Source organism: Litoribacter populi (genome assembly GCF_007483685.1).
GTDB lineage: Bacteria > Bacteroidota > Bacteroidia > Cytophagales > Cyclobacteriaceae > Litoribacter > Litoribacter populi.
This window is the reverse complement of sequence record NZ_VMKN01000001.1, coordinates 1,365,310-1,420,316: the sequence shown is the minus strand read 5'-3', so window position 1 is coordinate 1,420,316 and position 55,007 is coordinate 1,365,310. Positions and strand designations below refer to the sequence as shown.

67 protein-coding genes (2 of these 67 only partly in view) are annotated in these 55,007 nt (G+C 44.9%); 46 read left to right on the top strand and 21 right to left on the bottom strand.

Annotation, left to right across the window (positions count from 1 at the left end; all coding sequences use genetic code 11):
* The 3 genes in view from FPL27_RS06240 to FPL27_RS06230 are tightly spaced (at most 14 nt apart) and all read right to left on the bottom strand, a layout consistent with a single transcriptional unit that may run on beyond the window.
* Positions 1-902 carry the 5' portion of an adenylate/guanylate cyclase domain-containing response regulator gene (locus FPL27_RS06240; RefSeq protein WP_143960270.1) on the bottom strand. 139 nt of this gene lie to the left of the window's left edge, so only the first 902 of its 1,041 coding nucleotides appear in the window; it begins with the start codon at positions 900-902; its stop codon lies beyond the left edge, outside the window.
* 14 nt (positions 903-916) lie between these two features.
* Positions 917-1,291: a response regulator gene (locus FPL27_RS06235; RefSeq protein WP_143960269.1), complete on the bottom strand. Its 375-nt coding sequence runs from the start codon at positions 1,289-1,291 to the stop codon at positions 917-919.
* Positions 1,288-2,718 carry a sensor histidine kinase gene (locus FPL27_RS06230; protein WP_143960268.1) on the bottom strand — a complete coding sequence of 477 codons (1,431 nt, stop codon included), beginning with the start codon at positions 2,716-2,718 and terminating at the stop codon, positions 1,288-1,290. Before FPL27_RS06230 ends, FPL27_RS06235 begins: the two co-directional genes overlap by 4 nt.
* Before the next feature lie 450 nt (positions 2,719-3,168).
* Between FPL27_RS06230 and FPL27_RS06225 the strand changes: the two genes are divergently transcribed.
* A complete protein-coding gene (locus tag FPL27_RS06225) occupies positions 3,169-4,776 on the top strand; it encodes a DUF3471 domain-containing protein (RefSeq protein ID WP_143960267.1) in 1,608 nt (535 codons plus the stop codon).
* 307 nt (positions 4,777-5,083) lie between these two features.
* On the opposite strand, the gene FPL27_RS06220 is transcribed toward FPL27_RS06225, so the two are convergent.
* Together FPL27_RS06220 and FPL27_RS06215 are read right to left on the bottom strand one after the other, a co-directional pair.
* On the bottom strand, positions 5,084-6,277 hold the full coding sequence (locus FPL27_RS06220) for a DUF4221 family protein (RefSeq protein WP_143960266.1): 1,194 nt from the start codon (positions 6,275-6,277) through the stop codon (positions 5,084-5,086).
* Positions 6,278-6,567: 290 nt separating this feature from the next.
* The gene (locus tag FPL27_RS06215; RefSeq protein WP_143960265.1) at positions 6,568-7,074 is read right to left on the bottom strand and encodes a helix-turn-helix domain-containing protein; all 507 of its coding nucleotides are present in this window, start codon (positions 7,072-7,074) and stop codon (positions 6,568-6,570) included.
* 65 nt (positions 7,075-7,139) lie between these two features.
* On the opposite strand from FPL27_RS06215, the gene FPL27_RS06210 reads away from it, so the two are divergent.
* The 21 genes from FPL27_RS06210 to FPL27_RS06110 all read left to right on the top strand — a co-directional run bounded on the left by FPL27_RS06210 (position 7,140) and on the right by FPL27_RS06110 (position 17,571).
* Positions 7,140-7,373: a hypothetical protein gene (locus FPL27_RS06210; RefSeq protein ID WP_143960264.1), complete on the top strand. Its 234-nt coding sequence runs from the start codon at positions 7,140-7,142 to the stop codon at positions 7,371-7,373.
* 68 nt (positions 7,374-7,441) lie between these two features.
* On the top strand, positions 7,442-9,460 hold the full coding sequence (locus tag FPL27_RS06205) for a Mu transposase C-terminal domain-containing protein (RefSeq protein ID WP_143960263.1): 2,019 nt from the start codon (positions 7,442-7,444) through the stop codon (positions 9,458-9,460).
* A gap of 63 nt (positions 9,461-9,523) precedes the next feature.
* Positions 9,524-10,384 (top strand): ATP-binding protein, encoded by an 861-nt coding sequence (locus FPL27_RS06200; protein WP_143960262.1) that lies wholly within the window; start codon positions 9,524-9,526, stop codon positions 10,382-10,384.
* 2 nt (positions 10,385-10,386) lie between these two features.
* A complete protein-coding gene (locus FPL27_RS06195) occupies positions 10,387-10,635 on the top strand; it encodes a hypothetical protein (protein ID WP_143960261.1) in 249 nt (82 codons plus the stop codon).
* Positions 10,619-11,023 (top strand): hypothetical protein, encoded by a 405-nt coding sequence (locus FPL27_RS06190; protein ID WP_143960260.1) that lies wholly within the window; start codon positions 10,619-10,621, stop codon positions 11,021-11,023. Before FPL27_RS06195 ends, FPL27_RS06190 begins: the two co-directional genes overlap by 17 nt.
* Positions 11,020-11,310 carry a hypothetical protein gene (locus FPL27_RS06185; protein WP_143960259.1) on the top strand — a complete coding sequence of 97 codons (291 nt, stop codon included), beginning with the start codon at positions 11,020-11,022 and terminating at the stop codon, positions 11,308-11,310. Before FPL27_RS06190 ends, FPL27_RS06185 begins: the two co-directional genes overlap by 4 nt.
* Complete coding sequence (locus tag FPL27_RS06180; RefSeq protein ID WP_143960258.1) at positions 11,291-11,611, top strand: hypothetical protein; 321 nt, start codon at positions 11,291-11,293, stop codon at positions 11,609-11,611. The genes FPL27_RS06185 and FPL27_RS06180 overlap by 20 nt, the downstream gene beginning before the upstream one ends.
* A gap of 1 nt (position 11,612) precedes the next feature.
* Complete coding sequence (locus FPL27_RS06175) at positions 11,613-11,828, top strand: hypothetical protein (RefSeq protein WP_143960257.1); 216 nt, start codon at positions 11,613-11,615, stop codon at positions 11,826-11,828.
* A gap of 155 nt (positions 11,829-11,983) precedes the next feature.
* The gene (locus tag FPL27_RS06170) at positions 11,984-12,607 is read left to right on the top strand and encodes a DUF3164 family protein (protein WP_143960256.1); all 624 of its coding nucleotides are present in this window, start codon (positions 11,984-11,986) and stop codon (positions 12,605-12,607) included.
* On the top strand, positions 12,604-13,023 hold the full coding sequence (locus tag FPL27_RS06165; protein ID WP_143960255.1) for a hypothetical protein: 420 nt from the start codon (positions 12,604-12,606) through the stop codon (positions 13,021-13,023). The genes FPL27_RS06170 and FPL27_RS06165 overlap by 4 nt, the downstream gene beginning before the upstream one ends.
* A gap of 103 nt (positions 13,024-13,126) precedes the next feature.
* Positions 13,127-13,948, top strand: coding sequence for a P-loop NTPase family protein (locus tag FPL27_RS06160; protein ID WP_143960254.1), 822 nt, complete (start codon positions 13,127-13,129; stop codon positions 13,946-13,948).
* Positions 13,949-13,953: 5 nt separating this feature from the next.
* Complete coding sequence (locus FPL27_RS06155) at positions 13,954-14,385, top strand: glutathione S-transferase family protein (RefSeq protein WP_143960253.1); 432 nt, start codon at positions 13,954-13,956, stop codon at positions 14,383-14,385.
* Positions 14,386-14,529: 144 nt separating this feature from the next.
* Positions 14,530-14,862: a hypothetical protein gene (locus tag FPL27_RS06150; protein WP_143960252.1), complete on the top strand. Its 333-nt coding sequence runs from the start codon at positions 14,530-14,532 to the stop codon at positions 14,860-14,862.
* Entirely contained in the window at positions 14,859-15,071 is a 213-nt protein-coding gene (locus FPL27_RS06145) for a hypothetical protein (protein ID WP_143960251.1), read from the top strand. The genes FPL27_RS06150 and FPL27_RS06145 overlap by 4 nt, the downstream gene beginning before the upstream one ends.
* 1 nt (position 15,072) lies before the next feature.
* A complete protein-coding gene (locus tag FPL27_RS06140; RefSeq protein WP_143960250.1) occupies positions 15,073-15,453 on the top strand; it encodes a hypothetical protein in 381 nt (126 codons plus the stop codon).
* 1 nt (position 15,454) lies between these two features.
* Entirely contained in the window at positions 15,455-15,760 is a 306-nt protein-coding gene (locus FPL27_RS06135; protein ID WP_143960249.1) for a hypothetical protein, read from the top strand.
* Between the two features lies 1 nt (position 15,761).
* Positions 15,762-16,172 (top strand): ASCH domain-containing protein, encoded by a 411-nt coding sequence (locus FPL27_RS06130; protein WP_143960248.1) that lies wholly within the window; start codon positions 15,762-15,764, stop codon positions 16,170-16,172.
* 7 nt (positions 16,173-16,179) lie between these two features.
* A complete protein-coding gene (locus FPL27_RS06125; protein WP_143960247.1) occupies positions 16,180-16,476 on the top strand; it encodes a hypothetical protein in 297 nt (98 codons plus the stop codon).
* Positions 16,473-16,748, top strand: a complete 276-nt coding sequence (locus FPL27_RS06120; RefSeq protein WP_143960246.1) for a hypothetical protein — start codon at positions 16,473-16,475, stop codon at positions 16,746-16,748. Before FPL27_RS06125 ends, FPL27_RS06120 begins: the two co-directional genes overlap by 4 nt.
* Positions 16,749-16,776: 28 nt before the next feature.
* Positions 16,777-17,118, top strand: a complete 342-nt coding sequence (locus FPL27_RS06115) for a hypothetical protein (RefSeq protein ID WP_143960245.1) — start codon at positions 16,777-16,779, stop codon at positions 17,116-17,118.
* Positions 17,119-17,241: 123 nt separating this feature from the next.
* Positions 17,242-17,571, top strand: a complete 330-nt coding sequence (locus FPL27_RS06110) for a hypothetical protein (protein WP_143960244.1) — start codon at positions 17,242-17,244, stop codon at positions 17,569-17,571.
* 37 nt (positions 17,572-17,608) lie between these two features.
* Here FPL27_RS06110 and FPL27_RS06105 read toward each other — a convergent pair whose 3' ends face one another.
* The 7 genes from FPL27_RS06105 to FPL27_RS06075 are packed head-to-tail and all read right to left on the bottom strand — an operon-like array spanning position 17,609 to position 24,055.
* The gene (locus tag FPL27_RS06105) at positions 17,609-18,112 is read right to left on the bottom strand and encodes a hypothetical protein (RefSeq protein WP_143960243.1); all 504 of its coding nucleotides are present in this window, start codon (positions 18,110-18,112) and stop codon (positions 17,609-17,611) included.
* Between the two features lie 29 nt (positions 18,113-18,141).
* The gene (locus FPL27_RS06100; RefSeq protein ID WP_143960242.1) at positions 18,142-18,582 is read right to left on the bottom strand and encodes a hypothetical protein; all 441 of its coding nucleotides are present in this window, start codon (positions 18,580-18,582) and stop codon (positions 18,142-18,144) included.
* Between the two features lies 1 nt (position 18,583).
* On the bottom strand, positions 18,584-19,066 hold the full coding sequence (locus tag FPL27_RS06095) for a phage virion morphogenesis protein (RefSeq protein WP_143960241.1): 483 nt from the start codon (positions 19,064-19,066) through the stop codon (positions 18,584-18,586).
* Positions 19,063-21,675, bottom strand: coding sequence for a phage portal protein family protein (locus tag FPL27_RS06090; protein WP_143960240.1), 2,613 nt, complete (start codon positions 21,673-21,675; stop codon positions 19,063-19,065). The genes FPL27_RS06095 and FPL27_RS06090 overlap by 4 nt, the downstream gene beginning before the upstream one ends.
* Before the next feature lie 22 nt (positions 21,676-21,697).
* Positions 21,698-22,108, bottom strand: a complete 411-nt coding sequence (locus FPL27_RS06085) for a phage protein Gp36 family protein (protein WP_143960239.1) — start codon at positions 22,106-22,108, stop codon at positions 21,698-21,700.
* Position 22,109: 1 nt separating this feature from the next.
* On the bottom strand, positions 22,110-23,609 hold the full coding sequence (locus tag FPL27_RS06080; RefSeq protein ID WP_143960238.1) for a hypothetical protein: 1,500 nt from the start codon (positions 23,607-23,609) through the stop codon (positions 22,110-22,112).
* On the bottom strand, positions 23,606-24,055 hold the full coding sequence (locus FPL27_RS06075; RefSeq protein WP_143960237.1) for a MerR family transcriptional regulator: 450 nt from the start codon (positions 24,053-24,055) through the stop codon (positions 23,606-23,608). Before FPL27_RS06075 ends, FPL27_RS06080 begins: the two co-directional genes overlap by 4 nt.
* 173 nt (positions 24,056-24,228) lie before the next feature.
* Between FPL27_RS06075 and FPL27_RS06070 the strand changes: the two genes are divergently transcribed.
* The 23 genes from FPL27_RS06070 to FPL27_RS05960 all read left to right on the top strand — a co-directional run bounded on the left by FPL27_RS06070 (position 24,229) and on the right by FPL27_RS05960 (position 48,879).
* Positions 24,229-25,245: a phage protease gene (locus FPL27_RS06070; protein WP_143960236.1), complete on the top strand. Its 1,017-nt coding sequence runs from the start codon at positions 24,229-24,231 to the stop codon at positions 25,243-25,245.
* 65 nt (positions 25,246-25,310) lie between these two features.
* Positions 25,311-26,426: a hypothetical protein gene (locus tag FPL27_RS06065; protein ID WP_221936582.1), complete on the top strand. Its 1,116-nt coding sequence runs from the start codon at positions 25,311-25,313 to the stop codon at positions 26,424-26,426.
* Between the two features lie 3 nt (positions 26,427-26,429).
* Positions 26,430-26,942 carry a phage holin family protein gene (locus FPL27_RS06060; RefSeq protein ID WP_143960235.1) on the top strand — a complete coding sequence of 171 codons (513 nt, stop codon included), beginning with the start codon at positions 26,430-26,432 and terminating at the stop codon, positions 26,940-26,942.
* Positions 26,939-27,475 carry an N-acetylmuramoyl-L-alanine amidase gene (locus FPL27_RS06055; RefSeq protein ID WP_143960234.1) on the top strand — a complete coding sequence of 179 codons (537 nt, stop codon included), beginning with the start codon at positions 26,939-26,941 and terminating at the stop codon, positions 27,473-27,475. The genes FPL27_RS06060 and FPL27_RS06055 overlap by 4 nt, the downstream gene beginning before the upstream one ends.
* Positions 27,448-27,951, top strand: coding sequence for a hypothetical protein (locus FPL27_RS06050; RefSeq protein ID WP_143960233.1), 504 nt, complete (start codon positions 27,448-27,450; stop codon positions 27,949-27,951). The genes FPL27_RS06055 and FPL27_RS06050 overlap by 28 nt, the downstream gene beginning before the upstream one ends.
* Before the next feature lie 3 nt (positions 27,952-27,954).
* Positions 27,955-28,482, top strand: coding sequence for a hypothetical protein (locus tag FPL27_RS06045; RefSeq protein ID WP_143960232.1), 528 nt, complete (start codon positions 27,955-27,957; stop codon positions 28,480-28,482).
* Between the two features lie 6 nt (positions 28,483-28,488).
* Positions 28,489-29,001: a hypothetical protein gene (locus FPL27_RS06040; protein WP_143960231.1), complete on the top strand. Its 513-nt coding sequence runs from the start codon at positions 28,489-28,491 to the stop codon at positions 28,999-29,001.
* Entirely contained in the window at positions 29,001-29,483 is a 483-nt protein-coding gene (locus FPL27_RS06035; RefSeq protein WP_143960230.1) for a hypothetical protein, read from the top strand. Before FPL27_RS06040 ends, FPL27_RS06035 begins: the two co-directional genes overlap by 1 nt.
* An 11-nt stretch (positions 29,484-29,494) precedes the next feature.
* Positions 29,495-29,683, top strand: coding sequence for a hypothetical protein (locus FPL27_RS06030; RefSeq protein ID WP_143960229.1), 189 nt, complete (start codon positions 29,495-29,497; stop codon positions 29,681-29,683).
* Between the two features lie 6 nt (positions 29,684-29,689).
* Complete coding sequence (locus FPL27_RS06025; protein WP_143960228.1) at positions 29,690-33,568, top strand: coiled-coil domain-containing protein; 3,879 nt, start codon at positions 29,690-29,692, stop codon at positions 33,566-33,568.
* Positions 33,565-33,993, top strand: coding sequence for a hypothetical protein (locus tag FPL27_RS06020; protein ID WP_143960227.1), 429 nt, complete (start codon positions 33,565-33,567; stop codon positions 33,991-33,993). The genes FPL27_RS06025 and FPL27_RS06020 overlap by 4 nt, the downstream gene beginning before the upstream one ends.
* Positions 33,994-34,186: 193 nt before the next feature.
* Entirely contained in the window at positions 34,187-34,804 is a 618-nt protein-coding gene (locus FPL27_RS06015; protein ID WP_185974312.1) for a tail fiber domain-containing protein, read from the top strand.
* A complete protein-coding gene (locus FPL27_RS06010; protein ID WP_143960225.1) occupies positions 34,801-38,817 on the top strand; it encodes a phage tail protein in 4,017 nt (1,338 codons plus the stop codon). Before FPL27_RS06015 ends, FPL27_RS06010 begins: the two co-directional genes overlap by 4 nt.
* Before the next feature lie 789 nt (positions 38,818-39,606).
* Entirely contained in the window at positions 39,607-40,410 is an 804-nt protein-coding gene (locus tag FPL27_RS06005) for a helix-turn-helix transcriptional regulator (protein ID WP_143960224.1), read from the top strand.
* A gap of 55 nt (positions 40,411-40,465) precedes the next feature.
* On the top strand, positions 40,466-41,599 hold the full coding sequence (locus tag FPL27_RS06000; RefSeq protein ID WP_143960223.1) for a serine hydrolase domain-containing protein: 1,134 nt from the start codon (positions 40,466-40,468) through the stop codon (positions 41,597-41,599).
* 74 nt (positions 41,600-41,673) lie between these two features.
* Positions 41,674-41,871 (top strand): hypothetical protein, encoded by a 198-nt coding sequence (locus tag FPL27_RS05995; RefSeq protein WP_143960222.1) that lies wholly within the window; start codon positions 41,674-41,676, stop codon positions 41,869-41,871.
* Positions 41,872-41,883: 12 nt separating this feature from the next.
* On the top strand, positions 41,884-42,681 hold the full coding sequence (locus FPL27_RS05990; RefSeq protein ID WP_143960221.1) for a helix-turn-helix domain-containing protein: 798 nt from the start codon (positions 41,884-41,886) through the stop codon (positions 42,679-42,681).
* Between the two features lie 39 nt (positions 42,682-42,720).
* The gene (locus tag FPL27_RS05985) at positions 42,721-43,860 is read left to right on the top strand and encodes a C45 family autoproteolytic acyltransferase/hydolase (protein WP_143960220.1); all 1,140 of its coding nucleotides are present in this window, start codon (positions 42,721-42,723) and stop codon (positions 43,858-43,860) included.
* A gap of 69 nt (positions 43,861-43,929) precedes the next feature.
* Entirely contained in the window at positions 43,930-44,676 is a 747-nt protein-coding gene (locus FPL27_RS20120; protein ID WP_185974311.1) for a serine hydrolase domain-containing protein, read from the top strand.
* Positions 44,673-45,047 carry a serine hydrolase gene (locus FPL27_RS20115; protein WP_185974310.1) on the top strand — a complete coding sequence of 125 codons (375 nt, stop codon included), beginning with the start codon at positions 44,673-44,675 and terminating at the stop codon, positions 45,045-45,047. The genes FPL27_RS20120 and FPL27_RS20115 overlap by 4 nt, the downstream gene beginning before the upstream one ends.
* Positions 45,048-45,172: 125 nt before the next feature.
* Positions 45,173-45,373 carry a hypothetical protein gene (locus tag FPL27_RS05970; protein ID WP_143960217.1) on the top strand — a complete coding sequence of 67 codons (201 nt, stop codon included), beginning with the start codon at positions 45,173-45,175 and terminating at the stop codon, positions 45,371-45,373.
* Between the two features lie 311 nt (positions 45,374-45,684).
* Positions 45,685-48,090, top strand: coding sequence for an ABC transporter permease (locus FPL27_RS05965; protein ID WP_143960216.1), 2,406 nt, complete (start codon positions 45,685-45,687; stop codon positions 48,088-48,090).
* A gap of 375 nt (positions 48,091-48,465) precedes the next feature.
* On the top strand, positions 48,466-48,879 hold the full coding sequence (locus FPL27_RS05960) for a hypothetical protein (protein ID WP_143960215.1): 414 nt from the start codon (positions 48,466-48,468) through the stop codon (positions 48,877-48,879).
* Positions 48,880-48,932: 53 nt separating this feature from the next.
* Here FPL27_RS05960 and FPL27_RS05955 read toward each other — a convergent pair whose 3' ends face one another.
* Together FPL27_RS05955 and FPL27_RS05950 are read right to left on the bottom strand one after the other, a co-directional pair.
* On the bottom strand, positions 48,933-49,238 hold the full coding sequence (locus FPL27_RS05955; RefSeq protein ID WP_143960214.1) for a hypothetical protein: 306 nt from the start codon (positions 49,236-49,238) through the stop codon (positions 48,933-48,935).
* A gap of 28 nt (positions 49,239-49,266) precedes the next feature.
* Positions 49,267-49,650, bottom strand: a complete 384-nt coding sequence (locus FPL27_RS05950; RefSeq protein ID WP_143960213.1) for a VOC family protein — start codon at positions 49,648-49,650, stop codon at positions 49,267-49,269.
* A 589-nt stretch (positions 49,651-50,239) separates the two neighbouring features.
* Here FPL27_RS05950 and FPL27_RS05945 point away from each other — a divergent pair.
* Positions 50,240-50,686, top strand: coding sequence for a cupin domain-containing protein (locus FPL27_RS05945; protein WP_143960212.1), 447 nt, complete (start codon positions 50,240-50,242; stop codon positions 50,684-50,686).
* A gap of 186 nt (positions 50,687-50,872) precedes the next feature.
* On the opposite strand, the gene FPL27_RS05940 is transcribed toward FPL27_RS05945, so the two are convergent.
* From FPL27_RS05940 to FPL27_RS05910, 7 genes are all read right to left on the bottom strand, one after another.
* Positions 50,873-51,262: a hypothetical protein gene (locus FPL27_RS05940; protein WP_143960211.1), complete on the bottom strand. Its 390-nt coding sequence runs from the start codon at positions 51,260-51,262 to the stop codon at positions 50,873-50,875.
* A gap of 402 nt (positions 51,263-51,664) precedes the next feature.
* Positions 51,665-51,799 carry a hypothetical protein gene (locus tag FPL27_RS05935; protein WP_317129430.1) on the bottom strand — a complete coding sequence of 45 codons (135 nt, stop codon included), beginning with the start codon at positions 51,797-51,799 and terminating at the stop codon, positions 51,665-51,667.
* Between the two features lie 576 nt (positions 51,800-52,375).
* Positions 52,376-52,612: a hypothetical protein gene (locus FPL27_RS05930; protein WP_143960209.1), complete on the bottom strand. Its 237-nt coding sequence runs from the start codon at positions 52,610-52,612 to the stop codon at positions 52,376-52,378.
* Positions 52,591-53,046 carry a DUF5675 family protein gene (locus tag FPL27_RS05925; protein WP_143960208.1) on the bottom strand — a complete coding sequence of 152 codons (456 nt, stop codon included), beginning with the start codon at positions 53,044-53,046 and terminating at the stop codon, positions 52,591-52,593. Before FPL27_RS05925 ends, FPL27_RS05930 begins: the two co-directional genes overlap by 22 nt.
* The gene (locus tag FPL27_RS05920) at positions 53,043-53,798 is read right to left on the bottom strand and encodes a hypothetical protein (RefSeq protein ID WP_143960207.1); all 756 of its coding nucleotides are present in this window, start codon (positions 53,796-53,798) and stop codon (positions 53,043-53,045) included. Before FPL27_RS05920 ends, FPL27_RS05925 begins: the two co-directional genes overlap by 4 nt.
* Before the next feature lie 126 nt (positions 53,799-53,924).
* Positions 53,925-54,662, bottom strand: a complete 738-nt coding sequence (locus FPL27_RS05915; RefSeq protein WP_143960206.1) for a hypothetical protein — start codon at positions 54,660-54,662, stop codon at positions 53,925-53,927.
* Positions 54,663-54,894: 232 nt separating this feature from the next.
* On the bottom strand, positions 54,895-55,007 hold the final stretch of the coding sequence (locus FPL27_RS05910) for a DUF6266 family protein (RefSeq protein WP_143960205.1). It continues 538 nt past the right edge of the window; 113 of the gene's 651 nt are visible here — the last part of the coding sequence; its start codon lies beyond the right edge, outside the window; its stop codon occupies positions 54,895-54,897.

Here is a 55,007-nt window from a genome sequence, read left to right as displayed (position 1 = left end):
GCCTGTAACCTGGCTGCCACATTAACAATATCCCCTATGACCGTAAAGTCAAATCTTTTGAGGGTTGTAGAGCCAATATTACCTGACACCATTTCCCCTGAATTGATGCCTATGGACACTTGGGGTTTGAAATCTGCTTTTCCTTTGAATCCCGGCAGCCCATCCAGGGTTTGTCGTATGGCCAAGCAGCTGTCTATCGCCCGATCCAAATGATAATCACCCGTAAAAACAGCCATGATCGCATCGCCTATAAACTTATCTACTATTCCACCTTCCTTGATAATTTCCTGCACCATGACGTCAAAGTAGCAGTTTAACAGTTCTACTACCTTATCCGGGGACTCATTTTCGCTGATGGAGGTAAAGCTACAGATATCTATAAAAGCCACTGTTCCTTCTACGCTTTCATTCACAAACATGGCCTTTTCTATCTCCACTCCCCCCATGAAGTTTAGGACGGTCTCGTCCACATACATCTTGAGGATATTGTTTTCCTTGACGGCTTTAAGGGTTTCCCTTATCATCAATACATGTTTCAGCGTCCTATCAATGGTAAGCTCCAGATCCGCAAAATTCACAGGCTTAGTCACAAAATCAAAAGCACCTCTGTTCATAGCCAATCGGATGTTGTCCATATCACCGTAAGCGGATACGATAACCGATTTTAAAAGAGAGTTCTGCTCATTGAGTTTGGAGAGCAAGGTCAGCCCGTCCATTTCGGGCATATTGATGTCACTCAGGACCAAGTCCACATCCTTATGGTCCTTCAGCTGCTCCAAGGCATGCCTGCCATTGATGGCGAAAATAAACTCATATTCACTTTGGCGGATTTTCTGTCTGAATTTCTGTTTGATTAATATTTCTAAATCCTCCTCGTCATCTACCACTAAAATCTTAGCCATATATTTATCTTTTCTTATTGCAGTAAATTATTGATCTCCTTTTTAAGGGAATCAAAATCTATGGGTTTGGTAAAAAAGCCCGTTGCCCCTGAATCCATAGCCTTGTCATGGTTTTCCTGGTCACCATAGGCTGAAATCATGCTTACTTTAAGGTCTGGAAAGCGCGCTTTAACTTCATCCAATAACTCCAAGCCACTCATGCCGGGCATATTGATATCCGAAAACATATACATCACGCTTGGTGGATTACTTTCTTCAAGAATCTCCAAAGCTTCCCGGCCCGAAAAAGCAAAGACAAGTTCCAGGTTACCACTCTTGATTTCTTTTCTGAACTTTTGCCTAAAAAGCATCTCTACATCCTTTTCATCGTCGACTATCAGTATTTTCATATTAAGGCTTCTGTTTTGTCATAAGGTAAAGTAATGGTAAAAACCGTTCCCCGGCAACCTTCCATCAGTTCGGTTTCCCCATGAAGGTGCTCTGTGGAGTCATGGTTGCCTACTTCCAGATCACCCCCATGTGCCTTTATGATGTCATAACTCAGCGATAAGCCAAGTCCTGTTCCTTCTCCAGTAGGTTTGGTGGTGAAAAATGGCTGGAAGATTTTTGCCTTGATGGAGTCAGGTATTCCCATTCCATTATCCCCTATTGTGATCACCACATTACCCTTTCCCTGATTAGAGTATAGGGCTGTGGAAAGTACCACGGTGGGCATATACCCCTCTATTCCCTTTTCCCTGAGGTTTTTGGCATGTTGATTTACGGCATAAAAAGCATTGTTGAAAAGATTAAGAAAGACCCTACCGATATCTTGGGGAACAATGTTAATACGAGCAAGATCCGGTTCCAATTCTACCTTAAAATTAGCGTTGAAGGATTTGTCCTTGGCACGTAGGCCATGGTATGAAAGCCTGAGGTACTCCTCTGCAAGAGCGTTAATGTCCGTGAGGGATTTTTGCTCAGAATTGTTGCGGCTATGCATCAGCATCCCCTTGACTATAGCATCGGCACGTTTGCCATGGTGGTTTATTTTTTCAAGGTTTAGCTTAATATCTTCTACCAAAGCCTTTACCTCCTCGATATCCCCCTTCTGGAGTTCCTCGGACATTTCGTCCAGAAGCTCACTGCTTACTTCGGAAAAGTTATTGACAAAATTGAGGGGGTTCTGGATTTCATGTGCTATTCCTGCAGTAAGCTCTCCCAGGGAAGCCATTTTCTCAGCATGGATCAGCTGGGCCTGGGTGGATTTAAGTTCTTCAAGAGTTTTTTCCAGTTCTTCCTTTTGCTTGGTGAGTGCTGAGGTCCGTTCCCCTACCTGTTTCTCCAGCATAATCTTCATCTGCTCAGTGGCCTTAAACTCCTGCTCTCTTGCCAAGGATTTAATCTTTTCCCTTTCCAAGGCTTTCCGCTGCTTGTTATTGTTGATCCACATGGCTATGCCCCATGCAAAAGCACAGAATATGGCCAGAAGAAAATAATCATCCCATCGGTTATAAAAACGTGGAAAAAAGTATTCAACCACTTCAATAGCTAAAGATAATATCAAAAGGGGCAGCCAGGCGAACACTAACTGTCTGCCTTTGTCCAATTCTTTATACCGAAGAATCCCATAAATTACAGCACCTACCAGAAAGATGGAGAGGACCTTTCCTAGTACATCCCCTAGCAAGGTGGAAATATCCAGAATCCCTACAATTATGGAGGCAATCAGCCCCCACTTCAGCGGTTTCTTCCATCTAAGCGGAACCTCATAAGTCAAAGTAGATCTCCTGAGGTAGGAAAAAAGAATGATGGCAATAATAATCTCTACATTCATTATTAATGGATAGGAAGGAAAATCAGTCCTAAAGCCCAATATTCAATAGAAGGTGAGCCATTAGCACCATTGAGGATAATAATTTAATTTTTTCTATCGATAAATTTGCATGAAATTAACAGATAAAGCAATAGTAAAAGCCAAAGAATAGGTATTTTACCGCTAATTAGTCAAAATCTGTTTGCAATTCAGCCTCCCGACTGGTCTGCGAATTAAAAATCTGTGTTCATCTGGACTACCTGCAGCCAGAGTTCCCGACAACAGGCAAATGATGGTTAGCGTAAAATGGTATTTAATCCATCTGTCTACCCTTTTTAAACAAAATCCTCATTTTTTGTAACATTTCCTCAATCGGTTCATCAATAGGGTAAGTAAATATTTTTAAAGACAATATTAAAGGGGAAATCAGTTCCACTCTATTTTCATTACTACTATTTTAAAGCCATATCGATGAATAAATTTAACTCTTTTCAAAATCTGCTATTTCTCATTATTGGGCTGTTTTTAGTTTCACCAAAAATTGCTTCTGCATGTACCATTGCCAGTGGAGTGGGCGCTGATGGCCATGTATGGAATGCCAATAATGAAGATGGCCCAAAAGGTGTGGCCACGTTTATCAATGTTTTTCCTAAATCAGCACAAACCAATTATGGATATTACACGCTTTCTCATTTCTCTCCTAAAAATGGGGAAGGTGGAAATATACAAGGGGGTATGAACGAGGCGGGATTAACTTTTGATTTTAATTCCATTGATCAGGTTCAGGGTTTTAATCTTAAAAACAAAAAAGCTTTCCCTCAGGGGGATGGAGCTATTCTACCTCATATCCTTGCTAGCATGAGTTCTTTGCAGGAAGTAATGGATTTTTTTGAAACGTACTGGTTTCAAAATGGCTTTCAAAGTGCCCAAATGCATGTGGCAGACAGGCAGGGCAGGTTCGCAATAATAAGTGCTTCAGGCATGAAATTGGCGGAAAAGGGTCAACCTTTAGTTTCGACAAACTTTGATATATGTGGAAAAGAAGATGGTTCTACTTGCTGGAGGTATCCTATTGCCATGGAAAAGATAAGCACCTTGGACCTAGAACTTTCAACAATGGAAAGTATCATTCGGGAAACAAGTCATGAGGGTACCATGTACTCCAACATTCAAAACTTAAGTACAGGGGAAATTTGGTTTTACGCTAATCCATATAAAAATTCTGTCAAAATTAACCTAAGTGAGTTGCTGGCCAAAGGTCAAAAATCTTATGCTTTTGATGATTTGCAATCACTTGTGGAAGAGCGACCCGTATATGAGTGGGTAAAACCTAATCCGGTTTCATTACCCAAGAGTATATTAGACCAATATGTAGGAAATTATATTACCTATACGGATTTCAATATAGCCGTTAGAGAAAATGAAGGAGGTATTGTTTTGTCTTTTGAGGGTGAAGAAATTCCACCCATGCTTGCTCAGTCAGAGACAGAGTTTTTTCAGGAAAGTGGAGATTTTAGGGTGAAGTTTGAGCTGAATAAAATGGATTATAAAATGGTCATGACATTCTATGAAGATGAATTCTGGTCCTTTCAGGCCACTAAAGACTTGACTTCAGAGATGCTGGAAAAAATCATCTCAGAAGAACCTGATTCAGCTAGGGCTCATTATGCTTTGGGTGATGTGCAGCAGAAATCAGGAAATCTAAAAGCCGCCCTAGCATCTTACCAGCGCTGTATTGAATTGGATCCAGATGACCATAATGCGGTAAGAAATCTACAATGGATAAAAGAAAGCCTTGAAATCAGTGAAAACCCAATTACTGTTCCTTCCTCAGTCCTTACTAGTTATGAAGGCCAATACGAGGTCAGAAAGATTACATTCCGTGATGGAAAACTATACTATCAAAGAGAAGGGAATGAGGAAAACCTTCTGATACCTTTATCCCAAGACACTTTTGCCCTTGAAAAATCAGACACCTTTAGGCTTCGCTTCTTACAAGAAAACGATGGGACCATCCGAAAAATAATCGGTATATATATCGACGGGAAAACAGACGAATCTCTCCGAAATGATTTTTAATTGTAACCACAAAGCAAAAACATAGATATTGCAAGCCCCTGATTTTTTTCCGATCCGGCATATCGGTCTTACATACAATTCAGCCAGTACAGCATCCAAAACTAAAAGTGGAGCTACCAGACCTCCAGCACCAAGTATTTCTACGTCACCGGCTTCAACATGGCATGGCTCCTGGACAGAATGGGTATAGGATACAAAGAACGGCTGTTCCGGGAAGGGGGGCTTTCTTTGAAGGAACGAGGTAAAGAAACCCTAAAAAACCTGCCAGGTTTAAATCAAGGCTTGCGATAATCCTGCCAGATTTATATCACCCCTTAATCCTTAGCTTGTAAAAAACATTATAGTCCCTTTCTGTTTCAGGGCTTAGGTTGTCGTTGAAATAGATATAGCCTTCTTCATCAGCAAAATCCAAGGTCCCATGTACCGGCACCTCGTCCAGCGTTCCTATTTGTTGGCCGTCTTTGACCACCAGGAAATACGGCTTGATATACTTTTTGCGTGCCTCCCTGTATTCGGGGGAATTGGCATATTGCTCACCTGCCTGCGCCTTGATCTCCCTGGTGATATCCGCCGGTACCTGGGTGAAGAACTGGACGAGGATGTAATCGCCTGCATACCTCAGGTCAGAGAAATTCGGGTAATCCGATATCCGGCCTTCTTCCTCAGGGGATACAGTGGGGGCTTCGGATGGCCGGTGGGGGTGGCTCAGCTCCACCACACTTTTTTGGCTGGGTGTTTCTCCTGCAAAATCATAGAGAAACAGCTGATTGCCCACCCGGGGCAAAACCGCCATCTCGTTTTTCCTTTTGCTAAAGTCCATCAGCGGAGCACTTTCACCCACAAACCTGTTGCTTGCCCTCGGCTCCCAATCCTCCGGATAGGTTTCCAACAGTTGGTTTTCCTCCGTCTCCAAATTGTAGGCATAAAGGATCCTGGCCTGTCGGTAGAAGTCTGCCCCTGATTTCCGGAAACTGATCTCACCGGGGTTGTAGGAATTGGGTTCCTCCCCCACCATCATGGCCTGACCGCCTTTCATGAAGGGATGGAATGTCGTCCTGTTCTTGTACAGTTTGATATGGTATAGCCCCTCAGCATTGAAGGGAACAGCCTTCTCCTTTTCCCCTTTGAGGTTATAAATATGGTAATGGTTGTAAAACCCTTGGGCCACAAACCTGTCCTTGCCCAGGAATTTATACCCCAAAGCGCCACCGGCCCCTACCCCATTGGGCCCGTCTTCGGCGATGTCAAAGGCACGGACGATTCGCCCGCCTTCATCCACGAGCATAGGCAGGCGGTTTTTATCGCCCTTCAACAAAAACAGCCCTTCCTCAGGGAGATGATCGTCCAAAATTAAGGGCTCCAACATATCCACCACCAGGGAATCCACTACTTCAAGCTGCAGGGAATGCTGCCGGTCCACCTGCCCCTCACCCGAGCAGGACACGCCTATCACCATAACAGTCAATGCCAGGAAGGCAGAAAATCTTTGTCTATTTTTCATCTAAAAAGGAAATTTATGGTATGTATGATTACACCCCTTAGTGTATAAATGTAAGGGGGGTAAAACAAGATGTACCAATATAGATGTGCGAAATCTGTTTAAACAGGCTGGAAACGGCCATTTGTAAAAAACCAGATGTACCGGACGCTTGAATTTGCTTGAATCATGATTGAATTTTTTAAAAGTCTTTTTAAATAGGTTTAAAAATTGTTTGAATTCCTTTTCTGCTTAGGAGGCTAAAAGCGGGACAATGGAGGTTAATAGCCCCTTAATCCGCTTATATACTACTTTTAGCCTGCCCGGCGGTTTCCCCGCCCCTCCCTTTCTTCCAGCTTCGAACGTAGGAGGCTATTGACTTCTTTTAAGGTGTCAATGGTCTCCTTTTGCTGTTCTATGACCCGCTCCTTTTCATGGCATAATGCGCACTTTTCGGGAGTTGGGTGTAGGGTTGGGTGTAGTTTTTCAGCCTGTTTTGGGTGTAGTTTTTCCTTTGGGGGCTTAGGGGTATATGCAGTTTCAGTATCAGCAACGATTTCATATCCTCCCGAGGGACGGGGGGTATATTCATTTTTTATGCCACTTTTTAGCATTTCCCCCTGACCCGTTATTAGCCATTCCGCATTAAGTACTTTATAAAAATTAAGTATCTTACTTAAGAAGTCATAGCTCGGTTTATTCTTGCCATTTTTTGCATTGGAAATCACAGCCTCGGACGTGCCAATATCCTTCGCCATCTTGTATGGCGTGATTTGGAGGTGTTCAAGCACCTTTTCGAGCCGTGAAGAAAAATCTTCCATTTACTTAATAGATATTTGGTACTTAATTTTTCTTTAGTATATTTGAACCGTAAAGCACAAACATTATGACCAAAGATAAAAATAAAAAAACAAGACGTACCAAAAAAAGCTACAGGTTTTCCGCTCAGGAAGTGGCAGAGTTGGTGGGATGCTCGGTGAGCTATGTGAAGAAGTTGCGTGCGGGGGTAGTAGCAAAAGACAGCCCAATGGCGCAAAAGGTACTGACAGTGGATCAGGTGGCTGATGATAGCAACAGCTTGCTTTTAAATAAACTAAAAGGAATCATCAAAAACAAATAGTAAAAATTTCCCGCTGGCAGTCGCCGAGGTTCGAGGCCCCGGGGGGAACCATCTAAGTTTTTAAATTTATGGAGTACCATTTCAGTAAACTTTGCCTTGAGTATGATGAGTTAGTTCCCTCTGTTTTCAATAGAGATAACTTCTACTATCATAAGGATAAAGGAAACATTACCGTCCATGGCATTGGGGGTAATGGCAGGAAAGTACTCATTGAATTTGAATCTTTGCCCATCAAGTACAGGCGAATGGTAAGGGAGCTGTATGGCGACCCTTATGTATATGCCTCCCGCCAGCCCATCCTTAACAGTCTGGAATGGGATTTCAAAGCCCAGCGGTTTTACACTGATTACATCCTTCCCAATGGGGATAAGCTCCCAGCCACAGATAAAGACCTTAAGGGTAAGCCACAAATCAATTACGTCCACCGATATACAGAGGCGGCGACTTGGCTCAACATGCTAGGCAGGCTTACCCAGGATAAAAAGGCTCTGAAAAGGGAGCTCAATATTTCGGTAATGGAATTCTGGCAACAGGCCTCTGAAATGATTAAGCTGAAAAACGTCAAGCTTCCAGCCGACAAAGAAGGTAAAAGGCTTAAAACAGCCCTCAAAAAGTATCAAGAAGGGGGCTATGAGCAATTGATTAACCTTCACAAGTTTGGCAACTCCTATACCAAAAAGGTGGATGAGGACTTTTTGAAAGCTCTTTTAAAGCAAAGAAACCGACATGATGATACCGTGATAGCCGATGCCTATAATGATTGGGCAAGGGAAAACGGTAAGGATGATATTACACCGGGTACAGTGGGGTACTGGCGGAAAAAGTGGAAAAATTACCTCCTATTATTCCAAGAAGGTGAGGGTAAGGTCAGGGCTAAAATCAAAAAGAAGATATCCAGAGAGAGAGCCAGTGCCCCTTTACTATTCATCAACTCCGATGATAACGTGTGGGACGTATATTTCTACAAGCCGGAAACCACCATTGTCCGCAATGGAAAGACAAGGGTAATACCCGAAAACAAGTGGTTTAAGCTTACCCTATACGTGGTCTATGACACCTACAATGATATGCCTTTGGGCTATGCCGCTGGCCATACGGTAACCATCCAGCTCATTAAGGATGCCTATAGGGATGCCGCCAGATATGTGAAGAAAATGACCGGGAATCAGTACATGTGGCAACAGATACAAACTGACCGCTGGGCATTGGATAACAAACAGGAAAACGAATTGGGCCAGTTCTACAAGTCTATGGCCAAGAGTACCCCGGCAGAGCTTAAAAACCCATACTCCAAGTATGTGGAAGGTTCTTTTGGCACAACTTGGCATCAGGTACTTAAGAAAATGTTCCCTAAGAACTATGCAGGGCATAACATTAAGGCAAAGGAAAACCTCAACCCAGACACCCTTTCTACCAAGAATTTCCCTCATATAGAGGAGGCTCCATATCTACTTGCCTCTTTTATACAGGCTCTCCGCAATACCAAGCGCAAAGGATGCGACATGACTAGAGAACAGGAGTGGCTAACTGCACTCATGGCAAGCAAAAAGAGCCAAGAACGCATTTTCAACGAAGAAATGTACCTATCCACCTTTGGGGTAAAGCACATCGAAAAGAACACCATTACGGATAAGGGTATTGTCCCTACCCTAATGGGCCAAAAGCGCCAATACGAATTGAGCCAAGGGCAAATCCTACAGCATATCGGTAAGAAAATGCAGGTGATATATGACCCCTCAGACCTAAGCAAGGTACTGGTAACGGACGGGAAAACCACCCGCTTTGTCGCGGAGGAGTTCAGAAGAACACCAGCCGCACTGGCTGACTATGAAGAGGGTGATGCGGCCAGAATACGGGCATTGCAACAGGAGGGTAACACCCTAATACCATTTATCAGGGAGTGGGCCGGAGACGTGGAAGGCAGGCTTCTGGCGGATGCCGAAGCCAGGCTACAGGCTGGGGTAATGACGAAATCGGTAACCCATTTAGACCAAAAGCTAGTAACGGCAATGGGCAACGGGGCGGGTAAACTTACCCAACCCAACGAGGATGATGAAGACGAATTTAACGCTTGGGACTTAGTATAAATCAATAAAAAATGGCGGCACCCGTGCGAGGGGCAACCGCCTTAATCTTAACTAAAAATGAATATGAGTACAAATCAAACACTTTCGACTGACAGAAAACAGCAAATCGCTGAGGATTTACGCAACTACGTGCAAAATGTGGCTGGCGGATCGGCTAACAAGGCTTCCAAACAGCTTACAAAAGTAAGCGGGGCTTACATTTCCCATATGCTAAATGGCAAATGGGATGCCATCAGTGATGAGGCTTGGAGGAATGTGGCCATTCAGGTAATGGTAAAAGACTGGGTAGCCGTGGAAACCCGCTCAAGCAAGGGGCTGAATGTCTTTTTTGAGGATGCCCGGCTACATGCCAACGTATTTGGAATAATAGCCGAGGCGGGTACGGGTAAGACCTTTACCGGGGAGCTTTTTACGGCAAAGGAAAATGTCTTTATGGTGAAGTGCAACGAGTGGTACAATAGGAAAACTTTCCTATCCGAGCTACTTAGGGTGATGGGTAAGGACTCGGGAGGCTACACGGTAGCGGACATGATGCACCATATAATCACGAGCATCCAGCGGGCGGAAAACCCCATTATCATCCTTGATGAGGCTGACAAGCTGAGTGATCAGGTACTGTATTTTTTCATCACGCTGTACAACATGCTAGAGGGCAAATGCGGGATAGTACTGATGGCAACCGACCACCTAGAGAAGCGGATAGAGAAGGGCTTAAGACTCAACCGCAAGGGGTATAAGGAGATTTACAGCCGTCTTGGACGGAAATTCATTCCTATTCCAAAGCCTAACGACAAGGATATTACCGCCATTTGCTTGGCTAACGGGGTGCAGGATGCCCTTACAGTAAAGCGCATCATCAATGAGTCTGAGGGTGATTTGAGGAGGGTAAAGAGATTGGTACACGCAGAAAAGAACAGGGGGTAATCATGTACAGACGCAAAGAATATATAATCATAAACCACGCCTTTACTTGGGATTGGAAAGCACAGCCAGACTGGCAAGGCATTGAGGATGCGATAACGGATATTATGGACAAAGGATATAAGCCCTCCTTTCATGATATGGAAACGGGTGGTGATGACCACGGTCTGTTAATCACCTCAGTACAGAATATTTCTACAGAGAAAGCAATGGAACTTTTTAACGATACCCTAAACGATGAAAACGCAGACTAAGAAAATCACCCACATAGAAAAGGTACGCAGGGAGAATGCCACTGTAAAAATGCAGGTGCAAAACGCCCTGAACTGGGATGATATGCAGTATGCCCAGTATCAGGAGGAAATGGGCTATCAATATCTCAAAGCCGAATATGGGGAAGATCTTCCCATCGTGCGCGAGGTAGTGTATCATAAGGAGTTTTGGAGCTGGTGGAAAATGCACTGGCTGAAGCGTGACAGGCTCTTTTTGGAGGTAGCCTATAGCATGGGGCTGGATGACAGGTTGCAGACCTACACGGCCCTGCACGATGCCAATGACGTGGGGTTTCGCCCCCACTCGGTAATCTTGGAGCGGACATACAGTACTATGATGCACCGCATAATAAAGGAGGTGATGCGATGAAAGAAAAGGTATTGATAGCGGTATGTCTGGAATATGACATCAAGGAAAGCGAACTATTAGGCTTCACAAAGAAAAAGCCATTTTCTGAGGCTAGGCAGATGTTTTATCTATTCCTTTCTAAAGAATATAGGCATTGGGAGATAGCAGATTTCACCCGGCGTGACAGGTCTAATGTGACCAAACAAATAAGCCAAATCCGCCAACATGTAAAAATCTATAAGGAAGTATCTCAGCGGTACCAGAATATCAAAAATCACTTAGAGAAATATGAACTTCAAACTAAATAGAACCCAGCTGGAAGGCATCCATTACCTACTCACGGCGGCACTCAGAATGCACCAGCCTACCAATATGGCTGATAGCCTTTTGACAGAACTGGTGGACGGGGTAAATGACCGCATCAGGGCCAAGATAAAGAAAGCCGAATTCAACAACAAAACGGGATTCAGCCTGAAGCTCAACAGCAAGGAGGCCAAAGCCCTGTATTGCTGGTTCAACCAGATAGAGCAATCAATGGGCGAACATTACCAGTATGAATGCATCATCACCCGGCAGATTGTAAACGATATCGACAAGGAATATGCCTAACATGGGAAAATCAGAAGAATCAAAAAGCAGTCAGGCTATCACTTTTGTCAGAACGAGAGATGAAGCGGAGGCACAAATGAAGCTAGGAAAGTCCTTTGAGGCTACAAGCAATGTAACGCCTTTCAATAGGAAAATGCTTCAATTCTATATGGGTAAGTATAATTATAAAAAAACAAAAATTAGACGTGGAATTGACTACTACGAGCCTATCAAATAACCGGGAATTAACAAAACAGACCCCGGAGGAGGTACTAGCCGAAATCGAAAAAACCGAGGACTGGCTACGCAACCGCCCAAACGCCGATTGGCAGACTAGGTTTGACATGATCAGCAGATTAGCAGAATTAAACAATCATTTAGACAAATACCAAGATGAACATCACAAAACAAAAATCCAGCGATAAGCTGTGGAAAGACGAAGCGGGGACCAGCATCCCTTATGACAGAACTACCAAGTTTGAAAGAGCCGCTGAAGTAAGCCTATTTAAACTGGCTACAGAGGCCTCAAAGCTACACTATGGGCTAACATCCTTCAAGGAGAATTTTATAGCCGAGGCGGAGCGTTTATACGAGCTATTTGTGAAAGAAAATGGTCAGTTAGGCAAGGGGAAAGGCTCCGCAACCTTTTACAACTTCGACAGGAGTATTAAGATAATGGTAAAGGTGAACTCTATTATTGTATTCGACGAGAACACTATCCAGCTGGCTAAAGACAAGCTGGACGAATTTTTAAGAGTTGGGCTTGATGGGGCTAAAGATTATATGAAGCCGCTAGTTATGGATGCTTTCAACAGGCAAAACGGAAAGCTTGATACAAAGAAAGTGCTTGGTCTAAGGAGATATACCAGCAGGATAAACCAGCCACTTTACACGGAAGCAATGGGGCTTATTGATAAGGCTATCAGGAGACCGGGCACAAGGGAGTATTACCAAGTATGGGTAAGGAATGAGCGGGGTGAGTATGAGGATATACAGCTAAACTTTGCTTCGATATGACTGAATTAACACACCTTCAGAAGGCCATTAAACTCATCAAGGATGAGAGGAAAAGGCAAATTGAGGTAAAGGGCTTCACCCCGGAACATGACGACAATTGGAACAATCCTCAGGACTTAATATTGGCGGCGGCAACTTATCAGATGGAACCCGAGCATAGGACTGAATATCCTTTTAGCTGGCCTTGGCACATTAAAAGTTGGAAACCCACTGCCAAACAAGGCATTCAAGGCCGAATAAGGGAGTTGGTAAAAGCGGGGGCTCTATACATCGCGGCTAAGGAGACATTGGAAAGAAGGGGTATAGAACACCCATTAAAACAAGCCTGCTGTAAAAGAGTAGACGGTGTGGCTGAAATGATTGCGGAGCTAATGAGAAAGGAACATGAAGCAGTGTTGCCCAAATCAGAAGCCTAAGGAAGTAGAGAATTACGACTCCTGTACGAGGGGGAGAATAGACGTGGTGAAGTGCGGGAGTTGTGGTTCTATTTTGAAACAAAAAATTGTGAGATAAGACCAAATGAAAGTACTTGGAGTAAAGCAGTTTCACCAGATGCGATTTAAGTTCCTGCCCATCGGTGATACAAAGTTTGCAGGGACACTGGGTAAAATACCATATAATTTCAGTGCAGTGATTTACGGGTTTTCGGGCAACGGTAAGACAGAGTTTTGCATGCAGATGGCTAAGATGCTTTGCCAGTTTGGCAAGGTAGCATGGCTCTCCTACGAACAGCGCCACGGCTCCGACTTGCAGGAAGCTACCAAGCGGAACCGGATGGATGAGGAAAGCGGGGTATTCTACCCCATAGACCCCATAGAAGGCACAGAGGGGGTAGGTCTATTAGAAGACCTGGACAACTACCTCAAAAAGCGTAACAGTCCCGATTTCATCTTTATAGACAGTATAGACTATACGGGTTTCAGCTGGGCCGATTACACCTACCTCAAAAACAGGTACGGGCAAAAGAAGGCCTTTATTTTCATTTCCCATTCCAATAAGAACGGGGCATTGAAAAAGGAAATCAGTTCGAAAATCCTGTTTGATGGCGGTATGGGAATATTTGTCAGCAAGTATATTGCCCATCCCGAGAAAAACCGCTTTGGGGGATTTGAGCCTTACCTAGTGTGGGAAGAAAGGGCAAGGGAGTTGAATCCCGCCTTTTTCGCCAAGCGGGTAACGGAAGGAACCCCCAAGAAAGGCAAGGGGGCAAAGGGTAAAAAGCCAGACCAACAGGCGGGGCTTTTTGAAAATTCCGACTCCGAAAGGGAGGGGGAAAGCATCAAAATCCACTCTGAAAAGGGGGGGGTAGCGTCAAAAGTTTTACTAGAAACAGAGGGGTAAAGCACATGGAAAAATATGTTTTGACCAGTTCCAGTTTTTCTGGAAACGTTGTTTTTGGCTACGTGGGCGGGTTTTTGGCCTACTTCCACAACAACGCTTCGATGAATCAGGAGCAAATCAAATGGATACTTACTCACTTGCCGCTCAGTTTGAAAAATCTGGAAGAAATCAGAAGCAAAATAAAAGGCAAACTGGAGATGATTCCACCCGACCTTTCCTTTGATGCCTTCTGGGAAGCTTACGGAAAGAAGGTAAACCGCAAGCGCTGTGAGCCGCTGTATAAGAAGCTTACCGATGCTGAAAAAATAACCTGCCTCATGAGCATTCCAGCTTACAACAGCTACCTCAAACGGATGGGCAACCGTGCCAAACTAGACCCGGAAAATTATTTGAAAAAAGAGGCTTTCCAGAATCCATGGAGCCAAATAACAAGCTAGAAATTATGGAAAGGTATTCAATCAAATTTGATAAGGGAAGTAATTCATATGATGTTTTTTTTGGAGGATTTTCCCCTATGTATTGCGGGACATTTGCCACTAAAAAAGAAGCTAAACTTCACATTAAAAGACAAAAAAATGATTATGGAAAACAAAACAATTAGAAAAACAATTAAAGCCGCCTCTAAAGCACATGCCAAAAAGCAATTAGGTGAAGACCAACTTAAAAACAAAGCCGCAGTAAAAGCTATTTCGGAGGATTTTGAAGCTGGTGTTAAGTGGGTAGAAGAGGAGTTTACGATTCTGCCATGGGTGCAAAATGATTTTTTAATCATACCCCTTGAAAAGTATGAGTCTCTAATGAAGGCTGTAAAGGGAATCAGAAATTCAATGAATGTGCATCCTGATTGCGTACCTGATTCGGAGTTTGAGGGGATGGTATCAAGGGTGGATGAAATTCTAGAAAAACTACCATGAGACAAACAGTAAGTGAATTACTTGACGAAGAGGAGTTTGGAACAGTCCTGACCCTTTTGGACAGAGAAGAAAAGCGGTGCCTTCAGATAGGAAATAGAAAACTGACAGGTTACGGGTCTGCTGCCGAAATGGATAAAAGAGAGCAGTGGAAAGAAAAAGCAAAGTATATGAGAGCACTGGCAACAAAGATATCAGCTGAATTCTACTAATATGACAACCAATCAAATCAAGTTCGTAAGAGGTCTCCTTGCAAAAAAAGGATGGACTGACAATAAAGAGGAAATAGTAATGCAGTACACCAACGGGCGTACTACCCACCTCACTGACATGACCCACGCCGAGACCAATGCACTTATAGATTCTCTCATCGGCAAGTCGGATAAAGATGCCATGGTTGGAAAAATCCTAAGCATGGCGCATGAGATGGGCTGGGAGCTGTCGAGCGGCAAGGTAGATATGAGGCGGGTCAACGCTTGGTGTGAAAAGTACACCAAGCAGAAAAGGCCACTAGACAAAATCCCCTATGAGGATTTGCCAGCGGTGGTCACCACGTTTGAAAAGGTTTATTTGTCATTCTTAAAAGGTATTTAAAATGGTTTTTAAAATAGTTTATACAGGCGCTGCCTGGCTTAGGGTGAAAGATAAGCCTCAATGGTCTACTAAAATTGAAGCAGATACTGAGGAATTGGCTAAGGAAGATTTTATTAAATTTTACCCATGGGCAGGAATACTTTCCATAGAAAAAGATTATGAGCCATATGGCGATGAGTGGAAAAAGGAACTCATGAAGCTAAATAAAACGGCCTTGAGCCAGCTTACAGGAGTAGACCCCAGCCTGAAAAAGGCGGAAATGATAGAAGCTTTTAAAAGGAGAAAACAACTGGAAAAAGGGATTTGATATGTTGATAGGATTTAAAAAGAGGTTTAAAGAGCCGATTGAGAACGGTACTAAAATTTTTACCGTCAGAACTAGGAGGAAAATCACTCCTAAAATCGGGGAGACTATTCACATGTACACTGGGCTTAGGACAAAGAATTGTGAGAAAATTTCCAGTCAGGAAAAGTTGGTAAGCACTCAAGACGTGAGAATACTAATAAAGGACTGGGGTGGTAAATGGGGAATGGATATCCATGTAGATGGGCGGAGGTTGTCTGCAAAGGAGATTATTGATTTTACTATTTCAGATGGGTTCTTAGGCGTCCATGATTTTAAGAAGTACTGGATGGGAGATAAGCCTAAGGAGAAAAATGGAGTAAAAAGAGCGGGCGGCTCAATGGTTATTTATCACTGGACAAACTTTAGATTTTGATATGAAAATGAAAAAGAAATTTGTAAAAATCATCAATAGAATAGACTTGGCTTATAAGTGGCACTTTTGGAAGCTCAAGCAGGATGGCAATGAATATACATTGGAATCAAGGGCATGGCTCCATAATGTTAAGGATATAATTTTGTTACCTGTTTATATGATAATGGCTTTTTGTGCCGGGCTGATGGCTTTATTTGATGCGCCAGCCTATAAGCGTAAGTTGACTGTCAGACTTCCGGAGGAAATGACTGACCAAGCTGAAAAGGATTTTAAAAAGACCATCAAAACCCATTTACTGAGATGATGCACGAATTAATGACAATCTATACAGCCCTATCCTTTTTGGGATTCGGGTTTGTGGTCGGCGGGTCGGCGGGCCTATATTTCGGGCGTAAGTTTGCCGAGTGGCGGGTGATCGATCACGTAAATTCAAAGCCCTTTGATTATGCTTTTGAGATAGTGGACGATCTTTACCCCGAATCGGCGGAGATGATCATCAAGGTGCCGGAGCCTAAAGTTACACCGGATAGAAGACGGATATTGATGAAGCATTGGAGTTTCCACCGTAATAACTAAATTTGGCTACAATTTTAAACTTAGCACTATGAAAAGATTTATTGTTTTAGGCTTATTGCTGGTCTTGGTAGGTTGCGAAACTGAAAAGGGTTATGTGGTAACCGTTTTTGAAAATGACGGCAAAACGGAGAAAAGAAGAGAGTTCAAAGAGAAAAATGATAGCTTGGCTTATTTCAATGCGGCCTTATACTTTTACTCCATGGAAAAGACCCATAGGCAAATGGAGGAGGCTTTGGATAATGTTTGGACTACTAACTTTGAATCCTTTAAAGTAGTAAATACAGATGGATTTGAAATAGCTCCAAACTTATCAGAAGAAACTAGGGAGCAATTAGAAGTGAAAGCCCGGAACGCCATTTATAGAAATTGATTTTGATTTTTTACTTTTACTAAAGCCTCTCGAACATCGAGGGGCTTTTTTAGTTGCGTAACTTTTTCGCCACAATATGTGGAATATCCATATTTTTGGAACATTAGTTTTTGAGTTTTTTAAATGAGAGGTAAGAATGCGCTTTATGAGTCGATTATCACCAGCTCCCTGCCCGATGAGGTAGGTGAGAAGGGAAAGCGTAATGTTTACCTCGAACAAAGGGACGTGAAGCTAGCCCACCGATACTACTACCACGCCCAGCTTTGCCGCCTCCGATATGATGACTGCCTTTTGAACCTCAGCGAGGAATTTAGCCTAAGCCCGAATGTGATCATCCAGCGTCTAAACAAAAAGACCGACCTTATAAAATCCTTAGTGGCTGAAAACAAAACACCCGCAGAATTACGAAAACTCTACGGGTATTTTAATTGGGCGGTGATGAGTAGGAATTGAGTACGAAGTACGAGGTACAAAGTACGAAGTAAGCTAGCTACTTCTTAACAAGAAACAATCCTCTCATTTTATCACAGAATCCCTCAGAAGCATTAAAGCCGACATTAGCAATTGCAAATTCAATGAATTCCTTAAGGATGTCTGTTTTACTTTTAAACTGATATATTGGATTCAATTCGTCTATTAAGTCCTTGTCAAAATCTTTCATTTCCGATAAAATGAGATTTACATCAATATGGATTGACTGTCCTTTTTTCAAGCTTGTCAACTGACTGAATACCTTTTTTAATATTGGTTGTGACCCATATATAAACGGCAAGCTGATAACACTGTCTTGTTGAGGCTTTAGAGATTCTAAAGACTTAACTCCTTTTTTCCCAATCAAGATGGAGAATGTTTCCCCTACACTTTCCATTCTTTCATTGAAATGCTGCTCTTGAAAAAAAGTAGCATCACCGTGGATTTCAAATTCTTCTAGAACCGCCTCACGAAAATCCTTTAGAAATTCTTCAAGCTCTTGTTTGTTTTTTAAATGGGCCATGATTATAAGTGTTTGTGTAAAACAAATAACTACATCGCCGCCGAGAAATCCAAGAACCCACTACTAAACGGAATGGCCACTACCTTGTAATTGTCCCCTCTTCTTTCCTCCCTGAAGTTCTGGCGGCTGAATTTGTTGATGTTCTCATCATTCCAGCCTTGCAGTTTTTGATATACCTTTTCGCAAAGGTCGAAGTAGGCAAGGCTCTTGGCTCGCTCTGCCTCGGGTGTGACTGAGGATGTGTTGCCCGAAAAGTCAAAGCCCAGCCTAATCGTAACCAGAGCGGTGCATTGTTGCTTTTTGGCTCCCAAGTCCTCACACCTCGGCAACTGCATGCTGATAAGGGCACATGGGAAGTTTACATTTGGCCTTGTCTCGTAGCTATCCAGCTGGCCTTTGTCCAGGTCTATCCATCTCAGCTCAGGGATTTCCTGAAGCTTTGCCAATACTTTCTCATAGATAAATTGCATATCATTTTTGGTTAAATGCCATTTTCAGGCGGTTGATGATGTTATCGGTCAGCTCTTTGTTGATGCCCATAAACTGACGTTTAGGCATTGTGAAATCAATCTTACGGGCATGGCCTTTGACTTGGTGAGGTTTGCTCTTTTGGCTTTTGCGGTGGTGCGGTCGCACGTACTGCACGCCCCGCACCCTAAGGCCTTCATTGTGTACCCGGGCATAGCCTACCTTATTGCTCCCTGCTGATATAACCACCCGGTTAGGTTCTACTACCGATGGCCTTACCGAGCTAAAGAGATTGTTTGTACGCATCATAAGACTGCCCTTTTGTGGCTCCCTGTCTGGGGTTCCATAGGCTGGCCACGCCTGCCCGTCCCATTCCTTTTTGATAAACCGCTCTTTGTAGTACTCGGTAGCCGTCTCGGCAATGATGCCCGCCGCCTCATCCAGTCGGTTGTCAAAGTTGTCAAACCATAAATCTATCTTGCTCATTTTTTGACTACCAGCCCCCTTCTGGTTTTTTCGTCTGCGGTGCCAAAGTCCACGAGTCTAAGGTTGCCGCTTTCGTCAAGTCTGGTGTTTACCCGGATGATTTCATTTTTGAAGTACTTGAGATATACAAAGCTGTCGAAAGCGTCTCCCTGCTGGTTGTTAATCCATACCTCATCAGGATTATTTAGGATGCTATCCAGTTGCCCGGCATATAGATAGGCATCGGTATCGGCCAGCTTATCAAAAGCCTGTTTGGGCATGCTCAGTTCTCGGTTTCGATAGTCGTTTATCCTGAGCTGACCGCCCTCGATTTTGAATTTTCCCCACAGCTCATCCATGATAGCCCGCTCTGCTTTTTCGGCTTCCTTCTCGGCTTTGGCCTGCAAGTCTTTGGCTGGCTTCATGCCCCAGTTTTCGGCGGTCAGGTCTCCGGCTCTTTTTTCCACGGCCTTTGGTTTGTTGGAATAGCTTTGGGAGTTGTCAAATACCTCCATGGTGTCGGCGGCATTGCTACCAAAGCCCTGCTTTGCGGCTTTCTTCCATTCCTCATCCGTAGCCAAGTAATCCTCTACAAACTTGATATTGGCCTCAACCTCTGCCGGGTCTACTTCCCCTGCAAGCCTTGGCACGACATAGCACCTACAGCCCCACCCGTTAGGCGGAAATATCTTTTTCCATAGCGGGTGGTTGGCTGGCAATATGATGTCATGTAAGGAGCGATGGCTATCCCTTACCCTATCATCCCCTATGGTTTTGTATTGCCAGTATGGGAAAGTGTTTTGCTGTTCCAAAAGCCTGTAATAGGTACTGGCCGCCTCGGCTGTCTGGTAGGCGGTGTTGTACTCGGTAATGAGCCACTGGCGGTTGGTCACCCCAAAGGTTTTCTTTACCATGCGCTCAAATTCCCTAAAGTTTTTGGCCTGCCTAAAGAGCTTGTTTACCTCGGCTGATTGGTAGGCTCCTTTGACCGTGGAGAATTTGAACAGGTTCATTTCCCAAGCGGTATGCATCTTGGGGTCTGTGGTTCCATAGGCAATGCCCAAATCCATTAGCTTTACCAGCTCCTTGTTTTTCCAGCCCCTTTCAAATCCATCCAACAGCACTTGGATATTGTGCCAGACCAATTCAGGATAGAGCCAAGCCTTTCCCTCGGCCTTTTTGACCTTTTGGAAAAGCTTGGAATAATCAGGCTCGGCAGAAAGTGCCAGCTTAATGGTGTGGTGGTTGCCACAACAGTCCGTCATCGCCCCGGTCGTCATCACTCCCGGGGCTTTTGGAAAAAAACCGCTGACGAGTTTAAGGAATCTGGACATACTTTTTAGCTCCTCTTTTTTTGGCCCCTCCTCTGGCTCTTGTTTGGCTTTCGGTTTTTTATCGGGCTTTTGCTCGGTGTCTTCCGTCTCCTGTGTTTTGGGCCGTAGGATGTCAGATTTATTATCAGGTTTGGGGATGCCGTACGTGTCATAAAAGAAATCATAATTCATAGGCAGTCCCATTTCGTGAAGTCCTTTATGGATTTCAAAGCTCTCTTTCATAGTGAGCTCGTTATCTTCACCCTGAACTATGAAGTGCCCACCATGTACATCAAATCCATGGGCCCCAAGGATTTTAATGAAGCGGCTGTTTAGAATTCTTCTGGTAAAATTGATGTCAGATTCATTCTTACGCTCATCCTGTCCCTCGTGCGTTTTGGATTGGGCGTAACCGCTTGCACTGCTGGCCTCGGTGGTTTCCGTAGACCCAATAAGTCCTTTCGAGATCTCCTTGTTCATTTCACTCTTAAAGTTCTTTTGCAGGTCTCCATTGGCACTGGATGGATTGGCTATCAAGTTGATCTCGGTTCCCGCTGGCCTTACGATTGCGCCACCACTGCCAAGGGCCGCAATGGCATTAAGCAATTTTACCCGCTGGCTTTCATCGAAACCATCCCACACTGCATCTACAAGAGGGTCTCCGAAATTTTGAACAAATTGCGCCCAATCGCCTACGCTTCCTCTTTTTAGAATCTGGAAGGGAGCAACTTTAAGGTAAAGCCCTAGGTCATTTGGCTTGCCTACTTCCATCACTGTTTTGGCATAGATTCCCTCACGGATATTTATACCCTCATCGGTACTGTAGTCCTTGGCCACTACCCCAATTTCTGGGCGGTAATTTAACCTATTGATAAGGTTTGCCGCCATTTCCCATCTTCCATTAAAGTCTTTAAAAAATGTAGGTTCTAATATGGAGTAGCCCCAAAATTTGGAATTTATAATCTCCTGTAGCATTTCCTCAAAACCGACACTGTCTACTACTTCATTGATGGCATCAACGGGTTTACCATCCTTCCCTACAAACTGCCAGTTGGCCGTAGTGACAGCGTCACGTCTTTTTCCAGTGACGGCCTCGACATGTGGATCTAAGTCTACATCAGCGTAAAGGTCATATAGCAATATCCTGCGGGGAATTATACTCTCGGCTGATTTGTGAGCATTTCTCCAGCTCGGAACGTCTTGTTCACGCCTTCCGAAAGGACGGATGTCAATTTGTTGATTGACTATACTTATGGGCGCTCCTCCCGGGTTCTTTTTAACCTTTCTGGAGCTGGTTAAATCTTTGTTTCTTTGCATTTTTAAAAGCGTTTAAAAGGTTTTAATAGCTGGTCTCCCGTTTTGGCTTGGATTTAAAATGAAATAAAAAACCGTTACTCTCGGGGTTAGTAGCCGTGGGCCAATTGTAGGGTACGACTTTACCCGCTTGAATCTTTCCCAGCTCTTTAATAGCGTCATCAAACCTTTCCTTAGCAAGCTGAATATTGATGTTCGGATTGGCAATGGTGATGAAATGCCAAACAGCAAGGTCCTTCAGGTGCATCAATAGCATTTCATCTCTATCCTCCCCCTCGGTGGAGAAAAGGGCGTCAATGTCAAATCGGGAAAGGTAACCCTTGGCCTGCCCTTCGGCGGCTTGGATGGCCTTGTCTAGCTTAGCATCATCCTCCCGACTGATAGCCTGTATCAGCTCATCATATAGATGTGTATTGAAATCTTCTTTTAATAGCATATTAGTAGCGTTTAGAATTGACTTTGTAATTTTCAATAGTGTCGATCTGCGAGGAGTCAGAAACGGTCTTTTGGTCTACTACCCATTTACCACCTTCCACTGCATCCGGTCCGTCATCATTTGCTTTGCTGGTTGGTGACAGGGCTAAAAACTGGCCTTCCATGTTACACATGTGATGGGTTTCTTTCTCGGCTTCATTAAAGATTAGTTTTACCATTCTGTTGAGCGGTTCAAGGGCTGACTCTATCCTGTGATATTTATCAGGCTTGGTACGCTCATCAGGTTTAGGGTGTATGGAAATGCCATGACGTTTGTTGGCTTCCTTGATTTCCATTTTTAAGCTTTCATCTATCCATGGCCACTCTATATAGAAATAGACAGGTACCGCACCATTTACCCACTTCATTATTTCGTAATTCCAGTCGAGCATTTCGGAAGTGGTGACCTGATCACAATAGATTTTGATCACATGGTATTCATCCCTCCATTTTCCTATTAAAACAGTGGCTTTGTAATCACCCCGTTTTTTATAGGATGGATCTGTATAGGCCACTAGGAATTTGTATTCCCTTAGCGGCCTCATTTTTCCATAGTGGATTTTCTTGAATACTTTCCCTTTAATGATGGGTGTATTGAAGTACTCTTTTTGTGCGGAAGCCCAGCTAATCTTTGATAGCACCCTATCAATCATTGCCTCGGTGTTTTTCTGAGGCCATGATGATTTGCCGTCCTTGTTTCGGATGTTTACGACACTGTGGTGATCGGCCATTTTGATGGCCTTTTTGATACAGCAGTTTTCCGCTATGATGTTACCGCAGAATATCACCAGCATGGGTTTAGAAATAGACCGTGTGGCATATACAGCCTGCTCGAACCACTCCCACTTATTGTCTACTATTTCAGAATTACGGCAATCCTGATCGGTATCAAAATCATCCATCAAAACCACATCAGGTCTTACCTCTTCATTCCTGAAACCTCTCGGGGATTGACCTGCACCGATGGCAACAAAGGAGCATCCCATCTTGGTCATAAACTTGGACTCCTCCCAAAAACCATAGGTCTCTTGATTGCCATAATCGTTTATGAGCCTGTTGTTATTCTCAAAGTTTAATTTGTAAGGTTTTAGAAGGTTGGTAGCCGCTTCTTTAGAGGCTGAAATAAGCAATACAGACCTTTTCTTTTTGGTCATGGCCAGCTTAATCACTTCCATCATCGTACGTGCGGACTTGGCCAGCTCCCTAGACCATGCCCGTACCTCGTACCATTCGGGATTGTTCATGATCCTTTTGGTACTGGCTTTATGGAAGGCGGCAGGCTCGGAGGAATAGTAGTTGGGGAAATAGTATTTAAACCATTCCTCATCATTGGCCTCTAGCCTCTTGATCCGCTTTAGCTTTTCCTCCTGGGATTCGGATTGGTCTACGACTGTCGACCGCTGGAGGTCACGTATGTATTTATCCCAATCGTTAGCGGCCTGTCTTACGGTAGTTTGGCTCATAGCTTTGATTTGATAAATGCATCAACATATCTGCTCAGCTCCTGAGCCTTTTCTAAATCCACCTTTCGGATAAATTCCAGCAGTTGGGTACAGGCGTGTATGATTTCGGGCAAGGCGGCTGAGGTTTCCAGCTCCTTGATGTCCTTTACCAGTTTACGCCTTACGTCTCCCAATTTGCTGTCCGCAAATCTTTGCCCCGCCTCTTTGGTTTTGACGAACTCATTGATTTCAACCAGCTCCTCTAAGAGCAGGCTCATTTGCTCCTCTCGTGTCAGCAGGAAATTGCGCTGTAGCTTTTCCCAGCCTTCCTCTTTATACCATTTGTTCATGGTCTGGGGAGATACACCGACTTTCAAAGCGGCTTCCTTTTGGGTAAGCTTTTCCTTTGTGATTAGGGTCTTTGCCCAGTCCTTTTTTTGTGCGTTGGTAAGTCCTTTTGTTGCCATATACCCCAAAAGTGCGCTATATATAGGGCTTTGGAAAATTGTGATTTTCTAAGCTAGCAGTAAGTGTAAGCTTAAGCTAGCAGTAAGTGCAAGCTTAGAAATAGCTGATTTTCAGGGGCGAAAAAACCGCTTTTCCTTTGTGTCATACCGAGCGATAAAAAGCCCAACAGCACATGACACTAAAGAAAAGTACCAAGCGGTTTACCATCTCCACTGAAGCGGAAAACATTAAGGATTTCTCTGTGAGAACAGAAGGCATAGACCTGAGCGCCTATGTATTGAATCCCTTAATGCTCTGGATGCACCAGCGGCCAAAGGGCGTAAGTAGGGATGAGATATTGCCCTTGGGTAACTTTTTGGATTTGGAAATCAATGACGGCAAGCTTTCCGGTGTTCCGGCATTCGACACAACTGACACGTTTGCAGTGTCCATCATGAACAAAGTCGAGAATGGAACCCTACGGATGGCCTCTGCCGGGTTGGTTCCCATAGAGTGGCGTAACCTGGACGGCAAAGTATGGCTTTGGAGGTCTAAGATGGTGGAGATATCCCTAGCGGATATCGGCTGTAATCCTGAGGCCTTGGCCGTGGCTCTATACGATGAGAATGAAAACCTCATCACCCTTTCCCAAGATTTTCTAACTCAAATTTCCAATAACATGAAGCTAATTCAATTATCGGCTGATGCTGTATTGCCTATCATCGGGCTAGCCGCTGACGCCAAGCCTGAGGAAGTACAGGCCAAAATCCAAGAGCTGGTGACGCTAGCGGACACGCAAAAGACCACCATAGACACTTTGACCACCGAGAAAAGCGAAGCTGAGCAAAAGGTTACCGAAGTACAGGAAAAACTTGATACTCAAATCAAGCTGGCTTCTGAGGCTAAGATTACCGCTTTGGTGGACGGTGCCGTAACGGCCAGAAAAATCACCGCCGATCAGAAAGCCCATTTTGTAAAGTTGGCCGCTACTGACTTTGACACTACCAAGGCTATCCTAGACGGTATTGCCTCCGCTCCCTCTGTAAAGGAGCAAGTAAACCAAAGCAAGGCAGACAACAGCTCTCAATATGAAAAATTGAGCTGGAGCGAAATGGACAAAAGCGGGGTGCTTATCCAGCTGAAGGCTGAAAACTTCGACCTCTTTAAGGCCAAGTATAAAGAAAAATTCAAAAAAGACTATCCGGGTTAAAAGCACCTTTTAAAAGCTTTTAAAACAACCTTTCAAAGAATCATCAACCTAAATTTTATAATCAAATGAAGTGGATCAAATTCCTATTTAATGTAGTGATGGCAATGTTCATCGGAGCGGCCGCACAAACCTACCTTGGCCTCAATGCCTATGCGGTAGCAGGTACTGTAATGACCGCAGGCGTGGTACTGCCCTTGGTAGCTCCCCAGCTTGTCAAGGACACGGCCTTTATGGCCATAACCGTAGAGATATGGCAAAACCATATCGAGGAGGAGATTTTCAAGAAAAATACCTTTATGCGGAAATCCTTCAATGCGGATGAGTATGTCATAGGCGGTAAAGTGGTGCATATCCCTCAGTCCGGAGGTTCTGGTAACGTGGTCAAGAATAGAGCCAACCTGCCTGCCGCTGTTCGCAAAAGGAATGATACGGATATCGTGTATGTAATCGATGAGTTTACCACCGATCCTGTAGTAATTCCAGATGCAGACACCAAGGAGCTGACTTATGATAAGCGTAGTTCCGTACTTGGTGAAGACAACGACAAGTTGGTGGAAGTAGTAGCGGAGGAAACTTTGTATAACTGGGTGAACAGCCCTGTGTACGGGGTTTATGGAGCTACCACCCTACCTAGTAAAAATATCCTGTTGACCTCCGGTGATGCGTCTGCGGCTACGGCTACGGGTGCCACGGGTGAAAGGAAAAAAGCGGCATTGGTTGACCTTCAAAGAATGGCTACCAAGTTCAAGAATGAAGGTAGATGGTTTGAAGGTAAAATGCATGCGCTTTTGACTCCTCAAATGGAGGCTGATTTGTTCCCTGCTGACTCATTGATAACGGCTACCTATATGGCGGCAGTGACTGAGGAGGAAAGAAGGAGAGGTATCATGTACAAGGTACAGGGGTGGAATATCGAATCCAGAAGCACGGTGTTGAGGACTGATGGTGACGGTGGCATCATCGCTCCGGGAGAGGTAGGCGACACCGACCATTGCGATGCCGCATTGTTCTGGTATGAGAACGCTGTGGAATTCGCTTGGTCTGGGGTAAAGGCCTTCCAGACCATTGGAGACCCTACCTATTACGGTGACCTGTATTCCTTCCTAGCAAGGTCTGGTTCCAGAGCCAGAAGGGCAGGTTATGAAGGTGTGGCATTGCTGAGACAAACCCCAACTGTCTAATCGATGTGGGCGGGCAAATTATTGGCCAGCTTTGGGTATGGGAGTCTGACGGAATTTGCCGTCAGTCTCACTCCCAGCCTGAAGTATAGCGGCATCACTACCCTTACCCTATCAGTCAGCTCCTTGAGTGTGTTGGTGGTGCGGATATTCGGATTGGATGCCTTGGCGTTTGGCGTGTTGCTGGTTGCCTTTGCCTTTGAATTGATATCGGGAATAGTCAATTCCCGAAAGAAAAAAGAGCCTTTTGAATCCAATAAGCTCAGCCGCTTTTCCATCAAGACTACTGGCTATCTCCTTTGTATTTCTCTCACTCACGTAATGGCCTCCAGCTATAAATTTCAGGGCAATGAAACTGCCGCTGTCATACTGGATTGGATGCATGTCTTTTTCGTGATACAGACGGTGCTTGAGCTGATAGTAAGTATTTCGGAAAACATCTCGGAGCTACATGGAAAGGAAAAAACGCATTGGATTTCAGCACTACAGAAGAAAGTAAATTCCTTTTGGAACCTATGAGACAGATAGACAACATCTTTATTCATTGTACAGCGGGATTTGGCGATGTGGCCGCAATCAGAAGATGGTGGAGAACACCAAAGCCCCAAGGCCCAGGCTGGAAAAATGACGGTTACCACTTCTTTATTTATACGGATGGCACCATTGAGCCATTGATGCCGATAGACCGGGTGAGTAATGGGGTGCAGGGATTCAACAGTAATTCTATACACATAGCCTATCAAGGCGGTGTGGATAGAAAGAACGTGAATAAGGCGGTGGACACCCGCACGGATGAGCAAAAGGCTTCCATCCTCTATGTAATCAACGAGGTAATGGAGGTCCTGAAAAAGCACCAGTCCATTGAGCATATCAAGATTGCCGGACACCGTGACGCAAGTCCGGACAAAAACGGCAATGGTGTAATAGATCCATGGGAGCGGATTAAGGACTGTCCGAGCTTTTGTGCAATCCCAGAATACAAGTGGATCACCGGTAAGGTGGCCATGCAATCTAAAAAACTGGTATGGAGACAAAGCGAATACTCATTATAGGTTCAGGTTGCTTTGGTCTGGCAGTGGCCTTAGCTCTTGGCGGGTGTACTTCTACTAGGGTAGTCTCTACCCATGATCAGGAGGAAAAGAGCCTGATTGAAGTAGCGAGGGAAAATACCCGAATAGATACCGAATATTTCGGAGACATTCTGAAAGGTGACTACCCCTTAAAACCGCTTTCTGAAATCCCTCAGGTGATCAGAACCCAAAGCGGAGGAATGGAACTGGAGCTGAGTATTACGGATGAGGGCGTAACCTATCGGGCAAAGGCCAAGCCCGTTGCACGGTCCACGCTCTCGAGCGAAAAAAGCGGGGAAACCTACTCACATAACTGGTCGGAGCGGTCAGAGGATTCCAAGGTTACCCGCAAAAGTTGGAGGCTCCCATGGTGGGTGTACCTCTTGGCCCTAGGGTCTGTAGCAGTCGGAGTACTGCGAGTTTTAAATAAAGTTAAAAACCCTTTTAAACTCTTTTAAAAGATGGCAAAACACAATACAAGGGCGGATAAGCTGAAAGTAATATTCGCCACATACCCCAAGCAAGATGAGGTATTTATGACTTCAGATGACAGGGCATTCTTTACAGCGCATCAGGCCGATTCCCATGGACAGACCTTGAAGGATCAGAAAGTGGGTCACTATACCAGACGGTTGGTAGAGGCTTTTGTGAAAGCAAAGGAAACGGAGGAGACCGAAACGGGTGACGCTGTAAAAGGTGCAACCCTGACCATCAATGCGGATGAGACTCCAAAGGACGAAACGCCAAAGGATGAAGCCCCAGCGGATGAGGCTCCAAAGGACGAAGCTCCAGCAGGTGAAACTCCAGCGGATGAGACTCCAAAGGACGAAGAATCCCCAAAGGAGGAAAGCAAAGAAGTTGATGAGCGTGAGGCTTTGTCAGCAAGGTTCCAGGAATTGACTGGAAAGAAGCCAGCCCATAACATCAAGCTGGAGAATCTGAAAGCGGCTATTGAAGCTGCCGAAAAGGAAAATCAATCTAACCAATAATAAGCAATGGCAACAAAAGTATTTTCATACGGGGTGCGCTCCGTAAAAGCAAGCCTTATCGACCCTGTGACGGGTTTGGCGGTGGAGTTGGAAGATGTGGGAGAAATCTATAGAGATACCATCACCTTTACCCAAGATGATCCAACGGTAACGGATCACCCGGCAGAGCTGAAAGATGATCCTATCATTTCCGTGCAGAGGAAAGGTGCTAAGAACCTAGCCCTTTCCCTTATGGACACCTCAGCGGCCAACTGCCACAAGTACCTTGGCGGTACGGTAGTATCTGTAGAGGGTGAGCCAGACGAATGGAACGAAGGAGACACGGCTGAAGACATCGAAATGGCCTTTGAATTTGAATTGGAGGATGGTTCGACTTATGGCATCCGTAGGGGTAAAGTGATGGGTAAGCTCATCCCGGCTCCTACCAAGGTGGGTATGACCATGATCCAGATTCAGGTAAAGCCACAGCAACCACTTGTTGCAGGGTTGTCCTCAACCTACAAGCGTAACCCGGCCTAATGGAAAACCCGGCTAAAGAAAAACTAGCCGCCGACTTGATTTTAAAAAGGGGCGTGCGATTGCCAATGCGCGCTCCTTTTTTTCTACGGTGGATAGGCAAAAAAGAAATCTCCCTGAGGGTCACCGCCCCCTATGACGGCACCCTTACCCGAGTGGCCAGCTACTACCTGTCTACAGGTCTCCAAATAGATGACCTTACCGACATCAGTACAGAGGATGCCTTGGCCATCAAGGTGCGGCATGGTGACAAGCTTAACAAGGCTGTGGCCTGTGCCTGGCTAAACGGCTATTGGGCTGGCAAGCTCTTTACCCGCCCGTTGGCGTGGTATCTCAAGTGGCACGCCAAATCGGCCGATATCTATACCATTGCCATGGTATTACTCATCCACGGCGGTGTACAGGATTTTATGATTACTACCAAATCGGTAAGCCTAATGAGGATTACGTTGCCGAATCTGGGTCATCAGGAGAAAGGGAGTTAAAAGCTACTGGCATGCATAGCCCTTTTGGCTTTCATTACCAAGTCTGCAAGCTGTTTGGCTGGACCATGCATGAGGTACTTTGGAAGGTGCCTCGAGCGCAAATCATGCTGATGATAGCAGACCAACCGGGTTTTGTGAAAGCCGACAAAATAGTAAGAAAAGCAAGTAAAAAAGACCTTGACGGCCTCTTTGGCCTATAAAGCAAAATGGAAAACTTCGAGCCTATATCCGTACAGTTTTTAATCAACTCCGAGGAGGCGAAAGCCGAAGCGGCCAAAGTAAAGGCCGAAATCCAAGGAGTAGAGGCATCGGCCGAAAAATCCGCCCAGGCGGTGAGCCAAAAGATGGGCGTGCTGTTTTCCGATTCCGCCAAAGAGGTGGAAGCTTACAAAAAATCAGTGCAGGGCTCGGGCATGACGGGTGCCCTAGCTTCTTCACTGGGAATAGACAAGGCACGTGAACAGCTGGAGAAACTGATTGCCATCAAATCCCAGCTGGAGGAATTTTACCGCTCCGGTAAAATCGGAGCTGAAGAATACGAAAAATCCCTAGCCAAACTATCCGCTACCGAAACCCAGCTCCGCAACGCCCTCGAGGGCAAAGCACCCGATCAGCAAGGCACAGGTTCCGCTACCGAAAACCAAGTGTTGCAGGAAAGGAATACCCTGCTTTCTGCCGTATCTGACCAATACCGGGGCTTGCTGGAGGAAGGCACCAACGCCTACAAGAACTTGGATGCAGAATCCAAAAGGCTTTTATTACAACTCATCAACAATAAGGAGGCACTGAAAGAAGTAAGTGCAGCCCAAAAAGACCTTAACACAAGGTTTCAGGAAGGGGAAATCAAAGCCAACGATTTTACCAAGGCTCAGGCGGCTTTAGCGGCCAAGGAGGTAGAACTACGGGCAAACCTCAAAGCCACTACAGCCGAAATAGCCAACCAAGGGAAAACCCTTGGTAATCAGGAGGTGAATTTTAACAAGCTGGATGGCTCGGTGACACGGGTAAGTCGAAACTTCACCTCCTTTGCCCATTCCGCATCAATGGGCTTGACGGGGCTGGCTTCCAATCTACCCTCCATGGTCGAGGAAATCGGCAGGATGAGCGCCGAAACCCAAAAGCTGAATGCAGAGGGGCAAAATACCCCATCGGTATTCAAACAGGTGGTGTCCGGCATATTGAGTTGGCAAACTGCCCTGATGGCGGGTATTGCCATAATTGCGATGTACCGAAAGGAAATTGGGGAATGGCTTAGGGGATTGTTTTCCGGTAAGGATGCATTGAACGCTCTTAAAATTAGTCAGGATGCCTTGGCAAAGTCCGTGGAATCCACTGATTACAAGAAATCCATCACCGAGCTATCAACCCTAAAGGCAAACATACAGCTGGCCAAAGAGGGAATGGTAGCCGCTAAGGATGTGATTGAGCAATACAATGAGGGCATTGGTCAGGTAGTGGGTCAGGTGACTTCACTTAATGAGGTAGAGCAAAAGCTTATCGACAATGCGGATAGGTATGTGCAAATGGTCATGTATAAGGCCGCCGCCAAAGTGGCCGCCGATCAGGCCGCCGAGAAGATGGTCGAGCGTGAGCAAAAGAGATTTGAGCTTGAGCAAAAGCTAATTGAAGCTCAAGAAAACCAAGCCAAGCAAATGCAGGGGAAATTGAAGATGTCCGGAACTGGTGCCAGCTCCAACAGGTCTTCAGCTGATAACCTTGTAAATACCATTACTTTTCAATTACAAGAACTTAACTCAGCCGCCGAAAAGGAGGCAAAAGAATTTGAGGAAATCATTACAGGTTTCCAGAGGCTTGCCGCTGGAACTGGCCTGAACATTTTCGATCCCAAAAACCCAAACAAGAAAAATGTAGAGGGTGATTCCATTTTACAGAAGCGTCAAACCCTTATGGATAAGCTTGACGCATTGGATGCCGAGTATGCCCGTAAATCCCTGACCAAGGATGAGGAGGAGCTACAGGCTTTGCGTGACAAGTTTGCCAAAGCCCGGGAGCTGGTGGAGCGGTTCAATGCCGACCCAAAAAACAAGGAGGCAAGGATAGACCTTACCGGGCTGGATGAGGTGCAGACGCAAGCCGAAAGCGACCTGCTGTATAGGCAGGAAACCAAGGTGCTTACCAAGGAGCTGGAGGAAAGAAGGAAGCTTTATGAAGAGTATGAGGCTTATAAGGCTGAGGTAGGAAGGGAACGTGCAAATGAACGATATGGCCAGGAGCTGGACACGGCTACAAGATATATTGACCTGATTCAGGCCGAATATGATCAGCTGGCCATGAAAACTGAAATGTCCGGGCCTGAAAAAGAAAGGTTTGAATTTTTGATTTCCGAAAGGGAGGCTTATGAGAGAAAGGATGAGGAAAGAAGGAGGCAGGGCTATGACCAAGCCCTAAAGGACAACCAGACTTTTCAAGAGAAATTCTTGGCTGAGGAAAAACGGTTTCAAGATGAATTGACCCTTTTATTAGAGGCTGGGGAATATGACAAGGCGGAGATTGCCAAGGCGAGGCATAGGGAGCAAATGGCTAACCTCAAGGATCAGCAAATCAAATCACTGGGATTGTTTCAGGATCTTTTTGGCGGGGTGGAAAGAATGGGCGTGATGGCTATCAGGAGGGTTATTCAGGAAAGCGAAAACCTTCTGAATGAGCTGATAGAAGCTGGCGCCATCAGTGAGACCATGATTACTGATGTGGAAAAAAGATTGGCAGATTCCAAACAGGCCATCATTGACCGATCCGCCAATTCCCTGTTTGAGGCTTCCAGAGGATTCAATGAGATATCCCGATCACTTAGGGGCATAAACAATGAGCTGGGGCAAAGCTTGCAGAAAACCGCCAACATGATGACTGTGTACGGCGAGTATGTACAGGCTAATCTAAATGTTTTGGAAGGTGCCTTAACAGGAGACCCTACCGCTCTGATTGCTGGAATCACCGGGCTATTCAATACAGCGGCAAAGCTCTTTACAATTAGTAGCCGTACCAAGGATGAAAACAGGGCGGCAAGAGAGGAAATCCAAAAATTCTATGATGATGCGATAAAGGGTGAGATGCAATATCAAGCCCTCATGAGGCAAAGGGAAATGGACCAAGCTGGTAGAGGTGAGACGGCGTACAATGCCCTTATCAAACAGCTGGAGCTTTTGAAATTCCAGGCTCCCGAAATTGAGGAGGCTTATAATAAGATTTTTTCAGCCCTGCAGGGGCAGGAGTTTGTAGAGGGGCAGGGCTATAAACATGGTACTTGGTTCAGATCGGCCAAGACTTGGGATATCATGGCCTCCCTTGCAGGGTCGGATTATGAGCGGCTGGAAAAGCTGTACATGGAGGGCAGACTTGAAGGTCAGGCCAAAGCAGATTTTGAGGCACTGAAGGCTTTAAGGGAGGAGCTTGAATCAGTTGGGCTTGATGTAGAGGATTTACAGCGTCAACTCAATGAGATGCTGACAGGCACCAACAATGCGGGCCTTTCCGATGCCATGACCGATTTGTTTAGAAACGGCAAAATGGCTGCTCAGGATTTTGGGGATTCCTTTGAAGAAATAATGAGGCGTGCCATTCAAAATACCTTCCGCTACCAATACATGGAGGAGGCCATGCAGCCCTTTTATGAGGAGCTCGCAAGGATGATGAACGAGGGCACCCCAACAGAGGCCGAAATCAATGAGCTGAGGGCTATGTATGAAGGGATAGGAAAAGATGCGGCTGAGTACTGGAAGCAGGTTGAAGAAATAACCGGGGTTGACCTGAGTAATGCAGAGAGTTCCCAACAAAGAGGCCTACAGGGTGCGATCAGGCGTGAGATGACAGAGGCCACAGCCAGTGAATTAGCAGGACTCAAAAGAGCCGATTACGATCTATCCAAACGTAACCTTGAGCTAAACGAAAAGCGGTTCATGGTCGAAAAACAGCACTTTGACGCCACTATGAAAATGATGCAACACTCAGCCATGATAGAGGCCAATACGGCCGCTACGGTGGTGGAGTTGAGAGGAGCTGTAACAGAGCTAAAAACCATCGCCAAAAACACCAAAAAAGACCAAACAAGTAGAGACTTCGGAATATGATATACAGAATAAACGGCAATGATGCCATACAGGCTTATGGGCTGTACTTCAAGGACGGGACTTTGGAGGAGCTGCTTAAGGCTCCGGAGGCAAAGGAGGGGTATTCCTTCAGCTGGGAGGATGAGGACGGGACGGATAGGGACCTTTCGCAGGTGTATTATGAGTCCAGGGAACTGGAACTGCCTGTATTTCTCTGGGGGAAGGGCTTGGCTGATTTCCGTGTGAAGCTGGCGGCTCTGAAGGCTCAACTGATGAGTGGCCAGCGGATAAACCTTGATAACATGGAATTGGGCCAGCGGTGGAAACTACTGTACAGGGCCATGAGTGATTTTGAGTTTTCGGGCGGGCTGGCTGGTGATGTGGTCGCCACATTCACCCTCTCCCTCCTCGACGACTACCCAACACAAACATTTCAAATAGACTAACAATATGGCAGTATTAAGATTCTGGTCGGGCATGCAGCGCAGGCTCGGCATCAAGACAAATGACAAACTTCTCATCGGAAACGTGGACAACGGAAACGGGGAGTATATAGATGTAAATGACCTTAACGGCATTCTATCCTTCCTAAAGCAAGGTGATTTCGGTTTAGGGTCACAGGGTTTAACTAACTCCTCAATGAGTGATTCTAATAATTTTGCTCAGGGGTGTCGTTTTTTTCGAGCAACAGGAGTAAATTCACCCTTTGACTTTGCGGGAATGGGTATTCATGTAAATTACTCATCTACACGTTCAGCTCAAATTTGGATGGCTAATGATACAGATTTTTTACAGTTTCGGACGTCTCGCGAATCAGGTTGGGGGAATGTTCGAACTGTTTGGCATAACGGTAATTTATCAGACCCAGGATCATCTCCAAAGTTCAAGGAAAACATTGAAGAGTTTAGTGATTCCGCATTAGATATCCTTCAAAAACTGAAGATCAAAAAGTTTGACTACAAAGATGATTTGGATGGCTGGGCAACCCCACATAAAGGGGTTAAAGGATGTATTGGATTTTTATTGGATTCTGATGCTCCTGAGGAGATTAAATTAAAGAAAAAAGATGATGATAGAAAAGAATTTATCGACAAAGATAATTTCAAAACTATTAAGGGTGAGGTTAAAACCCATGATGATTTTTACAACAGTGTAACCATGACAGGTCTCTTAATTAAATCCGTTCAAGAACTGAAAGAGGAAAATAATAGACTGAAAGGTGAATTAAACCTGATAAAAGAAAAACTTGGAATATGAACCTTAGCATTTTCCGAAATAGCAATATCATAACCACCCTAAAGCTGGACCAACAGAGCGTGTTCAACCACCAGTTGTTAGGTGAGCACAAAGTGACCGTTCAGGTCTTTGTGTCCGCTCCCATTGACTTCCAGTTGGGTGATTACATTGAGGTGGGTGCAGAGAAATTCTACCTTAATCAGGTGCCTGAAGCCACAGTCCACGCCAAAAACAAAATCGAATACAATCCCGTATTTGAGGGCGAAATCTATGGCCTGTATGACAAGATCATCATGCACGAGGGCGAGGCTGATTTCTCCTATTTCGGAACCGCTGAGGACTTTCTTTTGCTGCTTGTCGGCAACATCAACCAGATCAAGACAGGCTGGCAGGTCGGGCAGGTAGAAGAGACTGAAGGCAAGCTGATTTCCTTCACCTCCGAGTCTTGCCGTGTGGCATTAACCAAGATAGCACAGGAATTCGGTTTGGAATACCGTCTTGCAGGGCGTGTTATTGACTTGGTGAAGCTGGTAGGCAACGACACCACTTTGGTGTTTGAGTATGGCAAAGGCAATGGACTTTACAGCCTAACTAGACAGAATATTTCGGATGCCAATTTGGTGACAAGGCTTTACGGTTTTGGAGGGTCGAAAAACATTGATTTCAACTATCGGAACGGTGCCAATCGGGTGACCTTTGAGGGCAAATACCTTGAAAGGAACATAGACCTGTACGGCATTCGGGAAGGTTCAGTGATATTTGAGGATATTTTCCCTGAAAGAACTGGAATCGTGACATCCATCAATGAGGAAGATCCTTTACAAATCACGGATACCTCCCTAGATTTTGACATCAATAATTACCTTTTTGAACATGCCCCCGCAAAAATAGTATTTACCACGGGCTCATTGGCAGGTAATGAATTTGAGGTCTATCGCTATGACCATGCGACTAGGACAATCTATTTCAGTCCATTTCAGGAGGATGATGGTTATGTTTTGCCAAACGAGACAAGAACCGCCCTTCTAAATGACAGGTACAAGCTGGTGGATATCCGTATGCCGGAAAGCTATATTGAGGATGCGGAACAAAGGGTTCAGGATGCGACACAGGAGCTGTTGAACCAGAACAGCGTTCCGCAGGTGACTTATGGGCTGAGCATTGACCCTTTGCTTGTCAAGCTCATCAACATCAGTCTCAAGGTAGGTGACCGTGTGCGGGTTTTGGATGCCCGATTAGGGCTTGATGCGGTAATCAGGATAAGCGAGCTTTCCTTTCCCCTTTCACGTCCTGAGCAAATCACTGCTACCATATCCGAGACTGTTCCTTACACCGTGCAGGAAAAGCTGATACAGCAGACGGTCAACAATCAGAAAGTAATCAGATCGGTTGACCGTAGAGCTGTTGAGCTGGCAAGGCAAAACGCCTCACGTTTCAGGGAGCTTCAGCAATCGGTATTTGATGCTGATGGTTATTTCGATCCCGAAAACATCAAGCCCCTGAGCATTGAGACGATGATGCTTTCCGTGGGAGCCAAATCAAGCAACTTCCAACTTGCTGGTGTCCGCTTTCAGCCAAACTGGAACGGCAATCCGGCACAGTTGCAGGTCAGCGCAGGGCAGCTGAATCACTTGGAGCTGGAAATAGAAGGCTTGGGCTTTACCTGGGCAATGGATGCAAGGAGCTTCACAGGTTTGCAGAATGCGAGCCTCTATTACATTTATGCAAGGTGTAGTATAACCCAGCTGACAGGCACTTGGGAATTGTCCACCCAGCAACTCACAGCCGAACATGAAGCGGGTTTCTATTGGTTTTCCATAGGGGTGCTTTATGCGGTTTCGGAAGGCAGGCGGGATATTGCATTAACCCATGGCATGACCTTCATCAATGGCGACACCATTACAACTGGTCGGATAAAGTCGCTCAATGGCCTGAACTATTTCGACCTCGTTCAAAACCAGTTCAGGATAGGCGACAATTCCAGCGCTTTGGATTGGAACGTGACCAACCAAGATGCATTGACCCTACGTGGCGTATTGGTGCAAAACCAAGGGGGGGCATCCGAAATGATAGGCGTTTTCCGTGGAGCCTATAACCCAAGCGTGACTTATTACAAAGGCGATGAGGTGACGGATGAAGGAAGTACTTGGAGGTATATCGATGACACGCCAAATTCAAACAGAAAGCCAAGCCTCAACCCGGGCCAATGGCAGGCCAAAGCGCTAAAGGGTCAGGACGGCACGGGTATTCAGTTCAAAGGGACACTTACCAGTACTGGACAATTGCCCTCAAGTGGAAATGTCGATGGTGACACCTACATTATTGCAGGGGATGGCTGGACATGGGACGGCTCAAACTGGAACAACGTAGGCCCCATCCGTGGGCCGAAAGGCGAAGACGGTAGAAGTGCCGGAAGGCTCATGTTCAGGGTAGGCGAAAGCGCTACCGATGCGCCTTCCCTGCAATCCAACACCGCCAACCCGCCAAACTGGACCTTGACCATTCCGCAATCGGACGGGTATATTTTCCTAGGAGACAATGACGGGAATATCATAGAGGATGAAAACGGTAATAGATTTCATTTCGGCATTGCGCCTGAATTTGTCTGGGTGATATCCGAGATACTGGATGGAGAAGGCAACTGGACGGGTTGGAGTGGTCCTACAAGGCTTACAGGCCGTCAGGGGGTGACCGCTGATTATACTGAGTTTCGTTTTGCCAAAAACGGCAGCACCACTTCACCGCCTACTTTGGATTATGCCGAAAATGAGCCTTTGGGCTGGACAGTTGCACAACCTGAGGTTGGCGCTTTGGAGTATCTCTGGATGACTTCGGGCATCAAGGATGATGAGGGTAATCTTAGGGGGCAATGGGGTGTGCCTGTGAGAGCAAAGGGCGTACAGGGTGATGCAGGAGACAAAGGAGACAAGGGTGATCAGGGTGATCGAGGGGTAAAAGGTGACAAAGGAGATACAGGGGATAAAGGAGACAAGGGGGACCGAGGCGACACAGGCCCACAGGGCCCAAGAGGTCCGTTTGTCACCTACAGGGGAAATTATAGCAGTTCGGCGATATATATGGGTTCAGCCACAAGGGTGGAATGTGTGAAGCACAATGACCAGTATTATGTGACTAGGACGGATGCAGGCAGTTTCTCCAATGTAGTTCCGACCAATACGGCAAGGTGGAATGTGTTCGGGGCTTCGCTGGAGAGTGTGGCCACTGGCTTGCTATTGGCTGAACTGGCTTATATCGAAAATTTGGGGGTTCGTTTTGTGCGGACTTCAGAAAGCGGTAGACGTCTGCTGATCGATGGTGCAAACAATAGAATGAGGTTCTGGAACCAACAGGATTTTCTTTCCGTGGAGCTTTCCGATGAATTTGAAAGTGATCCGAATGGGGGCGGTCCGGTAGGTGGTCTGAGGTTTACTAAGTATATCCCGGGTACAAGCAATGATGACGTGACGAGGGTTTCAGGCAACGGGGTGCTTTCAAATGCCTCAGGGGTCAATGCTTCTACGGGGGTTGGTAACACGGTTTTCGGGAGTTTGATAGGAATTTGCAGGCGGCTGTATGACGGCCTAAATGCGGGCGTTGTGGGGCTAGTTGGTGTAGCGGGTGGGCTTGCTGCCTATTTCGGCGGCACGGTTCAGATCGGACAGAGGGACGGTCTTACAGGGAATTCCGTAGGCAGCGGACGTGGGCTAGAACTGAACGGGGCGTTGGCCACAGGTACAAGGCAAGTTAGCTCCAATTACACCGTTTCAGATACCGATCACTTTATAACCACCTACAACAGCGGCCAGATCGGCATCAACCTGCCTACAGACCCGCACCGTGGCCGTGAGATCATCATAAAGCGTGTCGGAGGAGGAGCCGTATTTGTCAACCCACAGTTGGCAGGCAAGCAAATATTCGGAAGACAGTTGTACACCATTTCAACCCAGTTTGGGTTGGGCGGGGCTGTTGGCTGGTGCCACACATTCAAATTCGATGGGCAATACTGGATGTACAATGTGTCGGGCACGGAGTAAAAGAACCCCCGGCCATCTCGAGTTAATATTCCACTAGTAACCAAGATAAAAGCGCATTCCTGCACTGACCGGAGGTAAGGTCTTTCTGTGCAGAAATGCGCTTTTTAGTTACTAGTGGAATTCAAATTTAACTCAAATAATAGAATAATGGAAAAAGTAAAACCAAAATTAAAGACGCCTATCAGTTGGAAGATTGTCGAAATAGAGAGAACTATCAGCTCCAGTAGGACAAATCGCAAGAAAAAACCCGAGTGGATTGTAATGAATTATTGATGTTGTATGCCATTTGAGAGGGTTTTAAAGTGTTTTTAAAGCCTTCTCAAATATACTTAAAAATGGGACATCTTGTTTTTTAAATTGGGGCGATTTTTGGTACTTTTGGATTTGGCGATTTTAAATGCTGGAATTATATGACATGATTGTTTTTTTTTGCCTGGTATAAAATCCACCCTAATTGAGGTAAGCAGTGAGAAACATCTGCTTACCTCAGATTGGGCTGCCGCATGAGCCGATCAGCATTTGTAATCAGCTCATTTTTTTGGCATAGTTGAGCCAATTATCCAAATTAATTGGCTCATGGTTATAATTGCCAATTGCTCACGCTCAGTGCTCAGCACCCCGCCAGAAGGGACAGAACCCTCCCTTGGGGTACCCCTTTGTTGTGAACCCATCCATCCGAAAACGCCCACTCCCTGTCCCAAATCGGACACCCCCACCCCTATCCTTCCCCCAAAGAATCGGTTACAGGCACATTTCTTACTTGGCTTTATTTTAGCCCACACCCCATGCATGCAAGCATTAGAAGAAGGCGTGTTTTTCGGCAAAACCACCAATACCCAAAACCTCCATGGGCTTACGGTCACCGACACCATTTATACCCATGACAGGGTGGATTGGCATTATCACAAAAATGCCTACTTTACCTTTATTTTAGCGGGAAACCTTTACGAAGAGAACAAAAAGGACCGCAACCATTGTGGCGCAGGATCCTTGCTATTCCACAATTCCCAAGATCCCCATTACAACCTCAAGCCACCAGGTTTTGCCAGAGGCCTCCATTTGGAAATCGAGGACAATTGGTACGTGCGACAAGCTATGGACAACCAATTGTCGGAAGGCAGTTTTTTGGTTCAAAATCCGGCTGTAAAACTGGAGTTCTACAGGATGTTTAGGGAGATGCAAATGGTGGATGACCTCTTTTGCCAAGCCATAGAAGAAATTACCCTAAATATCATCGGGAAACTTTCGGCCATTAAAACCTATCCTCTTACCCTATGGCCCAAGCAAGTCCTAACTTATCTATATGACACCTATCAGGAGCCACTATCGCTGAAGAAGCTTTCCGATGAATTGAATATCCATCCCGTCCACCTGTCAAGGGGGTTTTCAAAACATTTCGGAATGACCCTAAGCGACTATGTAAGAAGGCTTAGAATCGAAAAATCCATTTCCCTTTTTCCGCAACAAAACCTCTCCCTTACAGAAATTGCCTATGCCTGTGGCTTCGCCGACCAAAGCCATTTCAACAGGTGGTTTAAGGCTTTTATGCACACCACCCCGGCAAAATATCGGGCTTTGCTGAGCACATGTTAATACCATTCTATTTATATGCTTGGAATCTCCTTAGCCTTGTAAAAACTTAAAAGACATGAAGACAATATACCTCCTACTGATTCTGGCTATCGCCAATTTTAACCCTTTTACGGCTCAGGGACAGCAACGATTACAGAGCCACAAATCCGGAAATCCTTTGGATATGGCTTCCCATCCAAAAATCATCGCCTTGGACAGTGCCATCAAGAATGGGCAATTCAAAAACATCAACAGTATACTGGTAGCCCAGGATGGGGTTACCCTCTATGAAAAGTACTACAATGGATACGCTGAGGCCTCCCACCACGACACCCGGTCAGCCACCAAAAGCATCACGGGTATGCTCATTGGATTGGCTATCGAAAATGGTTTTATCCCCTCAGAAAAAGAGCCTGTCGCTGCCTATTTTGAAGACCAACAACCATTCCTGAATCCCGACCCCCGGAAACACGAAATAACCATTGAAGACCTCCTTACCATGAGTGCTACACTGGAATGTGACGATGACAACCAATTTTCCAGGGGAAATGAAGAAAGGATGTATTTGATTGAGGATTATTATAGGTTCTTTCTGGATCTACCGATACGTGGCTATGCTGGCTTTGCCACCAAACCTGAAGAACTCCCTTTTGGCAGGAGTTTCAGTTATTGCACGGCCGGTACTGTATTACTGGGAGGCATTTTGGAAAGGAGTACCGGCATGAAACTGGAGGATTTTGCAGACCGGTACCTATTCCAGCCATTGGGTATTGAAAACGTAAAATGGCAAATCACCCCCATGGGCAGCCCTATGACAGGTGGCGGTCTGGGCTTAAAAAGCAGGGATTACCTGAAGCTTGCCATGCTCATGCAGCATGAAGGACAGTGGCAGGGAAAACAACTGCTCTCCCAGGATTGGGTAAGGAAATCTGCCACCCCTCAGGTTTTCGTCAGGGACTTCCAAGGTTCCAAATACCAATATGGGTATTTGTTATGGCTACAGGATCTGGGACCGGATGACTCCTACCCCACCTTTTACATGTCTGGCAATGGAGGAAGCAAGATCGCAGTCATACCCGAGCTTTCCCTGTCAGTGGTGATTACAAGCTCAATGTATGGCTCCTTCCAAGGCCATCTCCAATCACAGGAAATACTATCAGACTACCTGATAAATGCAGTACTGGACCATAACCCCAAACAAGAAAAGTAATCAAATCAAACGATGAAAACCATCACTACCCGGCAGCTGGACCCCGTGCAAATCCAAGGTGAACCAAATTTGGAATGAGGGAAGCCAAAAAAACCTGCCAGGTTTCAAGGGTTGCGAAAAACTTGGCAGGATCCAGAAGACGTAATGGGGAAATCTACATCTCACCACTTTCCTTTTATTTGAAAAATGGATTCACGGTACTGCCTGAAGAAAGCCTGGAGTCAGGGAGAATCTCAGCAGTAAAGGGAAGTTGGCTTAAAATTAGAACATAAAGCAGAAAATAAATGTACATAAAAAAAGTATGGGCAATTGAAAATGCCAGTTACTTGGTTAGCAAAGCAACCAATAAAATGATCCCGGATGGTTGCCTTGAAATTATTCTGATCAAGGGACAGGGAGCATGCTTCACTATCAAAGACTTATCGTTTCCATGCCAAGAGGGAGTCTACTTGGGCGGTCAGTTGACAGCGTCCATTGATATGGAAATCCTACCTCAATCCAAACTATATTTTTTAAAAATATATCCCTGGATCAGCCCTCTGATAACCAGTTTTCCCATATCCAAAACCACCAATAGCATAACACCCTTTAGTGAAATCAACAGCCAGCTAAACCTAAGGCTTCACCCTGGCCCATTCGATTTCAATCTTGAAAGATGTGTAAAAATATTCGAAGAAGAGGTTGAAAAGCAAAGCCCTGGAAAAAACATAGAAACCAATGTTATGCTAAAATCCTGTACTAGTTTATTGGACTACACCCGGGAATTCAGCAAATCCAAAAAGGATCTTCTTTTGGATCTCAAAATCTCCTCAAGAACTTTGGAAAATAGATTTAACCAATACATTGGATTGTCTCCCAAGCAGTTTGCCAATACCATGAGACTAAGGCGAGTGGTGGAGAAATTACTTTATGGCACAGTGGACTCCTCCTTATCGGCAATTTCCTTAGATTATGGTTTTTTTGATCAAGCTCACTTTATCCGTTCTTTTAAGTCTATTATGGGAGCACCTCCCACAAAATTAAGCATGGAAAAATACTTCATTCCAAATTCAGATGAGCAGTTTCGTTTTTATACAATTTAATCTTCTCCTTCCGCTTTTACTTTGTGAAAAATAGTTTAAATGATGAACAAAACGCTGCTATTACTCTTTGTTGCAATTGTGTTTGGAAGCTGTGACAGCAATAAAAGTATCCAAAGACAAGCTCCACCACAAAATATCCAATCGGAAAACCCCCATTACCTTAAGCTTATTGAACGAAAAGGTACCGCCTATGAAAAAGGTTACCAATACGGCGTTCAGATGAAAGAGGATATTGCTCTCCAATTGGCTGTTTGGGATTCAGTTGTAAAGGAAGGCGTAAATCTTTCCCAAGAAGAAATTTACAGACTCATTGCTGAACAAACCGGATTCTTGGAAGCGATTAACCGGTATACGCCAGACTTATTGGAGGAAATTAACGGCATAGCGGATGGAGCGGAAGTAGACCGGAAGGCCCTTCTGTGTTTTAATTTGGCTGAAGAGGTCATGAATTACTTCCAGAATGGATACGAAAGCTGTACCAATGCTGGAGTTAAAAACGAGGATGAAAATTTAATAGCCTATAATCAGGATCTACCGGCATTTTTACACGGCAACAATACTCCTATTATCCTCAATGATGAGCATACATTTCTATTTGCTTTTCCCGGCTCTATTGGGACCAGTGGCATGACAAAAGATTTTGCTGTAACCTGTAATTCCCTCCCTATGCTTCATATGAACAAAAGAGGCTTACCGCTATCGTTTATGGTTCGCAAACTTTTGACATTCCCCAGTATTGAAAAAGCTAAGGACTTTCTTCAGGAAACACCTTTAGCCATTCCCCAGAACCTGATGATGGTCGACCGAAACCAGATCGTCAACCTCGAAATATCTGCAAATCAATTGGTAGAACACCAAAACCCAACCTCCGATAGGTTTCTTTATCATACCAATCATCCATTGGTCAATACAGATTTTAGACAGGGAGTGGAAAGGGAAACTGTCTGTGAAAGATTTAACCACCTTGACAGCCTTTTCACCAGTTTCCCGGAGGCTGAACATTTTCCACCCAGTCTACTTGAAAAAGCAATGTCTACACAGGCACCTGCAAATATCAATTCAAAAGACACATACTTCAGATTTATAGGCAGATATCCACAAAACAAAAATTTTCCACCATCTATGGTGGTTTACAATCCCCAAAAGGGTAAAAAGCCTCTGGTACTTACTTTCAACTAAATACAAAATCCTTTCATTTATTGTGAATTACAAATGAGGGAAATGAAACTTTTCCCCAATAGACTTACCATGAAAAAAATCCATTTAACGATCGTATTGACTGTGGCCATCCTATTCATCAACGTGGTGGCCTGCCAGGCACAAAAAACCGCCAGTGATGAAAAGAGTATCCAAACCTTATCCGGTGAACCCATATCAACTACCGACCTTGATCAATTCTTGAAAAATCAAATGGAAACTTTAAAGATTCCCGGTCTTTCCATCGCCGTGATCAATGATGCTGAAGTAGTGTACAACAACCATTTGGGGGTAATCCGAAGCGATTCAGACGAAAAGGTAAGTCGCACGACCCTTTTCGAAGCAGCCGCCATGTCCAAATCTCTTTTCGCTTATTTTACCATGAAAATGGTAGAAGAAGGCTTACTGGATTTGGACACTCCATTGTATAAATATATGCCCTATTCCGATATCGAGCATGATGAGCGTTACAAACTCATTACCGCAAGGATGGCTCTTTCACACACTACCGGTTTCCCAAATTGGAGGTTTTTTAACGAAGACGGCAAACTGGACATCAAATTCACCCCGGGCACCCAATTCCACTATTCAGGTGAAGGGTATGAATTTCTTGCAAAAGTAATAGCCCATCTCAAGGACAGGTCCTTGAAAAATTTGGATGAGTCATTTCAGCAAGAGGTTGCCCGGCCATTAGGCATGAAGCATTCTTATTTTACCAAAAACGATTATGTTGTAGCGCACAAAGCCTATGGACATTCGGGTACCGAAGTGGAAAAAATCGGTGGTATACTGACTTGACAAAATTTGGTGCGGCACATAGTCTACATACCAACACCGATGACTTCTCCAACTTCATGATTGCTCTTCTAAAAGAAAAAGGGCTAGAAAAAGACCTTTTCAATGAAATGCTTACAGAGCAAGTACGGCTTCCAGAGGACGATGGCCTGAGAGAGGATTTTGGATTTGAAGCTTGGAGCCTAGGATTTATATTAGCTTCTACTCCTTATGGTGTAAAATATGCCCATGGAGGCATGAATGAAAATTTCCAATCATACTTTATGTTGGTAAAGGATAAAGGATTTGGTTTTGTGTTTTTCACCAATACCGACAATGGCTTGGAGATATTGGAGCCATTGGAAGAGCTTCTTTTAGGGGGGCTGAATAAATAACTTTAACCCGATCTGATAGCCGCATTTTAATAAGCATATGAAAAAATTGATGTTTTTGCCCGTGCTCATCGGCTTGTGGTGCAGTTCCGCCTGGGCACAAAGGAAAATAGATTTCAGGGAGTTGGGTGGACAAAATCAGCACCTTGGCGGGAATTGCCCAAAACTTGGCAGAAGCCAAGGTTTTCTATGGAGAGACCAACTATATCAACGAGGAATTGCAACACTACCACAATGTAACTAGGGGCGACCTAAAAAGGGTGGCAAATGAATACCTGACCATGGATGGCCGGGTGGTACTACATTATTTACCCCAATCAGCAGAATAGATTTATTAACCTAGAAAAAGTCGCTTGGGCTGTCGTTTTGGGGCTAAACACACCCAGGGTGGTGGGGAGGTATGTGGAATATTGCTGCTGGCCTGAAGCGGGGCAACTATGACCTACCATGTCACCAAAGCCCTGTTGCTGAAACCAGTGGATGTCTTTGAATGGGGAGTGAAAGGCAACCTCCTAACCTCCTCAAAATGACCGTAAGCGAACAATAACGTTCGGTTCCAATTTAGGTTTAATTAAAGAATTAGGCTTATAGGGTTTCAAAGCACTTTTTAGCATGGCACTAATGTCGTATAATTGACCCCATGCTCAAGAATTACTTTCTGATTTCATTCCGCAATCTGCTCAAAAACAAAAGCGCTACAGCAATCCATATCCTGGGTTTATCTGTTGGTATAGTTTCGGCCATACTTATAGGTTTTTATGTCCATTTTGAAAGAAGTTATGAGGACATGCACGAGAAGTCGGAAAACATTTTTAGGCTTTCACTGGATCTTTACGACGGCAATGAGTTTATGCTCAACGATGTGGAAACTTATTATCCTTTAGGTCCGGAATTTAAAGAGTCCATGCCTGAGGTAAAGGATTATGCCCGGTTCATGAAAATTGGCAAGGCTGAAATAGCCACATTATCTTCAGATGTCAGGGGTTATGAGGATAAAATCTATGCAGCTGATTTATCAGCTTTTAATATATTTTCTTATAAACTTTTAGGTCAAAGTAATCTGCAAAAATTGGAGGAGCCTTATACAGCTGTAGTCACAGAAAGCTTTGCCAAACGTTTTTATGATAGAACTGATATTCTAGGAGAGGTGCTGATTTTCCCAGGCAGTGACCTTCAATTGGAAATTGTAGGCGTGATGGAAGATCTGCCACAAAACACCCACCTTAAATTTAACATGCTGATGTCGCATGCTACCATACCAACCCTTAGACCTTGGTATGAAGACAATCCGTGGAATGCCAACAATGAATACACCTATCTGTTGATGGAGGACGGTGTAGATGTGACTGCTTTCAATACCAAATTGAAAGCTTATTCTGAAGCAAATGAGCACATTGAGGATGAGGTGGTAATTTCTGAAAAGATTGGTGATATCCACCTTTACTCTAACAAGACCTTTGAGCCAGATGTAAACAGCAGTGCCCAATTGGTGAATTTCATACTGTGGGTGGGGATATTTATATTGGTGTTGGCATGGATCAATTACATCAACTTAGCCACAGCCAAAGCCATGGTAAGGGCCAAGGAGGTAGGAATAAGAAAGGCCATTGGTTCTTCCAAAAGGCAATTGGTCTTTCAGTTTTTCTGTGAAGCTTTTGTTATCAACCTTTTGGCGAGCCTGACTGCATTAGTAATCAGTATCATAGCCTTACCTTATTTTATAAGTTTTAGTGGATTGGCTTTGAATATCAATCATTTTGGCGTAGCTAATCTGGCCGTAGTGGTGGCAGGAATTACCCTAGTCGGCACATTGGTATCTGGGTTTTACCCAGCAGTGATTTTGTCTGGGTTCAATCCAATGACTGTGCTAAAAGGCAAATTCAGCCATTCTTCAAAGGGGATTATTTTGCGGAAAGGGCTAGTATTTTTTCAGTTTACGGCAACCATCGTATTGCTCTGTGTTGCTTTTGCCGTGTTTTTTCAAGTTGACTATTTGACCAGGACCGAACTGGGGGTGGCTATAGATAATACCTTGGTCATACGTGCTCCTTCACAGCGTGATTCCGTAGCAAAATCTTCTGGGATAAATTTCCTTCACAGGATGTCCAACGAAAATATGGTAAAAAATGTATCGGGTGCCGGATCTGTACCGGGATCAGATTTTATGGAAATGAGTAGTTCTAGAGGGGAGAGAAGACTTGGAGTGGATGAGCATGATGGAAAGCATACCTTTTACCACTATGGTATATTGGGTAATTATGTCGATGCTATGGAGATAACCTTACTGGAAGGAAGATCTTTTGGAGCAGAATCACCTAATGAAATGGTGCTTATCAATGAAACTGCGCTTTATGCCTTAGGATTTACAGATGCCGCTGATGCTATTGGGCAGAAAATATCATTTAATAGAAATGGTATACCCTCCGAGATTATTGGTGTGATGGCCGATTTTTATCAACGCTCACCCAAAGAAAAACATATTCCCTTGATTTTATGGCAGGATCAAAGTCCAAATAACCTTATTGTCAAATTGGATACCGATGATACGGAACAGGCATTAGCTACTATTCAGAACCTGTGGAATGAGACATTTCCCGATCAGGTTTTCGACTATTATTTCCTCAATGACTTGTACAATTACCAGTTCCATCAAGACAGGCAGTTTGGAAAGACAGTATTGTTATTTACCATCATTTCGCTGATTATAGCCGCCTTGGGTCTGTTTGGACTGTCTTCTTTTATGGTAAAAATAAAAGAGAAGGAGTTGGGGGTAAGGAAAGTATTGGGAGCAACAACCGGTTCTCTGGTTTATATGATATCGAGGAGCTATTTACTGATTATTTTTATAGCGGGCATGATGTCCATTCCAGTTGCGATTTTGTTGATTCAAAGTTGGCTGGAAAATTATGCCCTACAGATTTCATTGAGCTGGTGGCTTTTCGGAATGCCTATTGGATTCATTCTATTGATAGCAATAATCACTGTTGGGCTACAAACCTTTAAAGCTGCTGAGGCCAACCCCATCCATGCATTAAAAAATGAGTAGATTACCCAGAACCCTATCCGGCCTAGAACAAGGTCAACCATGACAACAGCCCAGTAAGGCGAAGTACCCAGCGCCCCGTGCTCAGTGCTCTCAGTGCTCCGTGCCCAGTGCTCCCCACACTCCCCAACTGGCACTCACAGTGTCCAAATGCACATTGCCGATCGCCATGGGGGATTTGCCATTATCAACATGATAAATTCCATGCTGACCATGCCTACCCACAGGAAATTAAGGGCCTTTGGTAGCTTATAAAATGTCATTGCTTACATGGCTGGTGCATTTACTGAAGATGATTTAATTTATCTCAATATTTAACACATATTTACGAATACTTGCATTATATTTACACTATTACCCTTATAATAAGGAGAATTTATGAATAATAGTATTGCAAGGGAAGTTGAGGCTATGAGGCGAGCGTGCAAGGATTTTTTTGAATGTGACGAAGATCTTTGCCTGGAAGGTCAGGAGGTGAACTTTGACATCGTTGAATCCCACTCCTATTCAGGGGGGAAGATCACTATAGGATATAAAAATGGGGAGGAATTGCTTTTCATAAAATATCAGCAAAACCAACTGATAAAATGCAAACTTTACCTGATGGATTTGACCGATTTCTCCAAGTCTTGGGGCTTGGTAGACAAAAGCCAAGAGCAAATCTTGAAACTACACCTTGACACCACCCGTACCGAAGAAAGCAACCAGAAGGAATTCATCAAAGGCTTCGAAAAATGGAAAGCCCAATCCAAAGCTGGCATTTTCATGTTGGCTTTTTCCAGGTTTCGGTAGGCTTGTACAATTACCAGCTCCATCAAGATAGGCAGTTTGGAAAAACAGTATTGTTATTTACCATCATTTCCCTGATTATTGCCGCCTTGGGTTTGTTTTGGAATGCCTGTTGGATTCATTCTATTGATCGCAATAATTCCTGTTGGGTTACAAACCTTTAAAGCTGCTGAGGCCAACCCCATCCATGCACTGAAAAATGAGTAGATTACCCAGAACCCTATCCGGCCTAGAACAAGGGCAACCATGACAACATCCCAGTAAGGGGAAGTACCCAACGCACCCCACCCCGTGCTCAGTGCCCAGTGCTCAGCGCCCAGTGGTAAACAAGTCCAATCTCGGGGAAGGAAGGTTTCGTTCATTTAAGGTTTGCTACCTACCTTAAAGAAACTATCTCTCTTCTATAATAGAGAGAATATTTCCTGAAGGATCCTTAAACCAGGCGATCTTGTGATTATCTTTTCCCCGAAAAATACCCTTATCATCTGTTTTTAAAGGTTTCCCATATTTCTCAAACACTACCCCTTTGGAGATTAAATGAGTAACAACTTGTTCTATATCCTGTACCTCAAAGTTAAGTACAGTGAAGTTAGCGGGCTGATGATCCTTGCCTTTGGGGTATATTATAAATTTATGATTACCTATGCCGGAGATTTCTAAAATCCCCATATCAGTCTCGTCCACTTGAAGTCCTAATATAGTTTCATAAAATTCTTTAGAGGCTTTCAAATTGTCGGAGGAAAAGGAGTTAAATGAATATGCAGCGTTCATCATGGTTTCATATTTAGGTTAACATTTATACTCAAATGGACTTAAACAAATTTACTCATCCGATTGCATTTTTTAAGCGTGAGTTTACGACATTCTAGGGGTCGATCACGACAGCTATGCCTGCGGGACGGTAACCCTTAAAATCAATCTCTAGTTATGGCAAACAGCCTACAGGTATTGTATTCTGAGAACTAGAGGATATCCAGATCACGAGAGATATTCATACCGTAATTATTAAGGGAGCACCTGTAAAGTAGTTTAAAGATTGAATTCGGATGGCGCTGCGCGCCTCCTAGGATTAAGGGATTAACCTAAGGTACTCCTATTCCTTAATCTATTAATCAGTCCCGCTGGCTTCAATGGAATTTGGCCAGCAGGACGTTAAACCTTTAAACCAAATAACGTTGCGCTTGTTGCGACCCTCTTTGCGCCCTTTGCGTGAAACTGCCGCGATGAAGTCGCCGCTTCGCGATTTCTAAACTCCTAAACCAGGCCGCAGGCGAGAACCTCCTAAACTTTATAATCCAGCGATTTATCCGTATATTTAATATCATTCCGGATACTTTTAAAAGCTTTCGAAAGGGTATAAATCATGGGAAAAGAAGCGTTGAATTGGTTAGGGGAATTAGCCATCATCCACACTACGGGAGTGGAAACAGATGGTCGGTATTGTATGATCGAACTCTATGCCACCAAGGAAGGAAGCCCTCCCTGGCATGTGCATCAAAGGGAGGACGAGGGATTTTATGTTCTGGAAGGGGAGTTGACTGTTTTTGTAGGGGACAAAACTTACAAGGCAAAAGCAGGTGATTATTTATTGGCCCCCAAAGGCATTCCACACACCTATACAGTTGATTCTCCAGGTTACGCAAGGGTAATGCTGATTTGTTCTCCGGCAGGTTTCGAAGAGGCCGTTCGCCAAATGAGTACGCCTGCAGAATCACTGGAACCACCAAAGAATGAGGATATGGAGATCGATTATGATAAAATCAGTAGCCTAGCCGCCCAGTACGGTGTCGAATTCGTCGATGCTCCATAAAAGAGGCACCTGCACACCTTTTATACCGCTCAGTTTAGACCGTTGTGCGAATGTCTTCAGACTTCGCACACATATGTAGAGAGTATCCGACACGGGGGTCAGTTTAGAAGCTTAGGGAATGAAGGGTTGAAAGGATTAACCTAAGTTACTCCTATTCCTTAATCTATTAATCAGTCCCGCTGGCCTCTAATGAAATTTATATCCCACTCCTATTGACCATACCCATCGATCTTGGGAGTCCATATGAAAAAATGGGGCGAAGAAGGCCAGTTTTCTATAATCCACTCTAGGGGCGACTCCCAATCTTGCCCCCATCTTTCCTTCATATAAATAGAGGGAGGGCAGGGCCCCTACGCCTACCTTCCAATCTGGATTGATATTTAGAAACAAACTGGGACCTCCAACATTCATTGCATAAAAATCCGGACCGACGGAAACTCCCAACATCCCCTCCAATCCAAAGTCCACGGTAGATCTCCCAGATGTCTCCTGCGGGGCAGGTTCCTGGCCAAGCGCAAAATCTTGAAATGAAATTGATAACAATAGTACAAAAAAGACAAACCTTATATACAGCATATAATGTTAATTTTAATATTAGAATAAAGGTTTAAACTTAAGATAATTATCCTAAATAGTGCCAAGACTTAATTCCCCCGCTCCATCCTTCCTTGGTTTATCTCCCAATCACCGCTTAGCGAATCTATTAATAGGTTGATGGGATTAAAGGATTAAAGGATTAACGTAAGGGATTTCTGCTCCTTAATCCATTAATCAGTCCTTAAGGGAATATAGCGCAGCTATTCCCCTCAGGACGATAAACCTTTAAACCAGCCATTCATCATCTCCATAAACCATAACCCAGCCCGCAGGGCGAATAAACCTAAAACCACAAAAAAAACCAGCCCGGAACCCAGACTGGCTTACTTCGTACTTCCAACTTCGTACCTCGTACTTAACCTCGTACTTCCAACCTCGTACTTATTCTTTTGTCACCTGGCTCACCGCCGCAAGTACCGATCCCGCCACCACAGCATATCCTGCTGCTGTGATGATTGCCACCGGCAGGGCAACTGGCGCGGCCAATAGGGTTCCCCCTACTGCTGCCAGCATCATTCCTGCATATTGAAGCCTCTTGAAAAACGGCGGCGTCGGCGCCTGCCATCTGTTTTGGATTTCGTTCATTATGTTTATGGTCTAAAATTTAAGATTACGTTGTTGTCATGGTTGTCCGCTGTTCCGATGCTGCGCATCGGAATTCGCCGTTGTCGTGGTTGTCAGATGGAGCATCTCAGCCGGCCATTGTAGCAATTTTTGCCTTTCCGGATTTTTAAATGCTCAGTGCTCAGTGCTCCGTGCTCAGAACCACCGTTGTGCGTATGTCTCCGACTTTTTGTTGTCCGCTCTTCCGACGCTGGGCATCGGAACCCGCCGTTGTCATTGTTATCGTGGTTGTCAGATCCAGCATCAAACGGGACCATTTTTGGCATTCCGGATTTTTAAATGCTCAGTGCACAGTGCTCCCGTTCTCAATGCTCCACTCCGCTTCGCTGCGGTTCCCGATTCCCCCCGATATAGCTATCAGGACTGCTCGGGACTATGCGAGAAGACGGCATGTAGTACAGTGACCAGCGATGCGTCCTCAGTGCCCAGTCCTTTCCGTGCATAGAACAATGACAACCCTGACAACTCCTAACTCACTTTCTCCAACACCTGAATCCTATTCCTCAGCATCGTCAGCTGCGTCTGCACCATTGACTTCAGTACCAATTGCTCGCCTTGTAAACTGGCCACCCCGACTTTAACCTCCACCAGTTCACCCTTCAGCTCACGAAGGTCCTGGACTAGGTACCTGAGCAGGAAACCGGAGATGGAAAGGAGGACTGATACCAGTCCCCCCACACCAATTAAATAAACTCCTCCGTCCATAGCATATCCGTTACAGCCAGGTTGAGGGCAAGGTCGGCTTCGCTGAAGATCTCCAGCTTGACTTCCTCTCCAGCATCCAAGGCTTCGTACACCAGATCCCGAAACAGGTAGGTTGCATTCCGGGAAAAGTTGCCTTTCCCCTCCCCCGTATGGTTCGTCACCGGGGCAATGCAGCCCCTGAGTTCCTTCAAGGCATCATTGGCAGGATGGAAAAGGATTCCAGACCTGTCTTTCACCCCTTTTACCAGCAGATGCCAACCGTATCGCTCCGAGTACCGCTTCTCCAAACCATAGACACCCTCCGGAATACAGGACTCGTTCCGCCTGTTGTTTCTATAGGGCAGCTCTATGGTTTTGGCCACCTCGATCCCATTGTGGGTGATAAACCCATTGGTGCCATTAGGCCAATACTCCCTGTTCAATAAGAGCTTCATGGAGTATCGATTTTTTCGGTCAATATGATTGTACCGGCGTTGTACCCACTGTCATTCATGGGAAACTCCTCCCCATTGACTGTCTGGAAAAATTCAATGCCCAACACAAATACCCGGTGATTGAATTCCAGAGGCACCTTGTTCAGCTCCAAGGTCAGTTCAGGCGAACTTGCCCGCACACTTAACATTTCAGACTCCACTTTCTCCAAGTTAAAATCGGCTAATTCAAGATCAATAGCACCTCCCATAAGGTAGATCCTGTAATTGGTGGTGCCGGATGGTGCCATCAGATAGCTCGCGGGATGAAATGCCGGAAGGCTGATCGCCAGGGTTTCCCCCGTATTGGTGATGACCACGTGCTTTTTCAACACAGAAGTGAGATTGGCTCCCGCATTGAGCTGCAATCCCTTTAACAGGTCCCAGTTGCCCTCAGTCACCTTTCTCTCTCCCCTGGTGTTTACAGGATCGCTCTTCACCACCTTCACCATCGCATGCTGAAGCCTCCGGTGAAGCCTGGAATCGGTGGAGGAAATGATTGCCGGCCTGATGCTGTTCTTGAGCAGCTTTACGGCCGAGGCCGCTTCGGCAAACTCCCGCATATTCTCCCTGGTACGGGCATACTTGGGATCATTCATGATGCGCTCCTTGGTGACCCCGCCTTTTTCGCGGACCATAAAACCGTCTTTGTTTTTGTAAAATGTAAGTTTTCCTATATTGCCGGTGAAACTCACAAAACTCGCTTGTTGTCCCATATTTTATTGGTTTTAAATGTTAAACATGTCCAAATATCAATTGTAAAACATTGATTAACAAACAATTATGCGGTTACAGCGGATTCTGCGCATTTTGCGGTCAGTGCGGAAATACAGGCATTAATATTATTCCACCCTGACCACCTTGGCGCCTTTGTACATCGTGGAGCAATAGGGGTAATATGTTCCAGCCATCCACTGATAATATTCAATACTGAATATGAATAGCCTACGCGTGCCGGGGATACCCTGTTTATCCACCACCAATTCTCCCCCCTGGAGTATAGCCCCCATCTCAAACTGCCTGGACAGTTCGAGATGGGAGTCGTTTCCCCTGCCTTCCACGTCCACCGTTACCACATTCAGAAAAAGGCTTAGATGGGTAGCGTTGGCCGGAAACTCAAACTTCTCAAAATCCGTTTGGCTCCACGAAAACCTCAACTCTGAGCCGGTTTCCGCCACACGAATCTCAGGAGTCCATAGTTTCCTGAACTTACGTTCCTTGTTCAGCTCCAGACCTTCCAATAAATTCCAGTCCCCATACCCGGGTTTCCTGCTTCCGGGAGGATGCATAGGGTCAGTTTTCGTGATTTTCAACATCAGGGTGAAAAACCTCGAGCTGAAGGTGCTGTCAGCACTCCTTTGAATCAGGGGCAGGAACAGGTTTCTGATCCTTTTCCCTTCCCCGGCTGCCAGCTTGAATTCCTCCATGTTTCTACGGGTATTTTCGTAGTTGGGGTCCTTCATGATCCGGGCCTTGCTTACCCCTCCTTTTTTCCGGGCATAATATCCCTTGGCGGTTTTATAATAATTGATACCACCCATGTTCCCTTCAAAAAATAATAATCCACTTTGCTTTGCCATAGTTGTTTTCGTTATAGTTATAAAAAATTGATAATTTAAATGGTTAATTGTTCAATATTCAAAGGTTCAATGTTTAAATGTTTAATTGTTCAAGGTTCATTGTTGAAGGTTCAATGTTTAATTGTTCAAAGTTCATAACTATGAACCCTGAACCCTGAACCCTGAACCGTTAAGCCTGAAACCATAAACCTTAAACCATAAACCTTAAACCATAAACCTTAAGCCTTAAACCTTAAACCCTCCCCACGTACACACTGTCCGAAAGGTCCCGGGTTTTGTTTTTGGCCAGAGGTCTGGAAAAGGAAATGTAGGCCTCAAGTTTCCCTACATGCAGATCGTGCCTGT

What these genes read in the sequence shown, in the direction of transcription:
- FPL27_RS06020 (WP_143960227.1), top strand. Translation starts at nt 33,565, where the DNA reads ATGATATACAGAATAAACGGCAATGATGCCATACAGGCTTATGGGCTG.
- FPL27_RS06090 (WP_143960240.1), bottom strand. Translation starts at nt 21,675, where the DNA reads ATGCAAAGAAACAAAGATTTAACCAGCTCCAGAAAGGTTAAAAAGAAC.
- FPL27_RS06135 (WP_143960249.1), top strand. Translation starts at nt 15,455, where the DNA reads ATGGTTTTTAAAATAGTTTATACAGGCGCTGCCTGGCTTAGGGTGAAA.
- FPL27_RS06100 (WP_143960242.1), bottom strand. Translation starts at nt 18,582, where the DNA reads ATGCAATTTATCTATGAGAAAGTATTGGCAAAGCTTCAGGAAATCCCT.
- FPL27_RS06235 (WP_143960269.1), bottom strand. Translation starts at nt 1,291, where the DNA reads ATGAAAATACTGATAGTCGACGATGAAAAGGATGTAGAGATGCTTTTT.
- FPL27_RS06190 (WP_143960260.1), top strand. Translation starts at nt 10,619, where the DNA reads ATGAAAACGCAGACTAAGAAAATCACCCACATAGAAAAGGTACGCAGG.
- FPL27_RS06170 (WP_143960256.1), top strand. Translation starts at nt 11,984, where the DNA reads ATGAACATCACAAAACAAAAATCCAGCGATAAGCTGTGGAAAGACGAA.
- FPL27_RS06200 (WP_143960262.1), top strand. Translation starts at nt 9,524, where the DNA reads ATGAGTACAAATCAAACACTTTCGACTGACAGAAAACAGCAAATCGCT.
- FPL27_RS05960 (WP_143960215.1), top strand. Translation starts at nt 48,466, where the DNA reads ATGAATAATAGTATTGCAAGGGAAGTTGAGGCTATGAGGCGAGCGTGC.
- FPL27_RS06155 (WP_143960253.1), top strand. Translation starts at nt 13,954, where the DNA reads ATGGAAAAATATGTTTTGACCAGTTCCAGTTTTTCTGGAAACGTTGTT.
- FPL27_RS06150 (WP_143960252.1), top strand. Translation starts at nt 14,530, where the DNA reads ATGGAAAACAAAACAATTAGAAAAACAATTAAAGCCGCCTCTAAAGCA.
- FPL27_RS06110 (WP_143960244.1), top strand. Translation starts at nt 17,242, where the DNA reads ATGAGAGGTAAGAATGCGCTTTATGAGTCGATTATCACCAGCTCCCTG.
- FPL27_RS05965 (WP_143960216.1), top strand. Translation starts at nt 45,685, where the DNA reads ATGCTCAAGAATTACTTTCTGATTTCATTCCGCAATCTGCTCAAAAAC.
- FPL27_RS06010 (WP_143960225.1), top strand. Translation starts at nt 34,801, where the DNA reads ATGAACCTTAGCATTTTCCGAAATAGCAATATCATAACCACCCTAAAG.
- FPL27_RS05955 (WP_143960214.1), bottom strand. Translation starts at nt 49,238, where the DNA reads ATGAACGAAACCTTCCTTCCCCGAGATTGGACTTGTTTACCACTGGGC.
- FPL27_RS06030 (WP_143960229.1), top strand. Translation starts at nt 29,495, where the DNA reads ATGCATAGCCCTTTTGGCTTTCATTACCAAGTCTGCAAGCTGTTTGGC.
- FPL27_RS05920 (WP_143960207.1), bottom strand. Translation starts at nt 53,798, where the DNA reads ATGGGACAACAAGCGAGTTTTGTGAGTTTCACCGGCAATATAGGAAAA.
- FPL27_RS06205 (WP_143960263.1), top strand. Translation starts at nt 7,442, where the DNA reads ATGGAGTACCATTTCAGTAAACTTTGCCTTGAGTATGATGAGTTAGTT.
- FPL27_RS05935 (WP_317129430.1), bottom strand. Translation starts at nt 51,799, where the DNA reads ATGATGCTGGCAGCAGTAGGGGGAACCCTATTGGCCGCGCCAGTTGCC.
- FPL27_RS06225 (WP_143960267.1), top strand. Translation starts at nt 3,169, where the DNA reads ATGAATAAATTTAACTCTTTTCAAAATCTGCTATTTCTCATTATTGGG.
- FPL27_RS05930 (WP_143960209.1), bottom strand. Translation starts at nt 52,612, where the DNA reads ATGGACGGAGGAGTTTATTTAATTGGTGTGGGGGGACTGGTATCAGTC.
- FPL27_RS06165 (WP_143960255.1), top strand. Translation starts at nt 12,604, where the DNA reads ATGACTGAATTAACACACCTTCAGAAGGCCATTAAACTCATCAAGGAT.
- FPL27_RS06115 (WP_143960245.1), top strand. Translation starts at nt 16,777, where the DNA reads ATGAAAAGATTTATTGTTTTAGGCTTATTGCTGGTCTTGGTAGGTTGC.
- FPL27_RS06050 (WP_143960233.1), top strand. Translation starts at nt 27,448, where the DNA reads ATGGAGACAAAGCGAATACTCATTATAGGTTCAGGTTGCTTTGGTCTG.
- FPL27_RS06055 (WP_143960234.1), top strand. Translation starts at nt 26,939, where the DNA reads ATGAGACAGATAGACAACATCTTTATTCATTGTACAGCGGGATTTGGC.
- FPL27_RS06130 (WP_143960248.1), top strand. Translation starts at nt 15,762, where the DNA reads ATGTTGATAGGATTTAAAAAGAGGTTTAAAGAGCCGATTGAGAACGGT.
- FPL27_RS05925 (WP_143960208.1), bottom strand. Translation starts at nt 53,046, where the DNA reads ATGAAGCTCTTATTGAACAGGGAGTATTGGCCTAATGGCACCAATGGG.
- FPL27_RS06180 (WP_143960258.1), top strand. Translation starts at nt 11,291, where the DNA reads ATGAACTTCAAACTAAATAGAACCCAGCTGGAAGGCATCCATTACCTA.
- FPL27_RS06035 (WP_143960230.1), top strand. Translation starts at nt 29,001, where the DNA reads ATGGAAAACCCGGCTAAAGAAAAACTAGCCGCCGACTTGATTTTAAAA.
- FPL27_RS06140 (WP_143960250.1), top strand. Translation starts at nt 15,073, where the DNA reads ATGACAACCAATCAAATCAAGTTCGTAAGAGGTCTCCTTGCAAAAAAA.
- FPL27_RS06230 (WP_143960268.1), bottom strand. Translation starts at nt 2,718, where the DNA reads ATGAATGTAGAGATTATTATTGCCATCATTCTTTTTTCCTACCTCAGG.
- FPL27_RS05915 (WP_143960206.1), bottom strand. Translation starts at nt 54,662, where the DNA reads ATGGCAAAGCAAAGTGGATTATTATTTTTTGAAGGGAACATGGGTGGT.
- FPL27_RS06080 (WP_143960238.1), bottom strand. Translation starts at nt 23,609, where the DNA reads ATGAGCCAAACTACCGTAAGACAGGCCGCTAACGATTGGGATAAATAC.
- FPL27_RS05950 (WP_143960213.1), bottom strand. Translation starts at nt 49,650, where the DNA reads ATGATGAACGCTGCATATTCATTTAACTCCTTTTCCTCCGACAATTTG.
- FPL27_RS05940 (WP_143960211.1), bottom strand. Translation starts at nt 51,262, where the DNA reads ATGCTGTATATAAGGTTTGTCTTTTTTGTACTATTGTTATCAATTTCA.
- FPL27_RS06220 (WP_143960266.1), bottom strand. Translation starts at nt 6,277, where the DNA reads ATGAAAAATAGACAAAGATTTTCTGCCTTCCTGGCATTGACTGTTATG.
- FPL27_RS05990 (WP_143960221.1), top strand. Translation starts at nt 41,884, where the DNA reads ATGTACATAAAAAAAGTATGGGCAATTGAAAATGCCAGTTACTTGGTT.
- FPL27_RS06060 (WP_143960235.1), top strand. Translation starts at nt 26,430, where the DNA reads ATGTGGGCGGGCAAATTATTGGCCAGCTTTGGGTATGGGAGTCTGACG.
- FPL27_RS06175 (WP_143960257.1), top strand. Translation starts at nt 11,613, where the DNA reads ATGGGAAAATCAGAAGAATCAAAAAGCAGTCAGGCTATCACTTTTGTC.
- FPL27_RS06160 (WP_143960254.1), top strand. Translation starts at nt 13,127, where the DNA reads ATGAAAGTACTTGGAGTAAAGCAGTTTCACCAGATGCGATTTAAGTTC.
- FPL27_RS05945 (WP_143960212.1), top strand. Translation starts at nt 50,240, where the DNA reads ATGGGAAAAGAAGCGTTGAATTGGTTAGGGGAATTAGCCATCATCCAC.
- FPL27_RS06085 (WP_143960239.1), bottom strand. Translation starts at nt 22,108, where the DNA reads ATGCTATTAAAAGAAGATTTCAATACACATCTATATGATGAGCTGATA.
- FPL27_RS06095 (WP_143960241.1), bottom strand. Translation starts at nt 19,066, where the DNA reads ATGAGCAAGATAGATTTATGGTTTGACAACTTTGACAACCGACTGGAT.
- FPL27_RS06215 (WP_143960265.1), bottom strand. Translation starts at nt 7,074, where the DNA reads ATGGAAGATTTTTCTTCACGGCTCGAAAAGGTGCTTGAACACCTCCAA.
- FPL27_RS06120 (WP_143960246.1), top strand. Translation starts at nt 16,473, where the DNA reads ATGATGCACGAATTAATGACAATCTATACAGCCCTATCCTTTTTGGGA.
- FPL27_RS06075 (WP_143960237.1), bottom strand. Translation starts at nt 24,055, where the DNA reads ATGGCAACAAAAGGACTTACCAACGCACAAAAAAAGGACTGGGCAAAG.
- FPL27_RS06000 (WP_143960223.1), top strand. Translation starts at nt 40,466, where the DNA reads ATGAAGACAATATACCTCCTACTGATTCTGGCTATCGCCAATTTTAAC.
- FPL27_RS06185 (WP_143960259.1), top strand. Translation starts at nt 11,020, where the DNA reads ATGAAAGAAAAGGTATTGATAGCGGTATGTCTGGAATATGACATCAAG.
- FPL27_RS06195 (WP_143960261.1), top strand. Translation starts at nt 10,387, where the DNA reads ATGTACAGACGCAAAGAATATATAATCATAAACCACGCCTTTACTTGG.
- FPL27_RS06070 (WP_143960236.1), top strand. Translation starts at nt 24,229, where the DNA reads ATGACACTAAAGAAAAGTACCAAGCGGTTTACCATCTCCACTGAAGCG.
- FPL27_RS06210 (WP_143960264.1), top strand. Translation starts at nt 7,140, where the DNA reads ATGACCAAAGATAAAAATAAAAAAACAAGACGTACCAAAAAAAGCTAC.
- FPL27_RS06025 (WP_143960228.1), top strand. Translation starts at nt 29,690, where the DNA reads ATGGAAAACTTCGAGCCTATATCCGTACAGTTTTTAATCAACTCCGAG.
- FPL27_RS06015 (WP_185974312.1), top strand. Translation starts at nt 34,187, where the DNA reads ATGAGTGATTCTAATAATTTTGCTCAGGGGTGTCGTTTTTTTCGAGCA.
- FPL27_RS06125 (WP_143960247.1), top strand. Translation starts at nt 16,180, where the DNA reads ATGAAAAAGAAATTTGTAAAAATCATCAATAGAATAGACTTGGCTTAT.
- FPL27_RS05985 (WP_143960220.1), top strand. Translation starts at nt 42,721, where the DNA reads ATGATGAACAAAACGCTGCTATTACTCTTTGTTGCAATTGTGTTTGGA.
- FPL27_RS05995 (WP_143960222.1), top strand. Translation starts at nt 41,674, where the DNA reads ATGAGGGAAGCCAAAAAAACCTGCCAGGTTTCAAGGGTTGCGAAAAAC.
- FPL27_RS06105 (WP_143960243.1), bottom strand. Translation starts at nt 18,112, where the DNA reads ATGGCCCATTTAAAAAACAAACAAGAGCTTGAAGAATTTCTAAAGGAT.
- FPL27_RS06040 (WP_143960231.1), top strand. Translation starts at nt 28,489, where the DNA reads ATGGCAACAAAAGTATTTTCATACGGGGTGCGCTCCGTAAAAGCAAGC.
- FPL27_RS06065 (WP_221936582.1), top strand. Translation starts at nt 25,311, where the DNA reads ATGAAGTGGATCAAATTCCTATTTAATGTAGTGATGGCAATGTTCATC.
- FPL27_RS20120 (WP_185974311.1), top strand. Translation starts at nt 43,930, where the DNA reads ATGAAAAAAATCCATTTAACGATCGTATTGACTGTGGCCATCCTATTC.
- FPL27_RS06005 (WP_143960224.1), top strand. Translation starts at nt 39,607, where the DNA reads ATGCAAGCATTAGAAGAAGGCGTGTTTTTCGGCAAAACCACCAATACC.
- FPL27_RS06145 (WP_143960251.1), top strand. Translation starts at nt 14,859, where the DNA reads ATGAGACAAACAGTAAGTGAATTACTTGACGAAGAGGAGTTTGGAACA.
- FPL27_RS06045 (WP_143960232.1), top strand. Translation starts at nt 27,955, where the DNA reads ATGGCAAAACACAATACAAGGGCGGATAAGCTGAAAGTAATATTCGCC.